Genomic DNA, 57,671 nt, shown 5'->3' on the forward strand with positions numbered 1-57,671 from the left:
CACGACGTGCACACACCCCGCAAGACACAACCCGCGAAACGGCGAACGAAGACGTCAACCACCCCACGACCACGCCGCACAGGTTAAAGATCAAGCTAGCTCAGACGGATCACATTCCAGGACAGCGGCTCCAGGACGGCACTCAGCGTGCCGTCCTGGAGAGTGGTCCCCTCGACGGGATGCGGGGTGACCCGCTCCTGGTCGTCGAGGGTGTTGGTGGCGTCCGGGTCGGCGTCGGCGAGCGCGCTGTGCTCCACGACCGTCGTCAACCCCAGCCGGTTCAGCGCGACCTCGAGCGGCAACGGCTCGGTCTGGCTGCGGTTGACGGCGAAGACGGTGACCGAGCCGTCCTCGGCGCCCACGGCGGTGGCGTGCAGCAGGTTCGCCACGCCGTACTTCTTCGTCTCGTACGTCGGCGAGTCCACGCGTACGTCGAGGACCCGGCCGCGCCCGTACTTCGAGGCCTGCGCGAACGGGAAGAACGTCGTCTGCCGCCAGGCCGGGCCGCCCGGCTCCGTCATGATCGGCGCGATGACGTTGACCAGCTGGGCGAGGCAGGCGACGGTGACCCGGTCCGCGTGCCGCAGCAGCGCGATGAGCAGGGAGCCGAAGACGACCGCGTCCGTGACGGAGTAGACGTCCTCCAGGATGCGCGGGGCCTCCTGCCAGTCCTCGACCGGGTGCGGGTTGGGCCGGCTCTGGTACCAGACATTCCACTCGTCGAAGGAGAGGTTGATCTTCTTCTTGGACTTCAGGCGGGCGCCCACGTGGTCGCAGGTCGCCACCACGTTCTCGATGAAGGACTCCGTGTCGACGGCGGAGGCGAGGAAGGAGTCCCGGTCGCCGTCGGTCTCCTCGTAGTAGGCGTGCAGGGAGATGTGGTCGACGAGATCGTACGTCTCCTGGAGTACGGTCGCCTCCCACTCGGCGAAGGTCGGCATCCCCTGCCCGGAGGAACCGCACGCGACGAGTTCGAGGTCCGGCTCGATCTGCCGCATCGCACGGGCGGTCTCGGCGGCGAGCCGGCCGTACTCCTCGGCGGTCTTGTGACCGGTCTGCCAGGGGCCGTCCATCTCGTTGCCGAGGCACCACAGCTTGATCCCGAACGGGTCCTTGTCGCCATGCGCCACCCGTAGGTCCGAACGGGTGGTCCCCGAGGGGTGGTTGGCGTACTCCTGGAGTTCCAGGGCCTCGGCCACACCGCGCGTGCCCAGATTGATGGCCATCATCGGCTCGGCCTGCGGGCCGGCCTTCTTCAGGAAGGCGATGTACTCGGAGAGCCCGAAGCGGTTGGTCTCCGTGGAGCGCCAGGCGAGGTCGAGGCGGCGGGGGCGGTCCTCGGCCGGGCCCACCGAGTCCTCCCAGTTGTAGCCGGAGACGAAGTTGCCGCCGGGGTAGCGGATCGTGGTGACGCCGAGTTCGCGGACCAGTTCCAGCACGTCCGTGCGGAGGCCCGCCTCGTCGGCCGAGGGGTGGCCGGGCTCGAAGATGCCGGTGTAGACACAGCGGCCGAGGTGTTCGACGAAGGATCCGAACAGACGGGGGTTGACTTCGCCGACCGTGAAGGCGGGGTCGAGGGTGAAGCGGGCGGTGCGCATGTTTTCCTTTCGGGGTTCAGTTCCGTCTGCGGGTCGTGGGGGCCGGTCGCGCCCACGCGGCGAAGCTGCCTGTCGATACAGCCCCGCGCCCCTGACGCAGGCTTGGCCAGGCGTTTCCGTTCCAGGTCAGGGTGTTGAGCCCCAGCTTGGGCGTGCCCGAGTCCGCGGCCTCGTAGCAGTGGTACGCCAAGACGTCTCGCCCCTTGTCCTTGAAGACCGATTCGCCGCCCGGTCCTACGAAGCGGCCGTGTCCGGTCCTACGAAGCGGCCGTGTCCGGCGAGGAGGAGGTCGCCGCCGCCCTCCAGCATCGGCTTGCCCGTGCTGTCCGCGTATGGGCCGGTCACCGACGTCGGCCTGCCCACCCTGATCCTGTACGTGGAGTTCACGCCCGCACAGCACGCGTCGAACGAGGCGAAGAGGTAGCAGGAGCGGCCGTGCCTGACGATGTACGGGCCCTCCACCGCGTACGGCCCCCGGGTCCGTGCGTTGGACGCGAGCGCGCCCGCACCGGTGCCGAGCGCGGCGAAGCCCAGACTGCCCGCGACCTCAACCCACCTACTCCGGCCAGGAGTTGCCTTCGATTCAGGCCAGGTCGTCCCATTCCCCGCCCTTACTGTTCGAGATCTCGAAGAATGATCGCAACTTCGAACGGGACCGTAGACAGGAAGCGCTTACTCGTCAATGGTTTGCGCAAAAATCGGAAGTCCCCGCCCAGCGGTCAACCGACAGCCGGGCGGGGACTTCTGAGGAACTGCCAACCCGCGAACGAGGCTTTCCTAGCCTGCGAACGCCGGCTGCGGCACACCCTTCCCGGCGCCGGGGACGACGAGCACCGAGCCGGAGAGCGGGTGGGGTGCGTCCAGTCCCGTGCGGGCCGTGGTGATGTACAGATCGGTCAGGCCGGCGCCGCCGAACGCGCAGGCGGTGGGTCGGCGGACGGGGAGCTCGATGACGCGGTCGAGGGCTCCGTCCGGGGTGTAGCGGCGGACCGCGCCGCCGTCCCACAGGGCCACCCATACGCAGCCGTCGGCGTCGACGGTGAGCCCGTCGGGGAAACCGTCGTCGACGGTCGCCAACGGTCGTCTGTTGGCGGGCAGTTGATCCCCGTCCACGTCGAAGACGTCGATCCGTCGGGTCGGGGAGTCGATGTAGTACATCAGCCGGCCGTCCGGGCTCCAGCCCGTGCCGTTGCTGACGGCGACATCGTCGAGGATCGTCCGGACCGTGCCGTCGGGGGCGATCCGGGACAGCGTGCCGCCGCGCGGCGCCTCGTCGTAGCGCATGGTGCCGCACCACAGTGAACCGTCGGAGGCGACCGCCGCGTCGTTCGCGCGGCGGCCGGGGACGGGCTCGCGGTGCAGCCACCGGAAGGGCTCACCGGACCCCTGCGCACCGTAAAGCCCCACTCCGTCACGGAGGTTGACGACCAGGCCGCCGCCCGCGCGGGGCTTGGCGGCGCCCACGTGCTGTTCGGTGGCCATCGCCGTGCGGTGTCCGGAGACCGGGTCGTACGTGTGCACCCGGGAGCCGAGGATGTCGACCCAGATGAGCCGCCGTGCGTGCGGGTCCCAGGTCGGGCCCTCGCCGAGGGCCGCGTACCCGCGTACGGCGACCTCGACGGCCGTCATCCGACGCTCCGGTGACCGAGCCGCTCGGACAGCTCGGCAGCGCCCTTCACGGCGAGCTGCTCCAGTTCGGCGCGGCGCTCGTCGCTCCAGCGGATCATCGGTACGGAGATGGAGAGCGCGGCGACGACCTGTCCCGTACGGTCGCGCACCGGGGCGGCGACGCAGCTGACGTCCGGGTTGGACTCGCGGCTCTCCACGGCGATCCCGCGGCGGCGGATCTCGGCCAGGGCCTCGCGCAGGGCGGCCGGCTCGGTGATGCTGTTGGGCGTCATCGCGACCAGCTCGGCGTTGTCGGGGATGCGGGACGTCAGTTCCGGCTCGGGGAGCGAGGCGAGCAGCATCTTGCCGACGGAGGTGCAGTGCGCGGGCAGGCGACGGCCCGCCGCCGACACCATGCGCACGGCGTGCGTGGAGTCGACCTTCGCGATGTAGATGACGTCGGTGCCTTCGAGGATGGCCACGTGTACGGTCTCGTCGCAGGTCTCGGCCACGGAGCGGGCGACCTGCTGGCCCTCGGCGGCGAGGTCCAGCTGCTCGGCGTACCGGCTGCCGAGCTGGTACGGACGTACGCCGAGCCGGTAGCGTCCCGGCTGTCCTGGCACCTGGACGATGTACGACCGGGCGGCGAGCGTGGTGACCAGTTCGTGCACCGTTGTGCGCGGCAGCTGCAGCTTGCGCACGATGTCGGGGGCGGAGAGTGTCCCGTCCCCGTCCAGGAAGAGCTCGAGTATGTCGAGAGCCCGGGTCACGGCAGGTACGAGGCGTCCCACAACCGGCCCCCTCCTTGTGTTCGAAATTTCAACAGACGATCGGCATGACGAACACAGGTTACTCACGCCTGTCTTGGGCGGGCAATGGTCGCGGATGGGGACGCCTTTCATCGAGGGGACTGGTCGACACGGCGAGCCGGCGGGCGGGCGGGAAACCGACGGGCGGGGAGCGCCGGGTGCCTGGTGGCCCGGGGCTCCGCCCGGAAAGCCGCCGGCCGGAGGTCAGCGCCGGGCTCGCGGGTCCCCCAGCTCACCCCGCAGGCGCTGTGCGCGCAGCACGAGCTCCAGCTCGAACCGCCGGTCGGGGTCGTCGACCTCGTCACCCCACAGCTCCCGTATCTGCCGGAGGCGGTAGCGGACGGTCTGGGGATGCACCCCCAGACGGGCCGCGACCTCGGGGGCTCCACCCCGCGTCTCCAGCCACGCCAGCAACGTCTCCGCGAGCCGCCGCCCGTGCGTGGGCCCGCAGTGGGCCAACGGCGCCAGACAGCGCAACGCGAGATCGTCGATCAGCTCCTCGGGCTGGAGCAGGACCAGGGCCTCGGTGTGCTCCGTACAGTGCAGCACCTCACCGGCAGGAAGCAGCCCCCGCTCCATGAGCCGTACCGCCGCCTCGGCCCAGCGCAGCGACTTCGCCGCGTCGGCGAGCGGCACCGGCGGCCCGATCGCCCCGGCCCACCCGGTCAGCGCCCGGTGCAGCAGCTCAGGGCGCCCGGCCGCGTCCGGCTCGGGCACGACCATGCGGGGCTGCTCGTACTCCATGTCGAGCAGGACGCTCTGCCCGACGGCGGGCGCGACGGCTTCCCGGGCCGGCCGCAGCAGCACCCCGACGGCGACCCGGTCGGGCAGCGGCCAGCCGATCCGGGCGGCGCGTTCGACGAGCGCCTCGGCGGGGTCGCCCCGGTGGTGCTCGGAGAGCAGTAACTCCATCAGGCGCCGCTGGAGGCGCAGCCGCTCCCCCGCCTGCCGGGCCGCGGCTTCGGCATAACCGCGTACGGACTGATCCACCAGGCCGTCCAGATACTCGTATCCGGCGTCGACAAGCTCGTACATCGCCGGTGGCGGGATGTCGACCCGCTGCCCGATCTCGGCGAACCGCCGCCAGGCGAGCCGTACCCCGAGCCGGTAGATCGCCTGGAGCGAGTCGAGGCTGCGGCCGTGCAACCCCTCGCCCCGGCCGAACTCCTGGAACACCTCGGGGTGGACGCGCGGGCGGCCCTCCGCGGTCTCCAGATGCTGCACGAAGACCTCGATCGCGCGGCGGATGCCGACCAGGGCCATCGGCTCCCCGGAGTCGTCGAGGACGACCGGCAGATGCGGGTACTCGCGGCGGATCTCGCGCAGGATCTCCTCGGCGAGCGCGGGCGCCTCGGCCATGGCGATCGCCGCGAACTGCCGCACCTGGACGCGGGGAACGTCGTGCCAGGCCGAGCGCAATGTGACGGTTCCCGGACGGACGGTCACGGTCAACGCTCCTGGCCGGCATTCTCATAGGTGATCAGCGGCGTGTTCGGCTGGTCCGGCGTCGCGTCGAGCAGCGCGACGACACCGAGCGCGGCGCCGACGGCGAGTGCGGCGGCGGCCGCGGCCGTCAGTGCGGCGGCGAGCAGTCTGGACATCGCAGGGTCAGCCTCTCTGTCGGAGGTCGTCCCCACCCCGGCATTCCGCGCGGCCGTGGTCATGCGGCTGCGCGGCCCCTGCCCGTTCCCGTTCACCGGTCGTGTCCTGTGGCTGTCCACCGGTCCCGGCCCATGACGGTTCACCGGTCCCGTCCGGCAAGACCACAGTCTCGACAATGCATTGACACCCCGTCAAGGGTGCGCCTACGGTTCCCGGCCCATACCGCACGTGCACTTTCCCTCCTGGTGTCGACGCATCCGTATCACCTCGTACCACCCGATATCACCCGTGCGTCGAGCCTTCTCACGCCCCTGGAGTGCCCGGATGCGTCGCAAAGTCTCACCCGTCTCCCTGATCCTTCTCGGCCTCGGCACCTTTCTGCTCGTCCTGGCCCCGATGCTCGCGTGGTACGTGGAACCGCGGGCCGCCGTGAACCCGATCGACATCGACACGACCGCCGTCTACACCGGCACGGGCAGCGTCTTCGACGTCGACAAGGTCGAGACCGTGTCCGACCAGAAGATCACCGTCACCCAGACGGTGCGCGGCGACGTCGCCGACAGCGAGCGCAGCGGAAAGGCCGTCTGGGACGTGACGACCACGGTCGACACGGACAAGTCGCTGCCGGCCGCCGACCCGCACGACGCCCTGGAGTTCGTACCGGGCCGCTGGGTCACCAACCGGAAGACCAACACTCCGGCGCACTGTTGCCAGGAGAAGCCGTACTTCGAGGGCGAGGCCTACCTCAAGTTCCCCTTCGACGTGCAAAAACGCGCGTACCGCTGGTGGGACAACTCGCTCGGCGCGACGGTCACCCTGCACTACCGGGGCACCAAGAAGATCCGTGGGTACGAGGGCTACCGGTTCACCGGGTCCGTCCCCGCCACCAGGACCGGGACCCGTCTGGTGCCGGGCGCGATCGTCGGGGAACCGAAGCGCAGCCAGGTGCTCGCCGAGGAGTGGTACGCCAACCACCTGATCGAGCTCGTCGTCGACCAGCGCACGGGCCGGGTGATCTACGCACAGGTCGGCCCGCGCAGGACGCTGCGCGCCCCGGGCGGCAAGCAGGACGCGACGGTGCTCCTGGACAGCCAGAAGCTGGCCTTCACAGCCGCGACCCAGAAGGACCAGGTGGGCCAGGCGAAGACCGAGAGCGGGCAACTGCGCATGGTGGGACAGACTTTGCCGATTGGTGCCGGTGTGCTCGGTTTCGTCCTGGCCGCGGTGGGGGTCGTTTTGGTGGTGCGCGGGCGACCGGATCCCGATACGTCCGAGTCGTCCCAGCCTCCGCTCACGATGTGATGTGCCGTCAGCTCCACAAAGCCCGGAAATTGTCACCTCGGTGAGTAGCCGCATCGAACCACTGGGCGAAAACTGTCCAACCCCACCCGAACACAGCCCACCCACATCCCCGTCACGGCGAATGCCCAAAAACCCCACAGCTGGGCAGATTCTCAGCCCCATCCCGTCGAAAGACCAGAGAAGCGCCGTCCCACCACAAGAGACCAGAGAGACGCCACCCACCGAACGATTCAGAGATCCGCACCGCGCCCCACCCCCCACGCTGAGTTCCGCACCCTGAGACGAGTTGGAGCACCCATGCCCCAGCACGTGCCTTCCTCGCTGCGCGCCGCGCTCCCCCGCCCCGCGCAGTACCCCCCGGCGCTCCCCCCACAGCCGCGCCGTATCGTTTTTCTCGCCCGCCGTGATCTCGGCAACCCGGCGGCGGGCGGCTCCGAACTCCTCGTCGACCGGCTGGCCGACGGGCTGACCGAGCTCGGCCACCAGGTCACCCTGCTGTGCGGCGGCCCCGCGGCCTACCGCGACTACCGGGTCGTCTCGGCGGGCGGCGACCTGGGCCACTTTCTGCGCGCCCGGCCCGCGCTGCACCGCCAGGTCGGTGACTGCGACCTCCTTGTCGAGGTGTGCAACGGCCTGCCGTACCTGGCGCCGCTGTGGCACCACGGCCCCACCCTCTGTCTGGTCAACCACGTCCACACGGACCTGTGGAAGATGCGGTTCGGCGGACCGCTGGCACCCGCCGCCCGGCTCGGCCGAAGACTCGAACACTGGGCGCTGGCCGGCGCGCAGCGCCGCAATCTGCTGGTCGCCGTCTCTCCGTCGACGGCACACGCCCTGCGCGCGATCGGGGTCGAGCGGGACCGCATCCGGGTCGTGCACAACGGGGTCGAGGAGCCGGGGCCGCGGGCCTCGCGCTCGCCGGAGCCGCTGTTCGTGGCGATGGGGCGGCTCGTCGAGTACAAACGGATCGATCTCCTGCTGCGGCTGTGGGAACGGGTCCGCCCGGTCACCGGCGGCCGGCTGGTGATCGTGGGAGACGGCCCCGAGCGCGAGCGCCTGGAGCAACTCGCGGGCCCCGGCGTCGAGTTCACCGGCCATGTCTCCGAAGCCGAGAAGCACCGTCTGCTGTGTGCCGCCTGGCTGCTGCTGCACCCGTCCGCCGTCGAGGGCTGGGGTCTGGTCGTCACCGAGGCGGCCGCGCGCGAGACGCCGACGATCGCCTTCGACGTACCCGGACTGCGCGACTCCGTCATGGACGGCGAGACGGGTCTCCTTGCCCGCGGCGAGTCCTCCTTCGCGGCCGCCTGGTGCACGCTCGCCCTGTCCACCCACCGCCGCACCCTCATGGGCAAGGCCGCCCGCGACCGCGCGGCCCGGTACCGCTGGAACCACACGGTCCGCCAGTTCAGAGCGGTGGCCGCGGAGGCGGTGAGGGGCTGGACGCCATGAGGGCCGCAGGTGAGGGTGCGGGTACCGGACTCAAGGACCCCTCCATACGCCGCTCTCTCGCCCTCTTCCGTGCCTTCCTGCGCGAGCAGGACGACCCCGAGTCCTGCTACTCGCTGCTCGCCCGGGACGCCGCCGACCAGGTCGAGGCGTACGGCGGCGCCGTCGAGGGCCGTACCGTCGTGGACGTCGGCGGCGGCAGCGGCTACTTCACCCAGGAGTTCCGGCGGCGCGGGGCCAACGCGTACCTCTTCGAGCCGGACGTAGGGGAGTTGGGGCCGAAGCCACCCGACTCTGCGGTCGTCGCGGACGGGTATCTGCTGCCGCTGGCGGACGGGGTGGCCGACGTCTGCTTCTCCTCCAACGTCCTGGAGCACGTGGCCGATCCGCAGACCTTCCTGAGCGAAATGGTGCGCGTGACCCGCCCGAACGGGCTGATCTACGTCTCGTTCACCAACTGGCTGTCCCCGTGGGGCGGTCACGAGTGGGCGCCCTGGCACTACTTCGGCGCCGAGCGGGCGCGGGCCCGCTACCGGCGCCGTACCGGAAAGGCCGCCAAGCACACCCTCGGCGAGAACCTCTTCGCCGTGCACATCGGCACCACCCTGCGGCAGGTGCGCGCCCGCGACGACGTCACGGTCGTCGCGGCGCGCTCCCGCTACTGGCCATTCCTCGCCTCCGCTGTCACCAAGACACCGGTGCTGCGCGAGTTCGCCACCTGGAACCTCCTCCTCATCCTCCGGCGGTGTCCACCATGACGAGCACGGTCCAGGCTCCTCCTCCAGCAGCCGTCCGCCCCGCCGCGACCACCTCAGGACCCCCCGAGGGGCCGCGCTCGCGGCGGTGGCTGCTGGGTTTCTGGGCCGTGGTGTTCGTGCTGTTCCTGGCCGTGCACCCCGGGCGGACGACCTTCGACACCAAGCTCGGTGTCGCGCTCGACCCCTGGCAGTTCCTCTCCGACCTGGGCCAGTTGTGGCACGACCGGGGCGGCTTCGGCGGCATCCAGGACCAGTACGTCGGCTACGTCTGGCCGATGCTGCCGTTCTACGGCCTGTGCAAGCTGATCCATCTGCCGGTGTGGCTGGCGGAGCGGCTGTGGCTGTCGATCGTCGTCTCCGTCGCCTTCTGGGGCGCACTGCGACTGGCCGAGCGGCTGCGGATCGGAAGCGGCTCCGCAAGACTGCTCGCCGCCGTCGCGTACGCGCTGTGGCCGGTCTTCACCGTCGTCGTCGGCTCCACCTCGGCCGCCGCGCTGCCCGGCGCCTTCCTCCCCTGGGTCCTGCTCCCGCTCACCAACGAGCGCTACAGCGCCCGGATCGCGGCCCTGCGCTCGGCGCTGATCGTCCCCTTCATGGGCGGTGTGAACGCGGCCGCGACTCTGGCATCCCTGCTGCCGGTCGGGCTGTATCTGCTCTCCCGCCCGCGCGGGCCCCGGCAGCGCAAGCTGATCGCCTGGTGGGTGCCGGGCGTGATCCTGGCGACGGCCTGGTGGTGGATCGCGCTGCTGATGCTCGGCATCTACGGCGAGAACTTCCTTCCTTACGTGGAGACTTCACAGACCACGACCGCCACGATGTCGGCCACCGAGTCGCTGCGCGGCGCCGGGAACTGGGTGGCGTATCTGCACTTCGGCGAGGCCTGGCTGCCGGCCGGCTGGACCGTCGCGTCCTCGGTGATCGTGATCGTCTGCTCGGCGCTCGCGGCCGGGCTCGGTCTCGCGGGCCTGGCGAGACGGGACATGCCCGAGCGCCGCTGGCTCGTGCTGACCGTGCTGTCGGCCGCGCTCATCACCCTTGCCGGGTACGGCGGTTCGCTCGGCGCGCCCTTCCACGGTGTGGTCCAGGACTGGCTGAACGGCGGGCTGGTCCCCTTCCGCAACATCTACAAGTTCCAGACGGGGCTCGCGCTCGCCCTCGTCCTCGGTCTCGCGCATCTGGTCGGTGTCGCCTCCGAGACGCGCGGCGCCCGTCCCGTACGCGGCCGCCGTTTCGCCCCCCTCGTGGCGGCCGTGCTGATACTGCCGGGGCTCGCCTGGCCGTATCTCACCGGGTCGATCCTGCAGCCGGGTTCCTTCCAGGAACTCCCCAAGTACTGGCAGACCACGGCCGACTGGCTGGAGAAGTACTCCCCCGACTCCCGCGCCCTCGTCGTCCCCGCCACCGCGCACGGCATCTACACCTGGGGCTCCCCCATCGACGAGCCCCTCGACGTGCTCGCCGGCTCCCGCTGGGCGGAACGGGATTACGTCCCGTTCGGCACCGCGGGCAACCGGCGCGCCATGGACGCGGTCGAGCAGTCGCTGATGACGGGTGGCGAGGTCCCGGGCCTGGCCGACTACTTGAGCCGGGCCGGCCTCTATTACGTCGTCATACGCAACGACCTGGACCCGGATCAACTCGGCTACGTCCCGACGGCGACCGTGAAGCGGACCCTGGAGCAGTCCGGGTACCAGCGGGTCACCGGCTTCGGGCCGGTCATGACCGGCGGGCGGATCGCGAACGACACCCCCTTGCAGGTCGAGGGCCTGTATCCGCGCCAGCGCGCCGTCGAGATCTACGAGCCGACCGACAAGGACGTGCCCAGGCCCGGACAGGCCGGGCTGAAGCCGATCGCGGACACGGCCGTCGTGTCCGGCGGCCCCGAGTCGCTCCTCCCGCTGGCCGCCGACCCGTCGATGCGGGGCCGCGCCGCCGTGCTGACCGGCGACAACCATCCGGGCCTTGGCACCTCCGAGGTGCAGGTGGTGGGCGACGGGCTGCGGCGCGCGGACACCCGGTTCGGCCTGGTCAACTCCAACACCTCGTACACGTACACGCGCGACCAGCGCAACGACAGCGACAGCGTGCAGGACCCCGGCAAGAAGCCGCACCAGATCCTGCCGACGAAGGGCATCCGGCACCAGACGGTGGCGGTGCTGCGCGGCGCCCGCTCGGTGACCGCGTCGTCGACCGGCAACTGGCTCTTCCACCTTCCGCAGTACGACCCCGTGAACGCCTTCGACGGCAACCCCGACACGGCGTGGGCCGAGGGCGCGGCGGGTTCGGCGGACGGTCAGTGGCTGCGGATCCGCTTCGAGGGGTCCGTGGACGTCCCGTCGTCGTTCAAGGTGACTCCGCTGCCGCAGGACGGAGTGCGGTCGGCGGCGACCCGGGTGCGGGTGGAGACGGAGAAGGGCTCCGTCACCAGCTACCTCCAGCCCAACGGCATGGCCCAGTCGATCAAGGGCCGCCCCGGGCCGACGAGTTGGCTGAAGATCACGATTGTCGACTCCACCGAGCAGCACGCCGGTCTCACCGGTGCGGGCTTCTCCGAGATCGACCTCCCGGACGTCCAGGTGACACGCCTGCTGCGGCTCCCGACGGACGCCTCCGGCTCGGACGCCTCCTCCGAGATCGTCTCCCTGCACCGCACCACCGACCCCACCGGGCTCTCCCCGACGGGCACCGAGGCGGGCCTGCACCGCAGCTTCTCGACCTCGACGGCGGGGACGTACGAGATGAGGGCGAGCGCCGTCCCGGTCCCGGGCGAGGACCTGGACAAGCTTCTCTACGCGGTCGCGCCCGAGCAGCAGAGCAGGATCGTCGCGACGGCGGACTCGACGGCGAAGCTGGGCGCCGGCCTGTCCGCGCGCAACCTCACGGACGGCGACCTGACGACGGCGTGGATCGCGGGCGACAACCCGACGATCCATCTGAGCTGGCCCGGCAAACAGCCGGTCTCGTCCATCGTGCTGGCCCCGGCGGGCGGCCTGTCGACCCGCCCGACGAAGGTGAACATCAGCTCCCCGGACGGGGCGGCGATCGTCGGGGTCGACGAGAACGGCTGGGCCCGTTTCGACCCCATCACCACCGACCACCTCGACATCACCGTCACCGAGACCGCGCCCCTGACCGTCCACAACCCGGTCGCGGACGACGACTTGCAGCTCCCGGTCGGACTGACGGAGGCCTACATCCCGGGCCTCGACCAGTACCGCACCCCGCAGCCGTCCGGCACCCGGAAGTTCTCGCTCCCCTGCGGGAGGGGTCCGGTCGTCGCGGTCGACGGGAAGCTGTACGAGACGAGCGCGACGGGGACGGTGCGGGACCTGTTGGAGCGCCGGGCCATTGATGTGACGCTCTGCCAGGAAGGGCGCACGGACACGGCCCTGGAGCTCACCGACGGCTCGCACCGCGTCGAGGCGGGCGACGCCGGCCCGCTGGCCCTCACGGACGTGACGCTGACGCGCGGGACCGTCGCGGAGGCGGCCGGCGCCGGGCGCGATCTGAAGATACGTGACTGGCTGGGCGACCGTCGCGAGGTGACGGTCGGCTCGGGCGCGGCCTCGTACCTGACGACGTACGAGAACTACAACGACGGCTGGAAGGCCACGCTGGGCGGCAAGGAACTCACGCCGGTACGGCTCGACGGCTGGCAGCAGGGCTGGCGGATCCCGTCCGGCGCCGGCGGCACGGTCAAGCTGTCGTACGAGCCGTCGACGACCTACGAGGCCGGGCTGATCGGCGGCGGGGTCGCCGTGGCCGCCCTCGCGGGCCTCGTCCTGTGGCGCCGCCGCTCGCCCAACCCCGACGAGCCGCAGCCGGTGCCGCCGCTGCCCGGGCTGTGGCCGGGCCTGGTCGCGCTCACCCTGGTCGGCATCGTGATCGCGGGTTTGTTCGCCCTGCTGGTCCCGGCGCTGGCCCTGCTCGCCCGACGGCGGCACGCCCTGCTCGTACCGATCGCGTTCCTCGCGCTCGCCGGGGCGGGGATCGCCGCCGCGACGGGGGCGGGGTCGCCGGTGTCGGCGGACGAGGGAGCGTTCGGGCCCGCGGCCCAACTGCTCGCACTGATCGGCCTGTTCGCCGGTTTGGTGAGCGTGCGGGAGCCGGACGCCTCAGGGGCGGCGGTCTCGCGGTGGGAGGCGCCACCGGGTTCGTCGGAGGCGCCTACGGCACCGTTGCCGCGGCGGGTGCGGGGGGAGAGTGGGGGGCCGGGGGTCCTGCCCGGAGCGCTGCCCGGAGGCTTCGAGGAGAAGCCCGGCGCGGGGGCCGAGTCGGCCGGAAAGAAGCCCGGCGCGCCCGAGACCGAAACCGAGGCCGAGTCCGGGGCCCGGGTCGCCGCCGGCCCGACCGTCTCCGCCCGCGGCCCTGGATCGGCTCAGCCCGAGCCCGAGCCCCCGACCGCGCGCATCACGTTCCGCAAGCCGAGGTTCAGGGCGACACCGCCCGAGGAACCCGGCACCCAGGAGGACGCGGGGAGGGGCGAGACCACATGACAGCGGTGGAGCACCCGGCACGGGACGGCACGGACGGGCCGATCCAGCCCCCCGTCCGCATCCCGTTCCCGGTGGTGGACGAGGTCGCCCGGCACTGCCTCCAGGAGGAGGAACCGGAGACGGTCCACATCGAGGTCCACCTGCCGGGCCGGCTCGACCCGGACCGACTGAGGACGGCGTTCACGGAGGCGCTCCGCCGCCACCCCCGCATCCTGATGCGCGAGGCCCCGGGCCCTTGGTACCGCCGCCGCTACGAGTGGGAGCTGACGCCGGGGCCGGACGTGGAGGTGGTGTCCTTCCCACCCCCGAGCCGGGACGCACTCAGGGACGCGCGGACCAGAGCACTCCTCGAAGCCCCACCCCTGTCGGCCTCCCCTCCCATACGCCTGGAGGTGGTCGAGGCCACGGGCCGAGCCGTGGGCAGCGAGGCGGCAGACGCCGTGGGCAACCCAGCTGCGGCCCATCGTGCGGCCAGGGGCGGCGGTCCACCCGCAGCGGCACCAGGTGCGCCGGACGCCGCCAAAGCCGACATGGCTGCGGGCCATCGTGCCGCTGGGGCGGCACCCGTCCCAAGGAGAGCGGCACCTCGAACCGCCGAGCAGCGCACCCACCCCCCGGCCGGCCACCCCGCAACCAAGGGCACAGTCCTCTTCCTCACCATCAACCACACGGCCCTGGACGGCCCCGCCTGCCTCCGCATCCTGGCCACGACGGCCGAGCTGTACGCAGGCAAGGACAACACCCCCGCCGCGCCCCCGATGCGTTCCCCCGACGCGACGGACACCCCCCGGGTGGACACCCCCTCCACCTGGACCCCACCCGCCAGGGTCGCCCCCGGCACCCCCGAACCCTCCCCCGGCAACGGCTTGCTCGTCACCGAGCTGAACGTCCCGCGCCGCCCCAAGGGCTCCCCCTACACGGTGAACGACCAGCTCATGGCGACCACGGCCCTGATGCTCGCCCACTGGAACAGGGAACACGGCGCCCGCCCCCGCCCCCTGCGCATCACGATGCCGGTCGACGACCGCCCCCGCGGCGCGGACATGCCGATCGGCAACGGAACGCGGCTCGTGGAAGTCACCTTCGCCCCCGAGGAGGTGGACGCGCACAGGATGAGCGAGCTGCTGCGCCGCACGGCGAACCGCACCCGCGCGCTGAAGTCCCTCGACCGCCCCCAACTCGGCCACGGCGCAGCTCTGTTGACCGCTCCCGTGGTCCCCGTGGCGTGGCGCGCCGCCGTCACCAGAGGCCTGCGCAGAGCGGCCGGCCCCTGGACCTCGACCACGCTGCTGAGCAACATCGGCCGCATCCCGTACCCCCTGGACTTCGGCGAGGCAGCGGGCCGCGCCCACGCGGTCTGGTTCTCGGCACCCGCCCGCATGCCCCGCGGCCTGACCGTCACGACCGCGTCCACCGCGGGCCGCCTGCACCTCGCCCTGCGCTGGTCCCGGACCCTGCTCAGCCACGGCGACGGCGCCCACCTCCGCGACCTCTTCGAGCACTATCTGCACGCGACGGAGGGGGACACCCCATGACCACAACAGCGCCCGCGCGGCACGGACTTCGCGAGTTCTACGAGGACCCCGCCGTCCCCGTCGCCTCCGGCACCCCGCGCAGCCTGCGCCAGGCCCGCATGCTGGCCGCCGCGCTCGGCCCGGCCACGGCGGGCGCGAAGACCGTCCTGGACATCGGCTGCGGCGACGGCACCGCGGCCGCGACCGCCGCCCCCCTCCTCGCCGGCCACCGCCTGATCGGCGTCGACTGGTCGCAGGACGCCCTCAGACGCGCCCACGCCCACATGCCGTACGCGATTCGCGGCGAACTCACCGACGGCGGGCTGCCATTCAGGGCGGAATCGGCCGACGCGGTGCTCTTCAGCGAGGTCGTCGAACATCTCGTGGACCCGGACGGCGCGCTCGACGAGATCCGCCGAGTCCTGCGCCCCGGCGGCCACTTGATGCTCTCCACCCCGAACCTGGCCGCCTGGTACAACCGCGCCCTGCTGCTCGCCGGCGTCCAGCCCGTCTTCTCGGAGGTGAGCCTGCGCGCCATCCACGGCCGCCCGGGGAGCGAGGTCGTGGGCCATCTGCGGCTCTACACGGCCCGTGCGCTGCGGGAGTTCGTGACCGCGTCGGGTTTTGAGGTCGTACGCCTGGCGGGTGCGCCCTTCCACGGTGTACCGCGCCCGCTGCGCCCCCTGGACCGGCTGGCCTGCGCCGCGCCGTCCCTGTCCTCCATCCTGCTCCTGCACGCGCGAAGGACGTAGCCCATGTGGTGGGGAGTGGCCGCGGCCCTGCTGGCGAACGTCCTGTACAGCAGCGGATTCGTCCTGGAGAAACGCGCGTTGGCGGCCCTGCCCGAGGTGGACATCCGCCGCCCCGCCAAGCTGCTGCGGCTGGTCCTCGGCAGCCCTCTGTGGATCGGCGGTTCGCTGGCCCTCGCCGCGGGATTCGGCGCCCAGCTCGCCGTCTACCGCACCCTTCCGATCGCCGCGGCCCAGGGCATCTTCGTCTCCGGGCTCGTGCTGCTCGTGCTGCTCTCCTCCCGGCTGCTCGGCGAGGAGACGACCGGCCGCGAGCGGTACGCGCTCGGCGCGATCCTCGTCGCCCTGCTGATGGTCGTGCTGTCCCTGCGCGAGGGCACGGACACGGTGAGCCGCAGCGCCCCGGTGCCGCTGATCCTCACCGTCTGCCTGCCGTCGCTCTCGCTGGGCGTGTGGCTGTACGGAGCCGCCGAGCGCCGCTCCAGGCACCGGCACCGCATGCCGACCACGGGTGTCGAGTACGGCGTGGCGGTGGGGCTGTTGTACGGCGTGAGCTCGCTCGCCATCAAGGGCGTGTCGAGCTACATGACGACAAGCGACCTGGGCGGAGCGGTGGCCGGCCTCCTGCGCTCCCCGTACCCCTATCTCCTTCTCTTCACCGGCGCGTTCGGCCTGGTCATGTCGCAGGCGGCGCTGCAGCGCTGCCGGGCCTCGCTGATCGTGCCCGTCTGTACGACGGTGACCTGCCTGTTCACGGCGGTGCTCGGCACCCTCGCGTTCGGCGAGGCGCTGCCGCACGAACCGGTGCGGCTCGCCCTGCGCCTCGCGGGCACCGCGCTCGCGGTGTCGGTCCTGCTCGCCATGCCCAAGCACGATCAAGCACCCCAACCCCCCATCGGTGCCAAGGAGTTGACACCCCCATGAACCCCGACGACCCGCTGCTGAAGATCCTTGCCTGCCCGCTCGACAAGGGCCCGCTGCATCTGCTCGTCCCGGATGAGGCGCTGACCTCAGAGGAAGCCCTCTACAACCCGCGCCTGCACCGCCGTTACCCGATCGTCGACGGCATCCCCCAGCTGCTGCCGTCCTCCGGGGAGCAGGTCACGGAGGACGAGCACGAGGAGCTCCTCAAACGGATGGCCCTATGACAGACCCCAGGACCGGGCGTGCGAAGAAGACCCTGGCCGCCCGTCTCGCCCCCTTCCTCCCCACCCGGCTGGTCGCCGCCACCGCCCGGCTCGTCTACCCGCGCTTCGAACCCGAGCTGGCCCGGCTCGCCGAGCTCTGCCCGCCCGGCTGCGGCACGGCGGTGGACGTGGGCGGCTGGTACGGCCCCTGGACCCGCCGCCTCGCCGGCCGAGCCCGCCGCGTGGTGACCGTAGAACCGGTCCCCCACCTGGCCAGACTCCTCTCCGCCGCCACCCCCGGGAACGTCCGCGTCATCAGCGCGGCCGCCTCCGACCACCGGGGCACGGCCCACCTGTGGCTGCCGCCGGACGACGCGGGGGACCGAGGCGTGTCCTCGCTCGTCCGCAGGGACATCCACGCCCGCGCGCTGAAGGTCCCCTGTCTGACCCTCGACAGCCTGGACCTGCGCGATGTCGGCTTCATCAAGATCGACGTGGACGGCAACGAGCTGGCGGTGCTGCGCGGCGCGCGGGCCCTGCTCACCCGCGACCGCCCGGCCCTCTTCATCGAACTGGAGTCCCGTATCCAGCCGATCACCCCGGTCGTCGAGCACCTCTCCGAGCAGGGCTACGCCGGCTGGGTGCTCCCCGGCGCCACCTGGTTGCCCCTGGCCTCCTTCCCCCTGGAGGACCACCAGGCGCAGACGTCATACGTCGTCTCCCAGGGCCTGCTGCGTCGGGTGCTGCCGCCGCACGGCCCCCGTTACGTCAACTCGGTCCTGTTCCTGCCCGACGGGCGCCGCCCGGGCGAGGCGCCGGTACGCGACCATGGACCCCATGCCGGCCAAACGCCCCACCACCCCCTTCACCCCTCTCGACTTCCAGCTGGTCCTGCTGCGCCGCATGGCCGACCACAACCCTGACCTCGTCGAGGACGCCCGCCACGAGCTGGGCGCCTCCATCGCCGACATGCGCGAGGCCAACCGCCGCTGGCAGGCGATGCTGCACGCCCCGCGCTCGCGCACGGCCGCCTCCCGCTACCACTCGATCCTCGGCACCCCGGAGTCGGTCACTCCCCGCCGGATCGGCGACCTCGCCTGCGAGGCGCTCCTGTGGCCGGTGCCCCTCTGGCCCGGCCTCCGCTTCGAGGTCCTCGTCGCGCCCAACGGGGTGGCCTGGAACGAGTGGCTGGTACGGGCCCCCGGCGCCCCCGGTCCGGTCCTGGAAACCCTGGACGATCTCACCCCCTGGTCCTGCACGGTCGACGAGGCCGCCCGCGCCTTCGCCCCCGCCCGCCCCCTGGAGGGCACGGCCCCGACGCGCTGGGGTCTGGCCTTCACTGCCCCGGACGCGTCGGGCGTACGACGGGAATGCGCGGCGGAGTTCACCTGGGGGCTGCTGCAACGGGTGGGCGTCAAAGGGCAGCGGCCTTGAGGATCGCCTCCACGACGACGGGCAGCGACTCCGGGTGCAGCCAGAGGAAAAGATTCGGCTCGACCAGCTCCAGTTCCATCACCCGCGGCTCGCCGTCGTCGCCGTCGACGAGGTCGACGCGCGCGTAGAGCAGGACGTCGGAACCGTCCGGCACGGCGGCCAACGCCCGCTCGGCGACAGCCAGTTCGGCGGGCGTCGGCTCCCAGGCCGCCAGCCGCGGATGGGGAACCTTGTCCCCGTCGAACGGCGTCCCCGGTTCCAGCACGGCACCCTTCCGGCTGGCGTGCAACAGCCGCCCGCCGAAGAACTGCAAGGCCCGCTCACCATGGGCGTCGATGTTCTTCACGTACGGCTGCACCATCGCGGTCAGCCCTTCGGCGTGCATCCGCGCGAGCTGCCGTACGGCCGTCTCCCGCTCACCCGGCGTGTACCGGGCGGCGTACCGTGCCCCCGCACCGGCGGTGGGTTTCACGACGAACTCCTGGTCCTCGGGCAGCTCGACGGGGTCTCCCGGCGCGAGATACCGGGTCGGCACGACGGGGACCCCCGCGGCCGCCAGATCCCCGACATACCGCTTGTCGGTGTTCCACCGCACGACCCCCGCCGGATTCGCGAGCCGGGTGAGCCCCCCGCACCGCTCGGCCCACGCCACGAACTCCGCCACCCGCCAGCTGTAGTCCCAGGTCGACCGGATCACGGCGAGGTCGAACCCCGCCCAGTCGACCTCGGGGTCGTCCCAGTACGCGACGACGGCTTCGGCTCCGGCGTCCTCCAGGGCCGCCCTCAGCACGGGCAGATCCCGGTCCAGCCCGGGCTCCTCGCCCGGGTTGTAGCTGACGAGCGCGACACGGGCCACGGCGGCCTCCATCCTCGGAGCACATCTCGGGGCGATCCCGCCGCAGGGTAACCACCACGCACGCAACAGCGGCAAGCCATTTGAGGACCGTGATCACCGGCGGGGAGGGCGGCGTCGGCGCCGAATGCGGCCGGGGTGCGGGGCGAGCGGTTCAGGAGAGCCAGTCGGTGTGGCGGGTGAGGGCGAGGTGGGCGTCCTTGTCGGTGAGGACGTCGCCCTTGACGGCGGCGAACATCCCGGCGGTGGGGTCGGCGACGACGGTGCGGTTGTCGCCCTTGTGGGACAGGGCCTGAACCGATCGTTCTTGAACCGGGAACGATCGTTCGGAAACCATGGCGCGGGCCGACCCGGCCACGTAGTCTCGGCCACCGCGACAACTTTATGAGTCAACTGCCGGGAGCCCCTTGGTGAGTGAGTCCCCGCCGCCTCTTCCCGAGACACTCGCACGCCTCGACGCGCAGATCGCCGCGAAGCGTCTGGACCGAGGTGAAGTCCTCGACACACGTGGCCTGTCGGGGCGGACCGCCGTCCCCGAGGCGGAGATCCGGGCCCTGCTCGACGGCGAGGCGCCTCGCGAGGACAAGGTGGACGACCGGGTCCGGGGGCGGGTGCGCGCGCTGTACGAGGCGTATCTCACCGAGAGCGGGAGGAGGCCCGCCGATGTGTGCCGGGAGGTCGCCGTCCGGCTCGGGATCAGCGAGAAATGGGCACGGACCCTCCTCAACGGCGACAAGATGCCGAACGTGCCGGACCTCACCCGGCTCGCGGAGTTCTTCCACATCGACCAGGGCACCAAGTTCTTCACCGACCCGGCCGCCGTCGCCCTGAACGGAGCCCTTCAGCGCACCCTTCAGGAACTCGAAGGCGGCGTGGAGGACGGCCCGCTGCTCAAGTTCACGATCAAGCACGGGGTCGTGACGCTCGCACTGCGGGGCAAGCGGCTCACGCCGCGCAAGCAGGAGGCGCTCGTGCTGATGCTCGAAGGCCTGCTGGGCAGCGAGGAGGCGGAACGATGAAGCTGGTCGGCAGGATTCGCGGGCTCGCGGCGGCGCTTCGTTCACCCAAAGCCGACTCCGAGATGCGCGCCCTCGCGGTGGAGCTCAGCCGCGTACTGCGGAAGAGGATCGACACCCCGCTCGACGTACGGGAGTTGGCGGACGCACTGTGCGAGGAGATGAGCAGGCGGCGTGACGGCCGTCCCGTCCAGCTGCGCTTCGAGCGCTTTCCCGACGAGATCGAGGTCACGGGACTGTGGATGGAGTTCCACGACTTCGACCTCGTCATCATCGAGGAGCGTGCCGAGACGGTGCAGCAACTCGTCATCCTGGGCCATGAGTTGTGGCACATGAAGGAAGGGCATCGCGACCATCACGTGGACGGCGCGGCAGCCGCCGCGCGCGCCCTCTCCGAGAGCCCCGACTGGCAGGAGATCGCCCTCACCGTCGCCGCCCGCAATGGATCCCACGAAGCCGACGAGGCCGAGGCCGAGGACTTCGGCCTGCATCTCGCCAGCGTCTTCCGCTCCTGGGTGACCGGCCCCCGTGCCCAAGGCCCCGTCGACCCGGTGGGCCGGGCCATCCAGGCGTCCCTGGGCTATCGCGGACCCCGGGACTGACCGGCGATGAATCCTTCCCGCTTCTTCGACGGCCTGTACATCTCCTTCTGGATACCGGCGGCGGTCCTGACCGCCGCCCTGGCGATCAAACTGCCCAGCATCATCAAGCTCTGGAAGGACCCCCTGCTCAGAGCGGTCGGCGGTCTGCTCGTCCTCGCCTGCGGCGTCTTCGTCTTCGCGGCGCCGCCCACCATCACCTGGACCAACCGCGTCACCGGTGTACCGAACATCTCGGCACCGCTGGTCTACAGCCTGATCACCGCGTTCTGCGGATCCGGTCTGCTGCTGATCACCGCCTGGCGCAACGGCATCTCCGACAGCTCGCAGACGACCCGACGCGCCACGAGATGGGTGGTGAGCGTCTACTCGGGCGTGATCGTCGCGCTGTGGGTGCTGTTCGCACTCGCCGACGCCGATGTCGAGCGGGTGCGGGACCTCGACACGTACTACGCCACCACCGCCTTCCTGCGCGAAGAGATCGTGCTCTACCTGCTCGCGCACACCGTGGCCTGCCTCATCACCTACCGGCTGATCAGGAACTGGATACGCGCCGATGGCCTCGACATGTGGCTGCGCAGCGGCCTGAAGTTCCTCGGCGTCGGCTACGCGATGAACCTGATCTACGACGCCTCCAAGATCACGGCGGTGGTCGCCCGGTGGACCGGCCACGACCTGGACTGGCTGAGCACGGCCCTGTCGCCGCTCGTCGCCTGTCTCGCCGCCATCCTGATCGCGGTGGGGTTCATCCTTCCGCACGCCGGCCAGTACCTGCACCGCCGTGCGCGCACCCGGCTCGGCCACTGGCGCCTGCGGCCCCTGTACCTGCTGACGCGCACCGTCACCGGCGGCCGCGTCCCCTTCAAGCTGCGGGCCACCCCCGAACTGCGCCTGACGCGCCGCGAGACGTTCATCCGGGACGCGCTGCTCCACCTCGCCCGGTACATCGACGGGGACTTGGAGCGGCGGGCGTACGACGCCGCGGTCGGCCTGGGGCGCGAGCCCGGGCGGGCGAGGTCGCTCGCCCAGGTCGTGGCGATCCAGGACGCCATCGAGACCAGACGACGTTCCCGGGAGGACGACGCCGGCGCCCCTGTCGGCAGCCCGGACATCGAAGACCTGCTGGAGGGGATCGAGGCCGTGTCCCGGGCCCTCCGCCACACCGACGACATCAGGGCGGTTCGCGAGCGCGCGGCCGCCGCGGCAGAGAGCGTGCCCGCCCCATGAGTGCCGACCCCACGAGCGATCGTCCCGTGAGCGATCGCCCCTGAGGTCCGCCGTCGTCCTCGGCGGCAGCCTCGCCGGACTGCTCGCGGCCCGCGCCCTGGTCGAGTTCGCGGACGTCGTCACCGTCGTCGAGCGCGACGTCCTGCCCGACGGGCCCGAGCGCCGCACGTCCGCCGCTCACGGACGAGGAGTGGAAGGCGGCGGGCGCCCGCTCCGACCGAGCCAATCGTCCGCCTCGAGGACAGGCTCGACGCGGAGCGCCCGGGGCGGCGCGTGCCGGCCGCGCTCGCAAGGCTTCCCGAGGGCGAGCGGGCGACGGCAGTGTCACGCTCACCGTCAGGGACCAGACCATCGGCATCGAGGCCCAGCGCGCACTCGCGAGGCAACCGCGCCCGAAGGGCATCCAGGTGACCGTGAACGTCCTCGCCCCCTGCCACATCTGTGAGCACGACCCGGTGCTCCGGGCGATCAACAAGCAGGGCGACCAGGTCCCCGTCCTCACCTCGCGGTGGAACCGGACGATCACCCTGGCCCGGGCAACGTGCTGGTCTTCGACAACCTCAGGGACACCACCCGGCCGCACCTGGGTCAACGCCTGCACGAGCAAGGGCGAGGTCAAGCCCTGTGTTCCGGTGAGGCTCGCCCATGCCGGACGACCAGCCGACGGATGCGCCGAAGTGCGTCGACGCCGACTACTCGATGGAGGCGCCCACCACATCCGCGACCACACAACTCACGTTGTCCGGTCCACCGGAGTCGTTCGCCGCACCGACCAGGGCCCGAACGGCCTCCTCGGGTATGGCACTCGATGTGAGAATCCGCGCGATCCCCTCATCCGGTACGACACCGGAGAGGCCGTCCGAGCAGAGCAGGTAACGGTCGCCCGGCCGGGCGTCGTGCAGCCGCAGATCGGGTACGGGGGCGGCCGAGCCGATCCCCAACGCCTTCAGGAGCAGGGAGCGTTGGGGATGAGTGGTCGCCTCCTCCGGCGTCAGACTGCCCTCGTCGATCATCGACTGCACGACGGTGTGGTCGTGAGTGATCCGGAACAGCTCCCCGTCGCGCAGCAGATACACGCGCGAGTCCCCGATGTGCACCAGCGCGAGCTGGGACCCGGTCCACACCATGGCGGTGAGCGTGGTGCCGGCGTCCCCGTCAGGGGCGATGCCCTGGACGGCCTGGGTGGCGCCCTGGACGGCGTCCTCGAGGAGATTGAGCACGCTTCCGGCAGGGAGCGGCTCGTCGTCCAGGAACTTGAGGGCCTCCACCGCCGCCGTACTGGCGGGTGCCCCGTTCGGCCCGAAGCCGTCGGCCACGGCGAGGACGCGGGTGCCCGCGTAGGCGGTGTCCTGGTTGGCGCCGCGGACCAGACCGGTGTCGGAGAGAGCGGAGTAACGGAGTTCCAGCATGCTGGTGTCCTTCCTGGGGGACGGCGAGAGATGGTCCACGAGGAACTCCGCCAGATCCCGGCGGGCGACCGTCTCGGCCTCGACCTGGGCCCAGTACGCGCGGATCTCCCGCGCGGCCGGCTCCGGGGCCATGGCGCACACCCGCCGGATCCGGGCGAGCGGCATTCCGAGCCGTCGCAGCCACGCCAGCAGGCGCGCCTGCTCCAGCTGCCCGACCGCGTAGTACCGGTACCCGGTCTCCGGGTCGACCCGGGCGGGCCGCAGCAGCTCCAGCTCGTCGTACAGCCGCAGCGCCTTCGGTGACAGCCGGCACGCCTTCGCGAAGGCCCCGATCGTCAGCATGTCCATGCGTCCACCCCGTGGTCCGGTCGTTCCTCGTTCCGCCACCGATGCTGGGGCTTGCCCAATGGTGAAGGTCAACCCGATGGCTTCCAGCACATGACGGACTCCTCCAGAACCGCGAACAGAGCGTCGAGGGCCGCCGGGTATGCGCGTTCGGAAGGGGCGGCGAAGCCGATGAGGATCCCCTCGGGGCGGTCGCCGTCGAGGCTGTGGTGAAGTTCGGCGAGACCGCGCAGGGCCACGCCCTGGTCGGCGCATGCGCTCAGGACGTCGGCCTCGGCGGGCCGTCCGGGCGGCAGGGTGACCAGGGTGTGCAGGCCGGCCGGGACGCCGTGCGCGGTGAGGCCCGGGAACGCGGACATCCGGTCGATCAGCAGCTCCCGGCGTCTGCGGTAGCGCAGGCGGGCCGCGCGGACATGACGGTCGTACGCGTGCGTGGCGATGAACTCGGCCAGCACCAACTGGCCGAGCGTCTCGGTGTACAGGTCATCGGCCTCCTTGGCCCGGACCACCGGGGCCACCAGGTCGGACGGCAGGACGGCCCAGGCCAGCCGGAGGGCGGGCCCCAGCGTCTTGGACGCCGTACCGCAGTACACGACCTGGTCCGGCGCCAGGCTCTGCAGCGCGCCGACCGGACGACGGTCGTAGCGGAACTCACCGTCGTAGTCGTCCTCGACGATGAGCCCGCCGGTGGAGCGCGCCCACGCGCACACGGCCTGACGACGGGTCGGGTGCAGCGGCACGCCGGTCGGATGGTGGTGCGAGGGGGTCAGGAAGACCGCGTCGGTGTGGCCGGTCAGGGTGCCGGTGTTCGCGCCCTGCGCGTCCACCGGCAGTGCGTACGTGGTGAAACCCGCGCGGCGAACGGTGTCCCGGTAGAAGTCGTGGCCGGGGTCCTCCAGGGCGGCGACCTCGCGGCCTCCCGCCGTCAGGACCCGGCACAGCAGCTGAACCGTCTGGTAGTAGCCGGAGGTGATCACGATCCGGTCGGGGGTGGTCAGGACACCGCGGGTGCGGCCCAAGTAGTCGGCGAGCGCGGTGCGCAGTTCGATACGGCCCTGGGGGTCGCCGGGGCCGAACACCTCGGGCCGGGCCCGGTCGAGGACACGACGCGTGGCAGCGAGCCAGGCGCGGGTGGGGAAGGTGCTGACGTCGGGCCGTCCGGGGCGCAGGTCGTGTGCCGGAGGACGCGTAAAGGTGTCGGTCGTTGACTCCGGCGGAAGCCGGAGCGGCACGTCGGCGACCCTGGTCGCGGCTCCCGGCCGGGAGATCACGTATCCCTGCTCGGCGAGCTGGTCGTAGGCCGCGGTGACCGTTCCGCGCGACAGGCCCAGCTCCTGGGCGAGCCCCCGCGTCGAAGGCAACGGCGTCCCCGCCGTCAGCCGACCGGCGCGGATTGCCTCGCGCAGCGCCGCCTCCAGGCGGGCACGGCGACCGCCCTGCGTGTCGAGGTCGAGGTGCAGGTCGAGCCTCGAACCGGACCAGTTTTCAGGCATGGGACTGGATCTTATTCATGGTCCGGAAGACACATAGCTTCGTGGCAGCGACGAAAGACCAACGGACAAGCGGGCGGCCGGCGCCGGCCCGCGAAAGGAATCCCCGTGATCGTGATCGCCCACGTCAGCGACCTCCACATCGACAGCGACCGACGTAGCGTGGAGCGCGCCCGCGCCGTCATGGCGTACCTGGAAGGCCTCCCCCACGACCTGGACGCCGTCCTCGTCACGGGCGACATCGCCGACCACGGCCTGCCGTCCGAGTACGAGGAGACGCGCGGCCTCCTCGCCTCCCGGCACTCGGTCCTGGTCTGCCCCGGCAACCACGACGAACGCTCCGCGTTCCGCGAGCACTTGCTCGGCCGCCCTGCCGCGCCGGGTCCGGTCAACCAGGTCCACCAGGCGCCCGGCTTCACCCTGGCCCTGTGCGACTCCTCGGTACCGGGCAAGGACCACGGCCACCTGGAGGACGAGACCCTGACCTGGCTGGACGAGGTCCTCACGCAGGCCACGACCCCCGTCCTGGTCGCCTTCCACCACCCACCGGCCACCCTCAACATGCCGTACGTCGACGGCATCCGTCTCCTGGACGAGCGGCCCCTCGCCGACCTGGTCGCCCGCCACCCCCACCTCACCGCCTTCCTCACCGGCCACGCCCACACCCCGGCGGCCACCACCTTCGCGGGCCGCCCCCTCCTGGTGGCGCCCGGCGTCGTCTCGACCAGCCGCCTCCCCTGGGAACACCGCGCCCACCCGGACGACCACGTCCACCTGGACCTGCCGCCCGCGCTCGCCTTCCACGTCCTGGACGCGGACGGGCGACTCACCACCCACTACAGGAGCGTCATCGTGTAGGAACGGTCGGGAAAGGTTGTGACAGTGCCCGCAGAAAGTCCCCTACTGCCAAGGAGTACGTGTGTCCTCCCTCTTCCCGGCCCTGGTGGGCGGTTCGGTCGCGGAGCGGTCCGCGCTGCGTTTCGGCGATCGGTCCCTGACGTACGCGGAGCTCGCCGCCTCGGCGGGTGAACTGGCCGGGCGGCTCGGCGATGCCGGGAGGGTCGCCGTATGGGCGACGCCGACCTTGGAGACGGCCGTCGGTGTCGTGGCCGCGCTGCTCGCCGGGCTGCCGGCCGTGCCGCTCAACCCGAAGTCGGGGGAGGGCGAGTTGGGCCACATTCTCGGCGACAGTGCGCCGTCGCTGGTCCTCGCCGGTCCGGGCGATGAACTTCCCGAGTCCGTACGGGCGTTGGAGCGGATCGACATCCAGACGAACAGCCCCGGAACGGGCGTGCCGCCCGCGGAGGCGGACCCCGCCGCCCCCGCCCTCATCGTCTACACCTCCGGCACCACCGGCCCGCCCAAGGGCGCCGTCATCCCGCGTCGCTCGATCGCCTCGACGCTGGACGCGCTGGCCGACGCCTGGCAGTGGACCGGTGACGACGTGCTGGTGCACGGGCTGCCGCTGTTCCATGTGCACGGGCTGATCCTGGGCATTCTGGGGCCGCTGCGGCGCGGCGGCTCCGTACGGCATCTGGGGCGGTTCAGCGCGGAGGGCGTGGCGCGGGAGCTGAACGGCGGCGCGACGATGCTGTTCGGGGTACCGACGATGTACCACCGGCTCGCCGAGGCGGTCACCGAGGACGTGGAGCTGGCCAAGGCGCTCGGCCGGGCGCGGCTCCTCGTGTCGGGTTCCGCCGCGCTGCCCGTGCACGACCACGAGCGGATCACGGCCGCGACCGGGGGCCGGGTCGTGGAGCGGTACGGGATGACCGAGACGCTGATGAACACGAGCGTCCGGGTGGACGGTGCGGCGCGCCCCGGCACCGTCGGCGTGCCGCTGCCCGGCGTCGACCTGCGGCTCGTCGAGGAGGACGGGACGACGATCGCCGGGTACGACACCGATGGCACCCCCACGGGCGCGTACGACGGCGAGAGCGTCGGCGAGATCCAGGTGCGCGGGCCGAACCTCTTCACCGAGTACCTGAACCGGCCCGACGCCACCGCCGCCGCGTTCACCGAGGACGGCTGGTTCCGCACCGGCGACATGGCCGTCCTCGACCCCGACGGCTCGGTACGCATCGTCGGCCGCAAGGCCACCGACCTGATCAAGAGCGGCGGCTACAAGATCGGCGCCGGGGAGATCGAGAACGCGCTGCTCGAGCATCCGGCGGTGCGCGAGGCCGCCGTCACCGGTGAGCCCGACGACGATCTGGGCGAGCGGATCGTGGCCTGGATCGTGCCCTCCGATCCCCACTCCCCGCCATCCGCCGACGAGTTGGCCGACCACGTGGCCCGCCGTCTCGCCCCGCACAAACGGCCGCGCACCGTGCGCTTCCTGGAGTCCCTGCCGCGCAACGACATGGGCAAGATCCTGAAGCGGGCGCTGCCGCGTGACTGAGCGTTTCCCGGCGCGCGAGACCATCGCCCTGGTCACCGACACCTTCACGGAACTCGCCTCCCCCATAAGGGAGTTCCCAGCGAACGGCCCACTCTCCTGGCAGGGTTACGACGACTCACGCGCCCGCGCCGCCGCCCGCACCGGCGAGGAGGAGTCCGTCGTCTGCGGCACCGCGACCATCGGCGACACCCCCGCCGTACTGATCGCCTTCGAGTTCGGCTTCCTCGGCGGCTCGCTCGGCGAGCGCACCGGGGACGGCCTCCAAGCGGCGTACACCTACGCCCGCGAGCACCGCCTCCCCGTCGTCTCGCTCGTCGCCACGGGCGGCAGCCGGATGCAGGAGGGCATGCTCGCGCTCACCCAACTCCAGCGCGTGGCCAGTGAGTCGGCGCTCACCCGCGAGGCGGGGCTCGTACAGATCGCCGTGCTGCGGGACCCGACGACGGGCGGCGGATGGGCCACGCTGGGCGCGGGCGCCGACGTGACCCTGGCGCTGCCCGGCGTCCAGGTGGGCTTCGCGGGCTCCCGGGTCCGCCCGCCCGACGCGGACCCGGCCGCGTACACGGCGGAGGCCCAGCTGGCGGCGGGGGCGGTGGACGCCGTCGTACGTCCTGAGGAACTGCGGGGCACGCTCGCGCTGTGGCTGGGCCTGCTCACCAAGCCGTCGGCCGAGGCCGCGCGGGTCCCGCCCGCCCTGGGCGCACTCGACCTCCCCGCCACCGGCTGGGATGCCGTCCGGCGTGCCCGCTCCCCCGAACGCCCTCGCGCCGAGGCCTACTTGGACGCGTACTTCACACACCGGGCAGCCATCAGCGGCGACCGCTGCGGCGGCACGGACGACGGCATGCTGTGCGGCTTCGGCCGCGCGCGGGATGGACGGCCCCTCGCCTACGCGGCCCAGGGCGGCACCGCGACCCGGCCCGCCGGATACCGCACCGCCGCCCGGCTGATCCGGCTCGCGGGCCGACTCGGCATCCCCGTACTGACGTTGGTGGACACGCCCGGTGCCGCCAACGACGCGGATGCGGAGCGGCAGGGCGCCGGCGCGGCGATCGCGGACCTGTTCGCCGCGGTGGCCACCGCCCGCACGCCGGTCACCACGCTGGTGATCGGCGAGGGCGGCTCGGGCGGCGCACTCGCGCTGGCCGCACCAGACAACACCTGGGCCACGCCGGACAGTTACTTCTCGGTCATCGCACCGGAACTCGCGGCCGCGATCCTGAAGCGGACCCCGGGAGAGGTCGAAGCGACGGCCGGCCAACTCCGCATTCGGCCCCAGGACTTGCTGGATCTGGGGGTGATCCGGGGCATCACGGAAATCCCCGGGACCTGAACCGATCGGTGGTGCCGGATCCCCCCTTCCCAGCGGAGCCGGCACCACCCGCACAAGCACCCGGGCCGGTTACCGCACTCCCACCGCCCGGATGATCTCCTGGCTCACCGAGCCGCCCTGGTCGTCACGCGCCGAGGCTCGCAGCGAGATGTACTCCGCGCCGCCCGGCACGCTCAGCGTCCCCTTCCAGGACGCCCTGTCACCGGCGAGCGGGACCGCCTTCCAGGTCTTCCCGTCGTCGTACGACACCTCCAGCTTCCCGCCCCCGATGGTCCCGGTGTCCGGCGCACCCTTCACATACTCGGCGTAGATGCCCACCGGCACCCGGCCGCCGCCGCGCACATCGCCCGCGAGGTCGGTGTCGACGTCGTATCCGAGGTTGAGGAGCGGCAGGAAGGTGAAGTGGTCCTCGGGGGTGGCCGCCGATCTGACGGTCCACTCGGTGTGGCCCTTCGTGGACAGCTTCCAGCGGTCCGCGTCCAGAGTCGTGTCCGTGACGACCTTGTACGTGTGCTCGTCGGCGGGCGCGTCCCAGACGTACGCGCCCGAGCTCTTCCGCCGGTCGACCAGGGAACCGTCCTGGTACACCTCAGTGAACTGGGTCATCCCGGTGTCGTCGCTCCACACGTCGCCGAAGCCGGTGTGGTCGGGCCCGGAGTCGCCCCAGCCGGGCGTGTTGAACTGGATCTGGTTGCCGGCGCGCTCCTGGCCCCAGCCCAGTCCGGTGCCGAGCCAGGGGTGCCAGACGGGCTTGAACCAGTTGAGCGTCGGGTGCGTGCCACCCCGGTAGGCGATCAGTCCGCTGCGTTCCTCGAGCGTGCCCGGCCCGGCGCTCACGGACTCGTGCCACAGCTGCCCGGCGCCCGTGGAGACGTAGTCGGTCCGCTCGGCCGGGTAGTCGATCCGCTCCTGGAAGCCGATCCCGATGGGGAAGGCGTCGGTGATCGAGTAGCGGAACTCGCCGCCCGACACGGGCTTCACGGCGTGGAACCTGGTGTCCAGCACGGCGAGTTCACCCTTGCCGGGCTCATACGTGAGGTCTCCGCGCGGGATCGCGCCCTGGTGCCCCTGCGAGAGGTCGTACAAGTACGGCGTGTTGCGCGTCCCGGTCATCTCGACACCCTTGGCCGCCCGCAGCCGTGCCGCGTCCGCCGCGTTCACCGTGGCGATCTGCAGCGGCCGGTCGGCGTCGTCGTCCGTGCCGAACCAGGCGTTCAGCCGCCCGGCCGTTTCGTCGGTGACGAACAGGGCCTTGGCGCCCGCGTCCTGGGCGGCCTGGGCGAGCGCGGCCGGTTCGACACCGTCGGCGAGCCGAGCGAGCACGGCCTTGCCGCGCACGTCCTTACCGGTGAAGACCCCGTCACCGACATCGACCAGCGGCAGCCTGCTGCGCCCCTCGATCAGCGTGCCGCCCGGCTGGACGACCGCCTCGCCGATGTCCTCGACCTCCAGCAGCGGCTTGCCGAGCCGCCACACCGTCCGGTACTCGAAGCTGCCCTTGGTGACCTTCGCGGTCGGCGCGGCGAAGACGCTGTCGTACTTGACGGGCACCTGCACGGCGCCGAACAGGTCGGAGCCGCCCGCGTTCCGGTCGTACTCCATCAGCCGCTGCCGGGTCTCGGTCCGCCGGTCGACCTTGGCCTTGAGTTCCCTCAACTGCCGCCCGTCCAAGGTGACTTCGCGATCCTGGTCGAGCGTGACCTCGGGCGCCGCGAGGAAGCCGAGGCCGAGCGAGTCCGCGCCGTGGCTGCCGTGCACGTCGAGGAAGGACGTGAGGCTGTACGTCCCCGGCTTCAGCCGGAGCTTCAGGGTGCCGGAGTCGCCGACCTGCGCGGGGTACGGGTCGACGCCCTGGGCGAGCTGCTGGACCACGACATCGGCTGCCGCGGCGGCGCCCTCCCGGTCCTTGACGTGCACGGTGAGCGTGTACCGCTCCTCCTCCTTCACCAGCCCGAACGCGGTGTGCGCGACGGGGGTGCCGGCCACGGACGCGACGATCTGTCCGGACGTGTTGCCCACAGGCGCCTTGGAGCCGTCACCGGTCACCGTCGTGGACGCGGTGCCGTGCGCGGGCACGGTGAGCGAGGAGTCGGCGAGAGTCGCGGCGCCGTCGGCGGCACCCCGCACGGCGAGGCTCAACTCGACCGCGCTGCCGGAGGAGTTGCTGTACGTCACCGTCTTCGTGACGGGCTTGTTCGCGTCGTACGGCCAGCTGTAGAAGCCGAGGTCGGCGCTCCCGGTGGCGGTCACGGCAGCGTCGATCGTGTCCGGAACACTCACCCGCCCCGAGCCCAGCACATAGGCGGACGCGTCGAGTTGCTTCGACGTCGACACCAGCGCGTCCTTGAGCTGGGCGCCGGTCCAGCCGGGGTGCTTCTCGGCGAGCAGCGCGGCCACGCCCGCGACGTGCGGCGTCGCCATCGACGTACCGCTCATGGAGGTGTAGTAGCCGCTGCCGCTCACCAGTTGGGAGCGGGCGGCGAGGATGCCGACGCCGGGTGCGGAGAGGTCGGGCTTGAGCGCGTTGTCGCCGTAGCGCGGTCCGGCGCTGGTGAAGTAGGCGGCCTGGTCCTCCGAGTCCACCGCGCCGACGGTCAGCGCGGAGTCGGCGGCGCCGGGCGAGCCGATGGAGGAGGGGGCGCCGGTGTTTCCGGCGGCTATGACGAAGAGGGCGCCGGTCTCCTTGGACAGGGTGTCGACCGCCTCGGCCATGGGATCGGTGCCGTCACTGGCCTCGGTCGAGCCGAGGCTCATGGAGATCACCTTGGCGTGCACATCGCGCGCGGCCCACTCCATACCGGCGATGATCTGCGACTCGCTGCCCGAGCCCTGGTCGCTGAGCACCTTGCCGACGGCGAGCGTGGCATCGGGCGCGACACCCTTCTCCGTACCGCCGGAGGCGGCACCGCTGCCGCCGACGGTCGACGTGACGTGGGTGCCGTGCCCGTTGCGGTCGGCGACCTCCTGTCCGTCGATGAAGCTCTTGGTCTGCGAGACCCTCTCTGCCAGGTCGGGGTGGCTGGTGTCGACACCGGTGTCGAGGACGGCGACGGTGACGCCCTTCCCGGTGAGCCCGGCCTCCCAGGCCTTCGGTGTGCCGATCTGCGCGTTGCTCTCGGCCATGTCGGCCTTGACGCGTCCGTCGAGCCAGACCTTGCCGATCCCGTCCTGGCGGGTCATGGCCTGCCAGAACGTCCGTCCTTTGTCCGCGTCGAGGGCGGCACCGCGGATGCTCGGCAGCGCGCGTGTCTTCTCGGCCCCGCGTGGCGTGGCTGTGCCGCTCTTCTTCTCGTACGTCACGATCAGCGGCAGCTCGTCCGTCTTCTGGTCGGTGAGCCCCTGACGTATCAGCTCGCTCACGTCGAACAGCCGCCGGTCCAGGGTGCCCGCCCGCAGATACGGCAGCGCCTCGTCCGGTACGACGCTGACGGCGCCGTTCACCACCTGGGTGCGCACGGCGCCGGTGGCCCCCTCGGGGCGCTCGACGGTGACGGTCTTCTTGCCGCCGCCGAGGTCGGTGACGGTCACCTTGTCACCGGTGACGAGGGTGACGGTGCGGGCGGCGGAGGCGGCCCGGGTCGGCACAGAACCGGCTTCTTGCGCGCCCGCCTGCCCCATCGGCAGCAGGGCGAGCACGAGCCCGGCCGACAACAGCCCGGCCCCGCGTCTCGCTGGTCCTCTGGTCATGTGTGCCCTCTCTTCGTCGGCGCCGGGCTCTGCTGTGTTGCTGCGCTGCGAAGAGTGTCGGGGGGCTTGTGTTGCTGGGGAGTTGACGGGACCTGGCGGGAAGGCGCCCTGGCGGCTTCCCGCCAGGGCAGGCGGGTACGAGCTGCGGAAACCGGGACAGCTCCAAGTACCGTCCGTAACAATGAAGATGGTCGGGAGTCACGTCGGACGGGGGAAGACGGCGCCATGGATGGTTTGGTGGAGTTCAAGACCGACGACGGCGCACTGATCGTCGTCGAGGGCGTCGAGGACGAGTCCGGCTCGCGGCTGGTCGCCCGGGACGACGGTACGGTCCAGGCCGCGCGCACCTTCGAGGGCTCCCTGGAGGGCGTACGGGCCGCCGCGGAGTCCGCGCTGCGGGTGTTCCGCGACGGCAGCCTGCGCCCCGACTCCGTGGAGATCGAGTTCGGGGTCAAACTCACCGCCGAGGCGGGCGCGTTGATCGCCAAGAGCGCGGTCGAGGGCCATCTGGTCGTCAAGCTCTCCTGGTCGCCCGAGCCGCGATCCGAGTCGCGGTCCGGGCCGCGGTCCGGGCCGCGGCCCGACGGGCCCGGCTCCCCGGAGACCGCCACGCAGTCATGACCAGCGCCTCCTGGCACGCCAGGATCAGTTGCGGGCGGGAGACGGGCGCGGGGTTCCTCGTCACCGAGCGGCATGTGCTGACCTGCGCGCATGTGGTGGCGCGCAGCGCTACGGACGCGGTGAGCGTCTCCTTCGCGCAGGGCGAGGACGCGCTCCCCGGGAAGGTGGTCGCGCACGGCGGCTGGGACGGGCAGGACACCGACCCTGGCGATGTCGCCGTACTCGAACTGGACCGCTCCGTGCCGATGAAGCCCGCGGAGTTCGCGGTCCCCTCCGACGCTTACGGCAATCCGCCGCGCAGGCTGCTGGCATACGGGTTCCCCAAGCGGTACGACGAGGGAACGCTCGCCGAGTACCGGGCCACCGCCGACCAGTTGATCGCCGGGGAGTGGGTCCAGCTGGAGGCGTGGGCCGCGCACGGGCAGCCCCTCGTGCCCGGCTTCAGCGGCGCCGCGGTGACCCTCGCGGACACCGGCCGGGTGGTGGGCATGGTCTCGGCCGCGGCGCGGGATCCCGGGATCCGCAATGGACGGATGCTGCCCGCGCAGGTCATGGCCCGGTACTGGCCGAAGCTCGGCGAGCTGATACCGACGCCGGAGTACGGGCGGGCGGAGAAGGAGCGCTTGCGGGAGCTGGTGGAGGGGCGCGGCCCGGAGTTCGACGGGCGTCCGGAGTGCAGCCCCGAGCGGCTCTACCGCGATGCGGTGGGCCCGTTCGGGCCGCAGCTGCCGGCGCGGCGGTTCGGGTCGCTGTGGGACGCGGCCTGGTATCTGCTCTCCGAGGTGCCGGACACGGGCGCCGTCGCCCGGTTCGCCGCGCGGCTCGCGGACTTCACCGAGGACACGCAGACCCGGGGCGCGCTGCGGGCCTGGCCCCGACGGCCGTACGACCGCCGCCCCCAGGCGCCGGCGCACCGGGCCTCGGCGGGGACCCAGCCCTGGTCGCCGATCCTCGTCGAGATCGCGCCCAGCGGCTGCGGTGACCACCACTTCCTGGTCGAGGTGTCCGCGTACAACGGGCGGCACCGCCGGGTCGTCGGCTCGCGCGCCCTGCCCGCCGACCGCGTGCGCGGCTACGCGCTGGAGCGCATCGACGAGGCGTACCACGAGCTGGAGCCGGGGGCACGGGAGTTGATCGCCTTCGTACTGCCGCGCCGCTGGCTCAACGCGGACGTCGCGCACTGGCAGCGCAGCGCCGACGACGACAGCCCGCTCGGCTCCTTCGCGCCGCTCGTCGTGATGGACCTGGAGCGGCGGCGCAGTGGCGGACTGCAGCACAAGCTGCTGCAGAAGTGGCAGCGGCTCGACGCGCAGCCCACGGCACGGTTGCACCGGATCGGCTGCGGAGCCGTCGGCCAGGATCCGGTGCGGCTGACCATCGGGCTGCGGCGCGGCGCCGACGTGGTGGGCTTCGCCTCGCCGCCGCGCGCCGACAGCACCCGGCAGCTGTTCCGGGCCGGCCTGAACGCGGCCGTGCCGGTGATGCTCTGGCCGCGCACCGGCTGCCGTGGCGAGCACCGCGGCGGGACGCACGAGGACTGCACGGGCGCCGCGTTCCTGGACCACCTGGCCGAGCATCTGGCGGGGCTGCCGCCGGGTGAACTCCCGTCCCACATACACGAGCTGCGCGAGACGGCGTACGCCTCCGACACGGCGGAACCGCACTGGGCGTACGACCTGGCGCTGCTCTGGGAGGACCCCAGATGTCTGCCCGACCCCGTGGGCTATCTGCACTCGCCCGTCGCCTGAGCACCCCGTCGGTCGCACGACCGGCACGCACCGGCAAGGAGAGACCATGTCCCTGTGGCCCGTCTACACGGGTGGGAGCGAGCCCCACGACGGCATCGCGAAGCTCCCCGCACCGCCGCCGTGGCGCGACTTCGACGGCGGCCCCGAGCTGGACACCCCCGCCGAGGACGGCGACACCTCGGCCGCTTCCCCGGACCGCAGGCACCGCGCCCGCACCTACCGTGCCACGGACCGCGCGGTCCAACTCGTCAACGCCGCACTGTACTTGCGCCGTCCGCTGCTCGTGACGGGCCCGCCCGGCAGCGGCAAGTCGAGCCTGGCGTACGCGGTGGCACGTGAGTTGAGGCTCGGCCCGGTCCTGCGCTGGAACATCACCAGCCGTACCACCCTCCACGACGGCCTCTACCAGTACGACCCGCTCTCCCGCCTGTACGCCGCCGGGCGCGCCGCCGCGCGCGAACTCCCCCCGGACAGCGGACTCCAGGACCACCTGCGTCTGGGTCCGCTCGGCACGGCTCTGCTCCCCTATCGCCGCCCCCGGGCCCTCCTCATCGACGAGATCGACAAGAGCGACCTCGACCTGCCGAACGACCTGCTGAACATCCTGGAGGAGGGCGAGTACGAGATCCCCGAGCTGGTTCGCGCCGCACGGCACACGCCCGCGGCCGAGGTGATGATCGCCGGCACGGACGACCGCGTGACCGTCTCCCGCGGCCGGATCCGCTGCCGCGCGTTCCCCTTCGTGGTCCTCACCAGCAACGGCGAACGCGAGTTTCCGCCCGCCTTCCTCCGCCGCTGCGTCCGCCTCGAACTCCACCAGCCGCGCGACGCCCATCTCGAAAGCATCGTCCGCGCCCACCTCGGCGAGCCCGACGCCTACGGCCGCGAACTGATCACCCGCTTCCTCTCCCGTGGCACCGGCGGCGAACTCGCCACGGACCAGCTCCTGAACGCCATCTACCTCACCGGGGCGGCCGGAATCGACGCGGCGTCTCGCGACGATCTCGCGGTACAGCTGATGCCTTATCTGAGCCGGACTCGGGACGACGATGAGTTCTGAGGCCGAGGGGGAGGGTGACCGGGGGCCCGCAGGGCTCTCCGGTCTTGCCGGACTCGCCCAGCTGCTGGCGCGGCTGGGCGGTGGGGAGGCGCCGACCTCTGTCGAGCTGGCCGAGTTGTTGTGGCTCGCGGGGCACGTCGAGGGACCGGACGAGGTGGCGGCCGACGCACCCCGCCCCGACGGGCGCCACGACTCGGCCCCGCGGCCGTCGGAGGCGTCCGGGCAGGCGCGCGCGCCGGAGGAAGTACCGCGGAACGCACCGCCTTGGAACCCGCCCGCTGAACCGCACCGCCCGGACCACCGCGTCCCCTTGTCGCTCCCGCAATCCGGTACCGGGGACGACCGCGATGCGGTGGACGACCGGACAACCGGTCGGTACACCACGCTCCTCGCCCCCGCTCCCCCGATGCTGCCGCACCCCCTCGCACTCCAGCGCACCCTTCGTCCCCTCAAGCGCCGGGTGCCCGCGCCCGTCGGCCAGGAGCTCGACGAGGAGGCGACCGCGCACCGGATCGCGCGGCTCGGTGCGGCGCCGCAGTGGTGGGTGCCCGTGTTGCGCCCCGCCACCGAGCGCTGGCTGACCCTGCACCTCGTGTACGACGCCGGGCCGACCATGCCGGTCTGGCGCCCGCTCGTCCGCGAGCTGCACACCGCGCTCGCCCAGTCGGGCGTCTTCCGCACGGTGGAGGTGCACCAGCTGACCGCCGAGGGCACGGTACGGCGCCCCGGCTCGCAGGAGTCGTACGCCGACGGGCGCACGGTCACCCTCCTGGTCAGCGACTGCATGGGCCCGCAGTGGCGGGGCGGCGGACCGGCGGGCACCCGCTGGTACCGCACGCTGCGGCGCTGGGCGGCCCGGATGCCGGTGGCCGTGCTCCAGCCGCTGCCCGAACGCCTGTGGCGCACCACCGCCCTGCCGGCCACGACCGCGCGGATCGCCGCGCCGTGGCCGGCGGCCCCCAACTCCACATACACCGTGGACTCCTACGTCACCGAAGGCCTCACGGACCCGGGCGTGCTCCCCCTGCCGGTCCTGGAGCCGTCCGCGCCCTGGCTGGCGAACTGGTCGTCGCTGGTGGGACGGGCAGGCCAACTCACCGGCTCCATCGCCCTGCTGGAGCCCACTCCACCGCACGCCCCCGTGGACGACCAGGGCCGAGGCGACGTCGAACAGCTCTCCCCCGAGGAGCTCGTCCTCCGCTTCCGCTCCATCGCCTCTCCCGAGGCCTTCCGCCTGGCCGGCCATATCGCCGTCGGACGGCCGGAGTTGCCGGTGATGCGGCTGGTCCAGACCGCGATCGAGAAGAACCCGCAGCCACAGCATCTCGCGGAGGTCATCCTCAGCGGAGTGCTCAGCAGCACCCCGGGCCCACCGGGCTCGTACGCCTTCCGTCCCGGCGTACGCGAACTCCTCCTGCACACCCTGCCGCGCACCGCCCACAGCCGTACGACCGAACTCCTTGCCCGGATGGGCGCGTTGATCGACGCGCGGGCGGGGGTGGCCGCCGGGGAGTTCCCGGTGCTGGCACCAGGGGGCGACGCCTCGGCCTCGGTGGGCGAGCCGTTCGCGGCGGTGCGGGAGGAGAGTGTGCGGCGGCTGGGCGGGGTGGCACCGCCACCGCCGGGTGGGCTGGTGCTCGGGCGGTACCGGCTCGTACGGCGGCTGGGACGGGGCAATCAGGTGATGCGGGCCGAGGACACGCGGGGCGACCGCACCGTGGCGGTGCACGCGTACTCCTCGGTGAGGCCGGAGCGCCACGCGGAGTTCCTGAGGGACGCGCGGGCTCTCGCCGGGGTCGGGCATCCGAATCTGCTCGCCGTCCACGACTTCGGCATCGAAGGGGGCGTCCCGTATCTCGTCACCGAGTTCGTGGAGGGACTCACGGTGGCGGAGCTGACGGCCGAGGGGGGCTTCGGTCTGCCCTTCTCGCTGCTCGCGCCCTTGGCCCAGCAGGTCGCACGGGCTCTCAAGGCCGTGCACTGGCGGGGCGTCGCCCATGGTCGGCTCGCACCGAACGGCCTGCTCGTACGGCCGGACGGCAGCCTGAAGATCTCTCACTTCGCACTGGGGACGGAGCGTGAGCGCAACGAGTCGAAGGATCTCCAAGACTTCGGCCACCTGCTCAGGGAACTGGCCGGAGGGGTGCACGCAGCAGAACTCGCCGGAGTTCCTGGTGAGTTCAGGACGCTGTTCGACGACGCCCTCACCCCGCTCACCTCCACGGACACGGAAGCCCAGCGCCGCGGCAGGGACCTCTTCCTCACTCCTTCCTTCGCCGAGGTACTGGAGGCGAGCGAGGCGACCCGGCACCGCTACCGTCTGCTCGGCCCCGTGCGGATCAGCGAGGGCAGCCGCGCCCTGGCCGTCAACGCGCCGCGGGAGCAGGCCCTGCTGTGCATGCTGCTCCTCCGGCGCGGCAAGCCGGTGACCTACGACGAACTGACGGCGGGACTGTGGGGGCAGCACCCCCCTCAGCGCGCCGAACGGCTCCTGTCCGCGCACGCCGCCGGTCTGCGCAGGACGCTGGGCCCCGGAGTCCTGGCCACCACCGCGGACGGCTACGCCCTGCACGCCGACCCCCGCGGCGTGGACCTGAACCTCTGCGAGGAACTCATCGCCGTCTCGAAGTCCCGTCGGGACGGCGGAGACCCGGCGGGAGCTCGCCGCGCCGTCCAGGAGGCCCTCAGCCTGTGGGACGGCCAGCCCGTCGACGGCGTTCCCGGCCCCGCCGCCGAGACGACCCGCGGCCGTCTGCGCGCCCTCCGTCTCACCCTCTGCGCCACTCGCGCCGAAATCGACCTGGAGCTCGGCCGCTTCAAGCGCGCGGCGTCCGACCTCGCCGAACTCCTCCGTTCCCATCCCAAGCGGGAGGACTTCCGGCGGCTGCACATCCTCGCCCTGCAGGGCCAGGGCCGTATCGCCGAGGCCATCGAGTCGTACGAGGCGTATGAGGAGCTCCAGGAGCAGCAGTACAGCGAGCCGAACCCCACGATGCTGGAGCTCTACCGCGAATTGCGCGCCACCCCGGAACGCGGCAGCCCCACCGTCGTCGTCGAGTACATCACCCCCGGCGAGCACCCCCGAACCCACAGCACCGTCGGCCGCATCCTGACCTGGCTGCTCTCCCTGAGCGACATGGCCCCCAACGAGTACGAGCTGCTCGGCCGCGACAACGGGTACGTGGTCATCACTGAACCGGAGGCATCCGTACTGACGGCACTGAACTCGGTGCTAAGAGAACTGCCGGGAGCGCTACTGGAGTTGGAGGACCCGCCAAGGATCCGGGTCACCTTCTGGCACACCGCGCAGTTCGCCCGCGCGGACCGCCCGGCCACAACCGACCTGCTGACCGGCCTGGCCGACTCCGACGGGGACGTCGTGGTCGTCCTCTCCCCCGTCCTGCACCAAGAACTCATGAGCGGCGCCACCACCGTCGGTCCGGCCCGCTTCCTCCCCCTGCACGGGCGGACACAGGGACCGCCCCTCGCCTGGTACTGCCCCCTGGACCTGCCGGAGCGCGCCCCGGAGCCCGAACCGGTACCACGCGACCTGGTGCGCGGCCCGTTCACCATCCGTGACCTCACCCGGATTCGCGTCCCGGAGCAGGGCCGCGCCGCCATCGTGCACACGGAGCCCGACAGCTCGCTGGCCCTCCTCAACCTCGACCGCCCGCTCGGCAAGCGCCCTCCGCGGTCCCTGATCACGTATTACGAGGTCGACCTCACCACGCACGGGGCCACGCACGAGCTGTTCCTGCCCAGCTCCGGACGCAGCACCTTCGCCGCGTCGGTCGAACTGTCCTGGCATGTCGACGACCCCGTGGCCTTCGTCCGCAGCGAGACCGCCGACGTGTCCGGGCAACTGCTCGACCACCTCGTCAGGGAGGCCGGGCGCATCACCCGCCGCCATACCCTGCACCGCGCGGGCGCCGCCAAGCGCGCGGTGCACGAGGGGCTGCGCAGATGGCCGGTTCCGGGGCTGTCGGTGGTGTGCACCGTACGGCTGAGTGCGGGTTCGCCGCCGCCGCAGGCTCCGCCGCCCGACCCGGCGAGGAACCCCTGGAAGCGCAGGGCGGAGGCGAGACAGCGGTCGCTGGAGGCCGTCCTCGAGGGCGCGGAGTGCGTGCTCCTCGGCTTCGACGGCACGCTGACCCGGTTGTTGGACGGAGTGGCGCCGGAAACAGTCGTTCACGAGCTCGCCGCTCTCCTCGTAGAACTGCGAAATCCCGACGCGGCCTTGAGCGGTGAGCCCCTGCTGACGGAGGGCGTGTCCGCGGCGCCCCTGGAGGGGTACGCCAACCCGCTCGACCTGCTGCGCGCGTTCGCGCACCACCGGCTCGGAGCCGATCTGCGCCGGGAACTCGACCGGATCGAGTCAAGGGCCGCCTTCTCGGCGCGGCCCATCGCTCATGCGGACGTCCTGGTGCGCACCCTCGCCGCCACCGGCCGAGGTCCCGCCGTCGTGGCGGACACCTCACGGCGCGCCGTCGCCTCCTATCTGGACGGCCGAGGGCTGACCAACGCGGTGACCGGCGGGGTGCACGCTCGCTCCGAGGACCTCACCCTGCTCATGCCGAACCCCGACTGCCTCCACCGCGCCCTGAACGAGCTGGGCGTCTCCGCCTCGGAGGCCGTACTCATCGGCTCCACCGTCGCCGAGCTGACCGCCGCCCGCACCATCGGCCTCCCCTTCATCGGCCACGCACGCAACGAAGCGAGCGAGAAGCGTCTGACCCGGGCGGGCTGCGAACACACCGTCAGCTCCCTGGAGCCGGTGCTCGAAGCGATCCGTACCGCCTAGGGCTCACCAAAGTCCACCCATCCAGCCGCACCCCACCCGGCCCCCCACAAAAGGCGCCCCCGCCGCACCCCCCGCACGATGCGAGAGAGGACCGCCGCCCGGCGGGAACCCCACGGTCTGCGCTCTCGGGAGGAACTGCCATGACCGTCAGTCTGGAGCAGCTTCGCCGCTGTCACTTCGCCGTCGACCTGGGCGCGGCGCGGACCCGTGTGTACGTGAGGGGCGCGGGTCTGGTCGTCGACCAGCCGAGCGTCGCCGCGATCAACACGAAGACGGGCGCGCTGATCGCGGTCGGCGAGTTCGCGGAGAAGATGACGGGCCGTACACCGGACTACATCCGTGTCGTCCGGCCGGTGAGCGGCGGCACGGTCGTCGACATCGAGATGGCCCAGCGCATGCTGCGTCAGTTGCTCGGCGACAAGGTGCGCCGTACCCTGCGCCGCAAACCGCGGCTGCGGGCCGCCGCCTGCACCCCGCACGACGCCGACCCGCTGGCGCAGCGCGCCGCTATCGAGACGCTGGTGGGGCTGGGGGCGCGGCGGGTCGAGCTGGTCGACACGCTGATCGCCGCCGCGGTCGGGTGCGGTCTGCCCGTCGAGCGGCCGGAAGCCACCATGGTCATGGTGTGCGGGGCCGCCGCGACCCAGCTCGCCGTGCTGTCGCTGGGCTCGATCGTCACCGCCGAGCGCATCCCGGTGGGCGGCGAGGCCGTCGACCACGCGATCGTGCAGCACCTGCGGCATCAGCACGAGCTGATGCTGCCGAGTCAGGCCGTACGGCCCCTGCAGCTCGCCCTCTCCGGTAACGGGCTCACCCCGCACGGCCCCGCGTCCACAGAGATCCACGGGCGTGACGTGGCGACCGGCCTGGCCCGTTCCGTGCAGGTCGACACCGCCGCCGTACGCAATGCCATCCAGACCCCGCTGACCGCGGTGCTCGACGGGATCGGGAAGGTGCTGCGCGCGTGCCCGCCGGACCTGGTGGCCGACCTCGCGGACCGCGGGATCATGATGGTCGGCGGCAGCGCGCTGCTGCCGGGCCTCGACCAGATGCTGCGGCACGCGACGGGCATGCCCGTGCACATCGCCGAGCGGCCCGACGTGTGTGCCGTGCAGGGGCTCGGCTACATGCTGGAGGGCAAGATCGAGCCGCTGGTCCTCGACCCGCTGGCGAACTGACGGCCCAACGTCCCAGGGGACCCGTATGACCGACCCCGTCCCCCGCCTGCCGGCCCTCCTGGAAGCCGTTCTCAGCGTCGGCACCGACCTCGAACTGCGGGCCACGCTCCAGCGCATCGTGGACGGCGCCGCCGAGCTGACGGGGGCCCGGTACGCGGCGCTGGGCATGGCCGACCCGGGGCACGACGGGCTGATGGAGATCGCTACGGCGGAGCTGTCCGAGTCCGGCGGAAGGAGTTTCGTGGGGCGGACGGACGACTCCCTGGGCGTCCCCATCCGCGTCAATGACGAGGTGTTCGGGAATCTGTGTCTCGCCGAGAAGTCCGGTGGCCCGTTCACCGACCAGGACGAGCAGCTGCTGCGTGTCCTCGCCGCCCAGGCGGGCATCGCGATCGCCAACGCCCGGCTGTACGAGACGGCCCGGCAGCGCGAGCGGTGGATCGAGGGCGCGGCGGCCGTCACCACCGCGCTGCTCACCGGTGAGGCCCCCGCCGACGCGCTGACGACCGTCGCCGAGTGGGCCCGGATCCTCGCCGACGCCTCGGCGGGCGTCATCCTCCAGCCGACGGTGGAAGGCGGCATGGAGATCGTGACCGCCTCCACGCTCGAGGACCCCGGCGACATCGTGGGCACCACGATCGCGCCCGGCAGCCCGGTCCTCGAACAACTCCTGGGCGGCGAGCCGGTGTTCATCGACGACTCCGCGACCGACCCCCGGATGACGACCCATGTACGGACGCGCTTCGGGCCCAGCATGATGCTTCCCCTCCAGGCGGGCGGCCGCCTCATCGGCACGCTCGCGCTTCCTCGCCGGCGCGGTGACCGGCCGTACACCTCCGTGGAACGGCTGTTGGCCACACAGTTCGCCTCGCAGGCCGCGCTGGCCCTGGTCCTCGCCGACGCCCAGCACAGCCGCGAGCGCCTCGCGGTCTACGAGGACCGTGACCGCATCGCGCGCGATCTGCACGATCTGGTCGTTCAGCGGCTGTTCGCGACCGGCATGATGCTCGAATCCACGCAGCGCAGGAGCATCGGCGCCGGCGGTGACACGGAAGCCGGCGGCTCGGGCGAGGACGTGCACGCCACGATCGGCCGGGCGGTCGACGAGCTGCAGTCCACCGTCCAGGAGGTCCGTACGGCCATCTTCGCGCTGCAGCAGCCCCCGGCGGACGCCCCCACAACGTTCCACGGCAAGGTGCTGCGCGAGACGGCCGGCGCGGCGGCGATCCTCGGCTTCCAGCCGTCCACGCAATTCACCGGCGCCGTGGAGAGCCGTGTCCCGGAGTCCGTGGCCGGCCATCTGCTCGCGAGCCTGCGCCGTGCGCTGGCCGTCGCGTCCCGCCGCGCCGGGGTGTCCCGCATCGACGTCACGGTCGACGCGACGGCGACCCTGCCCGACGGCCGCGCGGGGGTCCGCCTGACGGTCTACGACGACGGCAGCACGGGCGACGGCGGCGCGGGCACCACGTTCACCTGGCAGTCACCGCTGTGAGCCGTCACCGCCGCGAGCCGTCACCGCCGCACGCAACCGGCACCCGCCGAACTGACGTCTCTCCGGCCGAGCCTTCGCGTCGCCCGGAAATCGGATTCACACTGTCGGCCCCGCTCCGATTGCGAAAACCTGGACTCGGCGCTAAGCATGAAATCTAGGAAGAATCAACCCCGCACCATAGATCCAACTGATAGCCTCCGCCTCGACAGTCACTCAACCCAACGAAAGTCCCAAAAATGAACCTTTCGGTGACGCCGGCGACGCACCACTCCGCCGCCCCCAGACCCGTGCGCCGGCCGCACACTCCCCTGTCGGCCATCGACCCGCTCGGGGCTGCCGCCGTGAGGTCCGCCGGTCGAGTGACCGACATCCCCGGGCGGCGTCCGGCCAAGCCGATCACGTTTGACTCGGCACTCTAGACGCGGTAGATCGCACAGACTTCGGCGCGGGCGCATCCGGCGGTACAACGACCGCCCAGTGCGCCCGCGCTCGTGCGCCGGAGCCGTCAATCGCCTTGACCGATCAAGGGGTTGGCGTTACAAGCAGCCCCCCGTCGGCACTATCCTCACCCCGTGAAGCTGCAGCAGCTCGTTCTCAAGATCCACAGTCGATGCGACCTCGCCTGTGATCACTGTTATGTGTACGAGCATGCCGATCAGAGCTGGAAAGGCCGTCCGACCTTCATTTCCGAAGAAACGCTCGGAAAAGTGGCCCGACGATTCGCGGACTATGCGGAAGAACAAAAACTCCCGTCCGTTTCCGTGATCCTTCACGGTGGCGAACCTCTTCTCGTGGGTCCCGTGCGCATGAGAAACATCTGTGCGGAACTCACTCGTACCATCGCCCCGGTCACCGCTCTCGATCTCCGCATTCACACCAATGGCGTGCAGCTCAACACACGTCATCTCAATGTGTTCAAGGAATTCGGCGTCAAGGTCAGCATCTCGCTCGACGGCGACCGTGCCGCCAACGACCGGCACCGGCGTGATCGTCGGCGGCGGAGCAGTTACGACCGGGTGCTGCGCGCGATCAGTCTGCTGCGCACACCCGAGTACCGGCATCTCTACAGCGGTCTGCTGTGCACCGTGGACGTGGCCAATGATCCGGTCGCCGTGCACGACGCGCTCGCCTCGCTGCATCCGCCTCGCATCGACTATCTGCTGCCGCACTCCACCTGGGACAGTCCACCGCCCAGACCGGTCGACTCGCCCACCGCGTACGCCGACTGGCTGCTCAAGATCTTCGACCGTTGGGACCAGCAGGGGCGCACCGTCTCGGTGCGGACCTTCGAGTCGGTCCTCAGCACCCTTCAGGGCGGGCCGAGCCTGACGGAGGCGATGGGGCTCGCGCCGAGCGATCTCGCGGTGGTGGAGACCGACGGCAGCTTCGAGCAGGCGGACTCGCTGAAGACGGCGTACGACGGGGCCCCGGCGACCGGTTACGACGTCTTTCAGCATCGCTTCGCGGAGTTCGCGCGGCATCCCGGCGTTCGCGCGCGCCAGCTGGGCCTCGCGGGCGTCAGCGCGACCTGCCGCCGCTGCCCGGTGATCGAATCGTGCGGCGGAGGGCTCTACGCCCACCGGTACAGCAGCGGCCGCGGCTTCGACAATCCATCCGTGTTCTGTTCCGACCTGCGCGCGTTCGTCGACGGCGTGGCCGAGCGCATCACCGACCACACCCTCAGCCCGGCCGTGGGCGACAGGGAGGAACTCTCGTTCGCTCAGGGTGAGTTGAACCGCAGGTTGCTCTCCCGCCTCGCGTACCGGTACGCCGGGGAGCCGGACTGGGACGAGATGTGGCGGACCTTCGTGTACCTGGACGGCGCGGCGGGAGCCACACGCCACGTCGACGAGATCATCGCCCACCCCTACTTCCACACCACGCTGAAGCAGTGCCTGCACGACCGGGTCACCACTCCTGGGCCGCTCGCCGCGGCGGTCGCCGTCGCCGCCCTGCGTGCTCAGGTCGACGTAAAACTCACCTGGGACCACCCCACCTACGACCTGCACCTTCCCACCCTGGGAACCCTCACCCTCCCCGAGCCCGGCCGCGTCGAGGTCGCGGTGACGGCGGGCCGCCTCCATGTGCGCACCGCGGACGGCACGGAGTACGCGACCGAGGACGACGCCACCGGGTGGCGCCCCCTGCACCGCATGACCCTGGCGGACGGCACCCCTTTGCTCCTCGACGACGCCGACCCCCTGCGCGACTGCTACCCCGCCCGTGTCACCCCGCCTCTCGACCCCGGCGAGCTCGCCGAGTTCACCGAACGACTGTGCGCGGCCTACGAGTTGATGGACGAGCGCGAGCCCGGCTGGCGTGCCGACGTCAACGCGCTGCTCGCCACCACGGTCACCCCGCTCGTGGCGGGCGCAGGGGTGCGGCTCGGCGCGCACGGGCTCGGCGCGCTGGGGGTGGCCGTCGACTTCGAGCCGGCGGAGTTCGTACGTGAACTGCCGCGCACCGGACGCCTGGCGCGGCTCACGGCGCTGCGCGAGACGGCGGATCTGAACGTGCCGGGCAACGGGGCCGGGCGGCTGCTCGACGAGGTGAGCCGGGAGCTCGGCGCCGCCACGTACTGGAAGGGCCACGACGACGCCCACGCCGCCGCGCTGGGGCGGGCGGGCCGCGCCCTGGAGCAGCTGGCCGCCCGGCCGGACGGTGAACTCACCGAGACCGGTGCGGTGTTGGCCGAGGAGCTCCGGACCGAGTGGGCGGGCCACCGTGACTGACCGCGACCAACTGGCCGACTTATTCACCGAGTTGGGAGTGCAGACCGGCGGCATTCTCATGGCCCACGCCTCCCTCGGCGGTGCTGGGCTGCGCGACACCGACGTACGGGACGCGCTGCTCGACGCGCTCGGCCCCGACGGCACGCTCGTCGTGCCCGCCTTCTCGCCGGAGAACTCCTTGACCTCCCGGGCGTACAAGGCGCTCACCGACGGTATGTCCGAGGACGAGGAGGCGGTGTTCCGGGCGTCGGTGCCCCCGTTCGATCCCGGTACGACGCCCTGCCCGTCGATGGGCGTGCTCGCCGAATGCGTACGGACCACCCCGGGCGCCGCCCGCAGCGGGCATCCGCACACCTCGCTGGCCGGGCTCGGCCCCCGGGCCGGGGAGCTGCTGGGCGACCACGATCCGCACTGCCACCTCGGCGAGCGCTCCCCGCTGGCCAGGCTGTACGCCGCCGACGCCCAAGTCCTGCTGTTCCGCGTGGGGTTCGAGGTGTGCAGCGCGTTCCATCTCGCCGAGTACCGGATGCGCCCCCTGCCCGCGCGACGGGCATACCACTGCGTGCTGGGCGAGAAGGGCCAGTGGACCTCGTACGAGGACATCGTGCTCTACGACGGGGACTTCGGGGCGATCGGGGCGCGGCTGCCGCGTGATCTTGTGTCGGAACGGGAAGTGGCGGGAAAAACCGTGCTGCTCCTCGGGATGCGGGACGCCGTCGACCACGCCGGTGTCCAGATGTCTGGATATCGCCATGGATTGACGTGAAAGAGGCAACCCGTTCGGGCGCTCGGTCGGGAAGATTGTGGGTTCCGGCCAGGTGAACCGAACATCCCGTAGGGGCTCATCCACAGGCAGGGGGGCGCGTGGACATACCTGAACGGGCTTCGGACAACCGGCCTTATTTCTTCCTGAGTTACGCCCACACGCCGGCCTGGGGGCCCGGCGGCGGCGATCCGGATCACTGGGTGCACGTCCTCTTCACGGATCTGTGCGACCACATCATGGCGCTCACGGATCTTCCCGCGGGCGCGCCCGCGGGTTTCATGGACCGGGAGATGCGCTCGGGTGACGGATGGCCGGAAAAGCTCAGTGAGAATCTCGCGACGTGCCGGGTGTTCGTGCCACTGTTCTCGCCGCGGTACTTCACGAGTGAGAGTTGCGGCCGGGAATGGTTCGCGTTCAATGAACGTATTCTGCGGGCGCGGGCGGCCGGTTCCGGTGCCGTTCCGACCATCGTCCCCGCACTGTGGACGCATATCGATTACGCCCAACTTCCCGACTCCGTACGGCATATACATGTGGACCAGGGGGCGTTCGGCGACCGGTACGCGGCCAACGGGATCTACGGTCTGATCAAGCTCAACCGGCTGCACGACGAGTACGAGGAGACCGTTCTCGGGCTCGCCCAGCGGATCGTGCGGGTCGCCCACGAGTCGCCGCTGCCGTCCAGCAGGCCCCGCCCCTACGAGAGCACGCCGAGCGCGTTCAAGCCGCGCGGCGAGGGCCCCCGGCGCATCCATCTGACGGTGGCGGCGCCCACCCGGCACAGCATCCCCGAGCACCGCGACGCCCGCCCGTACGGCGAGGACGCGCAGGACTGGAACCCGTACCACTCGGAGTCGACCCGCCCGCTGCCCTCGCTCGCCGAGGAGCTGATCCGCTCGCTCGACTACCGGATCACGGTGTCGTCCTTCGACGACGAGGACACCGGCGAGACCCTGGTCACGGACGACTCCGACAAGGCGGCGCCGAGCCACCCCGGCATTCTGCTCATCGACCGGTGGGCGCTGACCGACGAGGAACGGACGCGCAGACTCAAGGCGTTCGACGCGAACGCCCGCCCCTGGGTCAGCGCGATCGTCCCGTGGAACCGGGCCGACATCCAGTGCCACGGAGAGGAGGGCCGCAAGCTCGCGACGGACCTGGAGCGCACGCTGCCGCTGATCCTGGACCGGGGCCGGCGCACCGACTGCCGGGTCGCCGTCAACGGCGTACCCACCCTGAAGGCCTTCACCGACGTCCTGCCGGCCGTCGTCGCGCACGCCACCCGGCAGTACCTCAAGCACGCCGAGGCGCATCCGCCGCCGGGCCCGCCGATCCGCAGGCCCCGCCTGATGGGCCCCATCACGGGCCCCACCCACCCGCCGCTGCCCGAAGGCGGATCCGACCACGGAGGAGAAGAAGCATGACGGCCGCGCAGGACGGACGCATCATCACCTTCTACTCGTACAAAGGGGGCACCGGCCGCACGATGGCCCTGGCCAACACCGCGTGGATCCTCGCCGCCAACGGCAAACGCGTCCTGGCCGTCGACTGGGACCTGGAGGCCCCGGGTCTGCACCGCTTCTTCCACCCGTTCCTCGACCCCAACGCGCTCGCGGCCACCACCGGTGTCATCGACATCATCAACGAGTACGCCTGGGCCGCGACCACCGGAACCCAGCGCTCCGGCGCCTGGCACCTGGACTACGCGCGGGTGGAGCAGCACGCCATCTCGCTGACCCCCGAGCGGCTCGGGCTGCGCTTCGTGCAAGGCGGTTCGCTCGACTTCCTCTCCGCCGGGCGCCAGGACCGCTCGTACTCCGCGACCGTGTCGTCCTTCGAATGGGACAACTTCTACGAGCGGCTCGGCGGCGGGCTGTTCCTCGACGCGCTGCGCGACGACATGAAGGCCTCGTACGACTACGTCCTGATCGATTCGCGCACCGGGCTGTCCGACAACGCCGACATCTGCACCATGCAGATGCCCGATGTGCTCGTGGACTGCTTCACGCTCAGCGACCAGTCCCTCGACGGCGCGGCGGCCGTGGCCCGCAGCGTCGAGGACGGATACCGCAAGCGCAAGATCCGGGTGCTGCCCGTGCCGATGCGGATCGACGAGGGCGAGAAGGAGAAGGTCGACGCGGGACGGGCGCTGGCCCGGCTCAAGTTCGACGGGCTGCCCAAGGGGCTCGGGGGCGAGGAGCTCGGCGGCGAGGAGCTGACCGCGTACTGGGGCGCCGTCGAGATCCCGTACCGCCCGTACTACGCGTACGAGGAGACGCTCGCCACCGTCGGCGACGAGAGCGGCATCGCCAACTCGCTGCTGTCCGCCTTCGAACGGCTCACCGCGGTCATCTCGGACGGCGAGGTCACCACGCTGCCGCCGGTGCCGGAGCCGGTGCGGCTGCGCTGCCGCGACGCGTTCCTGCGGCGGCGGCCGATGACCACCGCGGCGGACGTCGTCATCACGTACGCGGCCGAGAACCGCATGTGGGCCGACTGGGCCGAGGCGCTCCTCAAGCGCGCCGGCTGCAATGTCATCCCGCACGACATCGCCACCGGACCCGTCGAGCACCAGGACTCGGCGACACACCACCTCGTCCTGCTGTCGAACGCCTTTCGCAAGTCCCGCAACGCCGACGCCGTATGGCGTGCCCTCATCGAGTCCGACACGGACACCCCGGGCGCCACACTGATTCCGCTGCGGGTCGACGAGGTCCGGCTGCCGGAGTCGTATCTCGACCACAACCCGGTCGATCTGCACCGACTCGACGAGTCCCAGTGCGTCACCGCGCTGTTCGGCGTCCTGGAGCTGCCGGGCCGGCCCCTCGACGGCGGCCCCTCCGGTCCCCGCTTCCCCGGCAGCACCCCGGCGATCTGGAACGCGCCCCAGCGCAACAACACCTTCACCGGCCGCAATGTCATCCTGGACCGGGTCCGCGATCAGCTCGGCGGGGGCATCTCGGTCGTCCTGCCGCAGCCGCAGGCGCTGTTCGGACTCGGCGGCGTCGGCAAGACGCAGGTGGCGCTGGAGTACGTGCACCGGTTCATGGCGGACTACGACCTCGTGTGGTGGATCTCCGCCGAGGACCCCGGCAACGTGGTCTCCTCACTCGCCGAACTCGCCGCCCGCATCGGCGCGCCCGGCGGCGAGGACATCAACCTGGCCAGCCAGGAAGCCGTGCAGATGCTGGGGCGCGGCGCGCCGACCAAACGCTGGATCCTGGTCTTCGACAACGCCGACGACCCCGCCCGGCTCACCCGTTACTTCCCGACCGGAGGCGGCGGGCACATCCTCGTCACCTCCCGCAACCAGGCCTGGGCGCAGCAGGGCGCCTCCCTGCCCATCGACGTGTTCCTGCGCGAGGAGAGCGTGGAGCACCTCACCCGGCGCGCCTCGGGGCTCAGCGCCGAGGAGGCCGACCAGGTGGCGGTCGCGGTGGGCGACCTGCCGCTGGCCGTGGAGCAGGCGGCGGCCTGGCTCGCCGAGACGGCCACCCCGATCGAGGAGTACCTGCGGCAGCTGGCCGAGCAGACGACGGAGGTGCTGGACCTCAACCAGCCCGCCGACTACCCCAAGACGGTGGCCGCGACCTGGAACATCTCCATAGCCAGGCTCCGGGAACGCTCCCCGGCCTCGGTACGGCTGTTGCAGCTCTGCGCGTTCCTGGCCGCCGAACCGATCTCCTCCCACCTGCTCTACAGCAAGGAGATGATCGACGCCCTCAAGCCGTACGACCCCGCCCTCCAGGAGAGTCTGCTGCTCGGCCGGGTCATCCGGGAGATCGGCCGGTTCGCGCTCGCCAAGGTCGACCAGGTCAGCAACAGCATCCAGGTGCACCGCCTTGTCCAGGCGGTGATCCGCTCGCAGCTGACCGAGGAGGAGCAGCGGCACGCCCGGCACGTCGTGCACACGGTGCTCGCGGGCTGCCGGCCCGACGGCGACGAACCGATCGACGACCCCGAGACCTGGCCGCGGTTCGCGGTCATCTGGCCGCACCTGAGCGCCTCCGACGCCCGCAACTGCACCGAGGCGCAGACCCGCAGGCTGCTCATCGACCGCGTCCGCTATCTGTGGAAGCGCGGTGAGTTCCCCGGCGCCCAGGCGCTCGCCGAGGACCTCCTCGACCACTGGAAGCCGATCCTCGGCGAGGACGACGTGCAGTACCTGTATCTGCGCTGCCAGCTCGGCAACGTGCTGCGCTCGCAGGGCCGTTATGTGGAGGCCCGGGACATCAACACCGAACTCCTCGAACGCCAGAAGCGGGTACTCGGCCCTTCGCACCCCCACACCTACGTCACCATGTCCGGCCTCGCCAGCGACCTCGCGGCACTCGGTGTGTACGGGTCGGCGGTGGAGTTCGCGCGCGAGGCGCACGAAGGCTTCAGCCAGATCTTCCACGAGTCGCACCGCCGCACCCTCAGCGCCGCCAACAACCTCGCGCTCGCGCTCCGTATGGTCGGCCGCTACGGCGAGGCCCGTGCCATCGACCAGGACACCTACGACCGGCGGATCGAGGTGCTCGGCCCCGACCACCCGTACACCCTCGCTTCTGCCGCCCGCCTGGGCCGCGACCTCCGCGAGGTCGGCCGCTACACGGAGTCGGTCTCGCTCCTCTCCCGCGCCTACGACGCGCACAAGCGCATCCTCGGCAAGGAGTTCCCCGGCACGCTGAGCTGCGCCAAGTCGCTCGCCGTGTCGCTGCGCAGGGCGGGCCAGTTCGAGGACGCCCGCCGGCTGACCACCGCGACGCGCGCGCAGTACCGGACGCAGTACCCGAAGGCGACCCCCGACTCGCTCGCCTGCGATCTGAACATGGCGGCCGACCTGTTCGCCGCCGATGAGCGGGAGGCCGCGCGCGAGGTCGCCCGGGAGGCGCTGGCCGAGTACATGAAGGTCCCGGGCGAGGCCCACCCCTACACCCAGGCCGCCCTCAACAACCTCGGCATCTTCCACTGGGGCTGCGGCGACACCGAGGAGGCCGAAACCGTCTTCCGCCAAGTCCTGCGCCGCATGGGCGAGGTACTCGGCGAACAACACCCCCACACCCTCTTCACCGGCATCAACTACGCCAACGTCCTCGCCGACCAGGGCCGCCTCGACGAGGCCCGCAAGCTGGAGGAGAACGCGGTCGTCAAACTCCGCGCGGTCCTCGGAGCCCACCACCCGGAGACCCTCGCCATCGTCACCAACTCCGCGCTGACGCTCTCCGCGCTGGGCCACAAGGACGAGGCCCGCCGCCTCCGTGACGAAGCCCTGGGCGAGCTGCGCACGCTGCTGGGCGACGAGAACGGGATGACCCGGGTGGCGGCGGACGAGCGCCGCATCTACCGGGACTTGGAGCCGCTGGCGGTGTGAGGGCCCTTGGGGGCTCCGTCCTCAAACGCCGGAGGGGCTGAAAATCAGCCCCTCCGGCGTTTGAGGACGCGACCGTTCAGGCCGAAGCGGAGGTCCGGGGCCGGGAGCCCCCAGGTACGGGACGGCCAGAGGCGGAGGGAGCGAAGACCCGTGTGTCCCCCAGCAGCCACGTCAGTACCTTCGGCAGGGCCCGCAACGCCGCGAAGTGCGCCGCGGTCGGTTCGAGGACGGCCGTGGCCCGCGGAATCCGGGCGGCGAGCCAGGACGAGTGCGACGCCGGCGAGAAGACGTCCTTCACGCCGTGCCACAACAGCACCGGTACCTGGATCTGCGCCGGCTCGAATCCCCAGTGCCCGGTCAGCGCCAACGCGTCGTCGATCCATCCGTACGGCGAAGTCCGCAACGCCTCCCGGTAGTTGCGCAGCAGCATCGACCGGATCGTGTTGTCCGACACGATCTGCCGGTCGTCGTCGGTGAGTTCGTGCCGCAACTCCTGCAGGAGCCGCACCGGGTCGCGCCTGATCGCGGCCGACCGCGGAATCAGCCGCGCAACGAACCGCTCCGGATCGGTGAACGCGGTCCGGAACTCGTTGACGTTCGACGGCGCCATCCCGGCGAACCAGTCGAGCCCCTCCGCGTTCCGCGGCGCCAGCCCGACCAGCGCGGCGGCCCGCGTCACCCGCTCCGGCATCAGCGCGGCACACGCCAGCGCGTGCGGTGCGCCTCCGGACCGCCCGGCCACCGCGAACCGCTCAAGGCCCAGGGCATCGGCGACAACCGCCACGTCGTGGACGACATCGACGACGCGACGCCCGGGCATACGGTCGGAACCCCCGTACCCCGGGCGGTCGTAGCTGATGAGCCGGGTGCCGCGCTGGTACAGGAACATGGACCGCGGCCGGGGTCCCACCCGGCTGCCGGGCATCCCGTGCAGCAGGAACACCGGGCGACCGCGCGGATCCCCCGAGACTTCGACGCGCAGCAGCCGCCCGTCCGCCGTCCGTACATGGTCACGCACAGCGCTCCCCCTCCCCCGGTCTCCCCCGGCCCCGTGGACCGGGACAAACGCTGCACGATCCCTGCCCAGTCGCCCGCACGGCGAAACGAATCACCAGGTCAACCGGGCTTCATATCAAGCCACTTGACGGCATCGGACGGCCTCCGTAGCGTCGCACCCCGTACGCACATGTGACCAGAATTCACACTCGAAGACGAGGATGGAGCGGTATGACCCAGCGAGCGCGGCGACGTGTGGTGGTGTCCGGCGGCGGAACCGGAATCGGCCTGGCGACGGCGGAGGCGTTCGCCGCGGACGGGGACCGGGTGGTGCTCCTGGGCCGCCGCGAGGACATACTGCGCAAGGCGGCCGACGGACTGGACGAGCGCTACGGGGACGGGACCGCGTCCTGGTACGCGGCGGACCTTGCCGATCCCGAACAGGTCGGTGCGGCAAGGGAGTTCATCACCGCGGACGACACCCCGGTCGACGTGCTGGTCGCCAACGCGGGCGGAAACGTGGCCCCTTCGCACGACGGCTCGCTCGCGTCCGTAGCCGACAGCTACCGCCGCAACTTCGACGCCAACGTCCTGACCGCGGTCCTGCTCACCGAGGCCCTGCTCCCCCACGTACGGCGCCCCGGCGGCCGTATCGTGCAGCTCTCCTCGATCGCCTCGCTGCGCGGCCCCGGCTCGTACGGCGGCTCCAAGGGCTGGGTCAACACCTACACGTACGACCTCGCTCAGCGCGTCGGTTCCGAGGGCATCACCGTGAACGCGGTCGCTCCCGGCTTCGTCGGCGACACGGAGTTCTTCGGCGACCGCGCGACTCCGGAGTTCGTGGCGTCCCGGGTGGCCCAGTCCCTCACAGGTCAGCCGGGCCACCCGTCGGAGATCGCCGCGGCCGTCCGGTACGTGGCCTCCCCCGAGGCGGCGTACATGACGGGCCAGCTCCTGCACATCAATGGCGGTGCGGCGCTCGGGCGTTGAGGGCTGGGTGTTCTGTCCGGCGGATCAGGTCGGAGACGCGGGTCCTGGCACGCCCATCCGCGGCGTTGTCGTCGGTTGCCGACTCCCCCAAGTTCTCGGCTTCGCTCGAACAGGGGGACCCCCCATCGCGTCGTCGCCCTCCTCCGCCTCGCAGCTGGACCCACCAGGACCCGCTCACCCGCGCTTATGAGGCGCCGCAGCGCCCCTCCGACCCGATCCGCCGGACAGCCCTAGCCGCCCAGTCGCGCGATGTCCGCGACCAGGCCCGGCGCCAGCCGGCCGGCCTCGGCCGTGTCCTTGCGGTCCACCGCGGCGCGCAGCCTCTTCAGGTCCGTGCCGACGGCCGAACCCGGCGCGTCCCGCCGCACCCGCTCCCAGACCAGCTCCAGGCTGGTGACGTCACCGGCCACCGCCCCGTCGCCACCGGCCTTCGCGTCGACGCGCAACTGCCGTGCCCACAGCCCGAGTCGCCCGCGGTCGACCGTGCCCACCGGCTCGTATCGCAGCCGCAGATCGCTCGTGTTCTCGGCGACCCGCAGCGCGGCGTCCACGGCCTTCGCTCCCCCACTCCCGAGCGCGTCGAGGTCGCGTGTCATCTGCCGCTCAAGGAGGGCCGGTACGGCGTCGAAGGCGCGGTAGGTGTCCCAGGCGGCGCGCAGGCGACGTACCGCCGAGGCCGTCGGCGTCTCCTGGACGGTGCGGGCCGCACGGTCCAGGGTGGCCAGCTTCGCGGGCGGCGGCGCCTTCTTCGCGTCGGTCGGCACGGCGAGCGACACGGCCTCCAGGTCGCCGCTCGCGGACCCGGTGGAGTACTCCCCGTACCCGGGCGCGAAGACCTTGTCCTCGGTCGTGCCGTCCATGTGCAGCTCTCGGACGGTCATCGCACCCGTGATCTTCCCGTAGGGCCCGTCGACGCTCTGGTCGACCGCCTTGACCGTGACCTCCTCGAAGACCACGCCGGGCAGATTCTCCGTGTGGTAGACGTCGCCCTTCTTCGGGTGCGCAGGCATGATCATGGCGCCGGGCGCGTTCTTGCGGCCCGCCTGCCAGGTCCCCTCCGTGTCGGCGACGACGCCGTTTTCGTAGTTGAAGACGTCCTCGCCCAGGTACCAGACGGAACCGTCGTCGGCCTGTGCGTACCAGTCGAGGGCGACCTCGTGGATGCGTCCGTCGGAGAAGGCGACGTACTGGGAGGTCAGGGCCTTGATGGACCGGCCGCCCCAGGTGATGGTCTTGGTCTGCGGCAGCAGGCTGACCTCGGTGCGGAAGGGTTTGCCGGACTCCTGGCCGCCGTAGATGGTCTGGGCGACCTTCGCGGTGGGGTGCAGCGGGTTGGTGACGTCGGTCGGGTGCGCGAAGTGCGGCTCGGCGAGGTCGACGCGCTCGCGGTCGGGGGCGAGCGGCAGGCAGGCGGCTCGCGTCCTGCCGGTGTTCTCGTCCACGACGTGCACGCACCCGCTCTTCTTCGCCTCATTCCCCGACCCGCCCCCGGAGCAGGCACCGGCCAGCAGCACGGCGGCGCTCACGACGGCACCGGGCAGCAGGACCTTGCGGTTGACGCTCATGGCAGCCTCCTCGGCGTGATGCACCGAGCGTCCCGCGGACCCGCTGAACAGAAGCTGAACGACCCTGAACGCCGTTTCAGGGGCGCTCGCCCGACGGCACGGCACGGCACGTCACGGCACGCCTCAGGAACCCTCGCCCGACGGCAACGTCACCGTGAACCGCGCCCCGCCCAGCTCCGGCGCCGTCCACACCGCGACCGTCCCCCCGTGCGCGGCCGTCACCTCCGCGACAATGGCCAGGCCCAGACCCGCCCCGCCCTCACCACGGGCCCGCGCCTCGTCGAGCCGTACGAACCGCTCGAAGACACGGGCCCGTTCGGGTTCCGGGACGCCGGGTCCGTCGTCGTCCACGTGCAGGCGTACGCGGCCGGCCGTGGTGCCGAGGGTGAGGGCGACGCGGGACCGGGCGTGCCGGGCGGCGTTCTCGCCGAGATTGCGGACGAGGCGGCGCAGCGCGTCCTCGTCCCCCAGGACGCGCGCGGCCGACACCCCGCCGCTGTCGATCCGCGGCCCGGCGCCGCTCTCCCGCAGCCGCCGGGCCTCCTCGAAGACCAGGTCGTCCAGGTCGACGGGGCGCCGCCGGGGCCCGATGACGTTCTCGTCCGCGCGGGCGAGCAGCAGCAGATCCTCGACGAGCCGCTGCATGCGTACGGCCTCTTCGAGCACCGTCCCGGCCAGCGCACCGGGGTCGGCCCGCTCCGGGTGAGCGAGGGCGACCTCGGCGTGCTGCCGGACGGTGGCGACGGGTGAACGCAGTTCGTGCGAGGCGTCGGAGACGAACCGGCGCTGCGCGGCCTCGGCGCGGGCCACCCTGCGAAGGGCCCGCCCGACCGCGGCCCAGGTCGCGGCGGCGGCGACCACGACCAGGACGGGCACGCCGATGAACAGCAGCCGGGTGACCGTCGCGGTGGCCTCGGCGACCCCGGCGGGCGCCCGCCCGTCAAGCACGACGAACGTACGGTTCCCGTCATCGGCCCCGACTGCCACCACGAGGAAGGGGTCCTCGTCGAGCGGGGTGTCTACCTCGGTGCTGCCACCGGGCCGCAGCCGGGCCAGCGCCGGACGCCCCTCCACATTGCCGCTCGCCGCGACGACGGCACCGTTCTCGTCGACGACCTGGAGGAACTCCTCGGCGGGATCGGCGACGGTGGGGGCCGGGACGCCCCGGCCCGCCTCGATGACGCCGCCGACCTCCTTCGCCCGCGCCCGGGCGGCGTCCCGTACGTCGTTGCTGAGTTCGGCCCGCAGCCCGAGCACCAGAGCCGCACCGCCGGCCACCAGGGCGAGCGCCACGGCCAGTACGGCGATGAGGGTGGCCCGCATCCGCACGGCTCGCAGCCGCGCGCTCCCGGCCGCGCCGCCCGGGTCCGAAGCGCTCGGGTCCGAAGCGCCACCCGCGCCCACCGCGCGCTCACCGCCCGCCATCAGGCACCAGCCGATACCCGTACCCCCGCGCGGTCTGGATGGACTCCCTCCCGTAGGGCCGGTCGACCTTGTTCCTGAGGCGCCGCACATACACCTCGACGATGTTCGGATCGCCCTCGAAGTCGTCGCCCCAGACAT

42 protein-coding genes and 1 pseudogene (1 of these 43 running past the window's edge) are annotated in these 57,671 nt (G+C 71.7%); 27 read left to right on the top strand and 16 right to left on the bottom strand.

Going from position 1 to position 57,671, the window contains the following annotated elements; genetic code table 11:
• Window positions 1–95: 95 nt before the first annotated feature.
• The 6 genes from arfA to ACZ4RZ_RS11015 form a co-directional block, all read right to left on the bottom strand.
• A complete protein-coding gene (gene arfA, locus ACZ4RZ_RS10990; protein WP_467743688.1) occupies window positions 96–1,598 on the bottom strand; it encodes an arabinosylfuranosidase ArfA in 1,503 nt (500 codons plus the stop codon).
• A 234-nt stretch (window positions 1,599–1,832) separates the two neighbouring features.
• Window positions 1,833–2,060, bottom strand: coding sequence for a family 43 glycosylhydrolase (locus ACZ4RZ_RS10995; RefSeq protein WP_467743689.1), 228 nt, complete (start codon window positions 2,058–2,060; stop codon window positions 1,833–1,835).
• 315 nt (window positions 2,061–2,375) lie between these two features.
• A complete protein-coding gene (locus ACZ4RZ_RS11000) occupies window positions 2,376–3,227 on the bottom strand; it encodes an SMP-30/gluconolactonase/LRE family protein (RefSeq protein ID WP_467743690.1) in 852 nt (283 codons plus the stop codon).
• On the bottom strand, window positions 3,224–3,997 hold the full coding sequence (locus tag ACZ4RZ_RS11005; RefSeq protein ID WP_189185281.1) for an IclR family transcriptional regulator: 774 nt from the start codon (window positions 3,995–3,997) through the stop codon (window positions 3,224–3,226). Before ACZ4RZ_RS11005 ends, ACZ4RZ_RS11000 begins: the two co-directional genes overlap by 4 nt.
• A gap of 222 nt (window positions 3,998–4,219) precedes the next feature.
• Entirely contained in the window at window positions 4,220–5,461 is a 1,242-nt protein-coding gene (locus ACZ4RZ_RS11010) for a PucR family transcriptional regulator (protein WP_467743691.1), read from the bottom strand.
• Between the two features lie 2 nt (window positions 5,462–5,463).
• Window positions 5,464–5,616 carry a hypothetical protein gene (locus tag ACZ4RZ_RS11015; protein WP_467743692.1) on the bottom strand — a complete coding sequence of 51 codons (153 nt, stop codon included), beginning with the start codon at window positions 5,614–5,616 and terminating at the stop codon, window positions 5,464–5,466.
• Between the two features lie 325 nt (window positions 5,617–5,941).
• On the opposite strand from ACZ4RZ_RS11015, the gene pgfA reads away from it, so the two are divergent.
• From pgfA to ACZ4RZ_RS11065, 10 genes are all read left to right on the top strand, one after another.
• Window positions 5,942–6,919, top strand: a complete 978-nt coding sequence (gene pgfA / locus ACZ4RZ_RS11020; RefSeq protein WP_467743693.1) for a cell envelope lipid trafficking protein PgfA — start codon at window positions 5,942–5,944, stop codon at window positions 6,917–6,919.
• Between the two features lie 297 nt (window positions 6,920–7,216).
• Entirely contained in the window at window positions 7,217–8,368 is a 1,152-nt protein-coding gene (locus ACZ4RZ_RS11025) for a glycosyltransferase family 4 protein (RefSeq protein WP_467743694.1), read from the top strand.
• Window positions 8,365–9,123: a class I SAM-dependent methyltransferase gene (locus ACZ4RZ_RS11030; RefSeq protein WP_467743695.1), complete on the top strand. Its 759-nt coding sequence runs from the start codon at window positions 8,365–8,367 to the stop codon at window positions 9,121–9,123. The genes ACZ4RZ_RS11025 and ACZ4RZ_RS11030 overlap by 4 nt, the downstream gene beginning before the upstream one ends.
• Window positions 9,120–13,619: an alpha-(1->3)-arabinofuranosyltransferase gene (locus ACZ4RZ_RS11035; RefSeq protein ID WP_467744300.1), complete on the top strand. Its 4,500-nt coding sequence runs from the start codon at window positions 9,120–9,122 to the stop codon at window positions 13,617–13,619. Before ACZ4RZ_RS11030 ends, ACZ4RZ_RS11035 begins: the two co-directional genes overlap by 4 nt.
• Window positions 13,616–15,154 carry a condensation protein gene (locus tag ACZ4RZ_RS11040; protein WP_467743696.1) on the top strand — a complete coding sequence of 513 codons (1,539 nt, stop codon included), beginning with the start codon at window positions 13,616–13,618 and terminating at the stop codon, window positions 15,152–15,154. Before ACZ4RZ_RS11035 ends, ACZ4RZ_RS11040 begins: the two co-directional genes overlap by 4 nt.
• Entirely contained in the window at window positions 15,151–15,885 is a 735-nt protein-coding gene (locus tag ACZ4RZ_RS11045) for a class I SAM-dependent methyltransferase (protein ID WP_467743697.1), read from the top strand. Before ACZ4RZ_RS11040 ends, ACZ4RZ_RS11045 begins: the two co-directional genes overlap by 4 nt.
• Window positions 15,886–15,900: 15 nt before the next feature.
• Complete coding sequence (locus ACZ4RZ_RS11050; protein WP_467744302.1) at window positions 15,901–16,806, top strand: hypothetical protein; 906 nt, start codon at window positions 15,901–15,903, stop codon at window positions 16,804–16,806.
• Window positions 16,803–17,030 (top strand): Trm112 family protein, encoded by a 228-nt coding sequence (locus tag ACZ4RZ_RS11055; protein WP_467743698.1) that lies wholly within the window; start codon window positions 16,803–16,805, stop codon window positions 17,028–17,030. Before ACZ4RZ_RS11050 ends, ACZ4RZ_RS11055 begins: the two co-directional genes overlap by 4 nt.
• Complete coding sequence (locus ACZ4RZ_RS11060; RefSeq protein WP_467743699.1) at window positions 17,027–17,932, top strand: FkbM family methyltransferase; 906 nt, start codon at window positions 17,027–17,029, stop codon at window positions 17,930–17,932. Before ACZ4RZ_RS11055 ends, ACZ4RZ_RS11060 begins: the two co-directional genes overlap by 4 nt.
• Window positions 17,838–18,443: a hypothetical protein gene (locus ACZ4RZ_RS11065; RefSeq protein WP_467743700.1), complete on the top strand. Its 606-nt coding sequence runs from the start codon at window positions 17,838–17,840 to the stop codon at window positions 18,441–18,443. Before ACZ4RZ_RS11060 ends, ACZ4RZ_RS11065 begins: the two co-directional genes overlap by 95 nt.
• Here the strand turns inward: ACZ4RZ_RS11065 and ACZ4RZ_RS11070 are convergent.
• Complete coding sequence (locus ACZ4RZ_RS11070; RefSeq protein ID WP_467743701.1) at window positions 18,424–19,299, bottom strand: ATP-grasp domain-containing protein; 876 nt, start codon at window positions 19,297–19,299, stop codon at window positions 18,424–18,426. The genes ACZ4RZ_RS11065 and ACZ4RZ_RS11070 overlap by 20 nt on opposite strands.
• Before the next feature lie 151 nt (window positions 19,300–19,450).
• Window positions 19,451–19,585: pseudogene (locus tag ACZ4RZ_RS11075) on the bottom strand (LysR family transcriptional regulator); the annotation flags it as partial.
• Between the two features lie 121 nt (window positions 19,586–19,706).
• Between ACZ4RZ_RS11075 and ACZ4RZ_RS11080 the strand changes: the two are divergent.
• The 3 genes from ACZ4RZ_RS11080 to ACZ4RZ_RS11090 are packed head-to-tail and all read left to right on the top strand — an operon-like array spanning window position 19,707 to window position 22,138.
• Window positions 19,707–20,315, top strand: coding sequence for a transcriptional regulator (locus ACZ4RZ_RS11080; RefSeq protein WP_467743702.1), 609 nt, complete (start codon window positions 19,707–19,709; stop codon window positions 20,313–20,315).
• A complete protein-coding gene (locus tag ACZ4RZ_RS11085) occupies window positions 20,312–20,914 on the top strand; it encodes a toxin-antitoxin system, toxin component family protein (protein ID WP_467743703.1) in 603 nt (200 codons plus the stop codon). The genes ACZ4RZ_RS11080 and ACZ4RZ_RS11085 overlap by 4 nt, the downstream gene beginning before the upstream one ends.
• 6 nt (window positions 20,915–20,920) lie before the next feature.
• Window positions 20,921–22,138, top strand: coding sequence for an MAB_1171c family putative transporter (locus ACZ4RZ_RS11090; protein WP_467743704.1), 1,218 nt, complete (start codon window positions 20,921–20,923; stop codon window positions 22,136–22,138).
• On the opposite strand, the gene ACZ4RZ_RS11095 is transcribed toward ACZ4RZ_RS11090, so the two are convergent.
• From ACZ4RZ_RS11095 to pdxR, 3 genes are all read right to left on the bottom strand, one after another.
• Complete coding sequence (locus ACZ4RZ_RS11095; protein ID WP_467743705.1) at window positions 22,083–22,319, bottom strand: hypothetical protein; 237 nt, start codon at window positions 22,317–22,319, stop codon at window positions 22,083–22,085. The two genes, ACZ4RZ_RS11090 and ACZ4RZ_RS11095, sit on opposite strands and share 56 nt — an antisense overlap.
• A 511-nt stretch (window positions 22,320–22,830) precedes the next feature.
• Window positions 22,831–23,895, bottom strand: coding sequence for a MerR family transcriptional regulator (locus ACZ4RZ_RS11100; protein WP_467743706.1), 1,065 nt, complete (start codon window positions 23,893–23,895; stop codon window positions 22,831–22,833).
• Between the two features lie 68 nt (window positions 23,896–23,963).
• Window positions 23,964–25,385, bottom strand: coding sequence for a MocR-like pyridoxine biosynthesis transcription factor PdxR (pdxR, locus tag ACZ4RZ_RS11105; RefSeq protein ID WP_467743707.1), 1,422 nt, complete (start codon window positions 25,383–25,385; stop codon window positions 23,964–23,966).
• Between the two features lie 105 nt (window positions 25,386–25,490).
• On the opposite strand from pdxR, the gene ACZ4RZ_RS11110 reads away from it, so the two are divergent.
• The 3 genes from ACZ4RZ_RS11110 to ACZ4RZ_RS11120 all read left to right on the top strand — a co-directional run bounded on the left by ACZ4RZ_RS11110 (window position 25,491) and on the right by ACZ4RZ_RS11120 (window position 29,116).
• A complete protein-coding gene (locus ACZ4RZ_RS11110) occupies window positions 25,491–26,240 on the top strand; it encodes a metallophosphoesterase (RefSeq protein ID WP_467743708.1) in 750 nt (249 codons plus the stop codon).
• A gap of 61 nt (window positions 26,241–26,301) precedes the next feature.
• Window positions 26,302–27,783, top strand: coding sequence for an acyl-CoA synthetase (locus ACZ4RZ_RS11115; RefSeq protein WP_467743709.1), 1,482 nt, complete (start codon window positions 26,302–26,304; stop codon window positions 27,781–27,783).
• Window positions 27,776–29,116 (top strand): carboxyl transferase domain-containing protein, encoded by a 1,341-nt coding sequence (locus tag ACZ4RZ_RS11120; protein WP_467743710.1) that lies wholly within the window; start codon window positions 27,776–27,778, stop codon window positions 29,114–29,116. Before ACZ4RZ_RS11115 ends, ACZ4RZ_RS11120 begins: the two co-directional genes overlap by 8 nt.
• 69 nt (window positions 29,117–29,185) lie before the next feature.
• Here the strand turns inward: ACZ4RZ_RS11120 and ACZ4RZ_RS11125 are convergent, their stop codons facing one another.
• Entirely contained in the window at window positions 29,186–32,803 is a 3,618-nt protein-coding gene (locus ACZ4RZ_RS11125; RefSeq protein ID WP_467743711.1) for a S8 family serine peptidase, read from the bottom strand.
• A 225-nt stretch (window positions 32,804–33,028) separates the two neighbouring features.
• Between ACZ4RZ_RS11125 and ACZ4RZ_RS11130 the strand changes: the two genes are divergently transcribed.
• From ACZ4RZ_RS11130 to fxsT, 10 genes are all read left to right on the top strand, one after another.
• Complete coding sequence (locus tag ACZ4RZ_RS11130) at window positions 33,029–33,424, top strand: CU044_2847 family protein (protein WP_467743712.1); 396 nt, start codon at window positions 33,029–33,031, stop codon at window positions 33,422–33,424.
• The gene (locus ACZ4RZ_RS11135) at window positions 33,421–35,172 is read left to right on the top strand and encodes a VMAP-C domain-containing protein (protein WP_467743713.1); all 1,752 of its coding nucleotides are present in this window, start codon (window positions 33,421–33,423) and stop codon (window positions 35,170–35,172) included. The genes ACZ4RZ_RS11130 and ACZ4RZ_RS11135 overlap by 4 nt, the downstream gene beginning before the upstream one ends.
• Window positions 35,173–35,218: 46 nt before the next feature.
• Complete coding sequence (locus ACZ4RZ_RS11140) at window positions 35,219–36,232, top strand: AAA family ATPase (RefSeq protein WP_467743714.1); 1,014 nt, start codon at window positions 35,219–35,221, stop codon at window positions 36,230–36,232.
• Entirely contained in the window at window positions 36,222–41,033 is a 4,812-nt protein-coding gene (locus ACZ4RZ_RS11145) for an SAV_2336 N-terminal domain-related protein (RefSeq protein ID WP_467743715.1), read from the top strand. Before ACZ4RZ_RS11140 ends, ACZ4RZ_RS11145 begins: the two co-directional genes overlap by 11 nt.
• A gap of 140 nt (window positions 41,034–41,173) precedes the next feature.
• Window positions 41,174–42,211 carry a rod shape-determining protein gene (locus ACZ4RZ_RS11150; protein ID WP_467743716.1) on the top strand — a complete coding sequence of 346 codons (1,038 nt, stop codon included), beginning with the start codon at window positions 41,174–41,176 and terminating at the stop codon, window positions 42,209–42,211.
• A gap of 25 nt (window positions 42,212–42,236) precedes the next feature.
• A complete protein-coding gene (locus ACZ4RZ_RS11155; protein WP_467743717.1) occupies window positions 42,237–43,703 on the top strand; it encodes a GAF domain-containing sensor histidine kinase in 1,467 nt (488 codons plus the stop codon).
• A 572-nt stretch (window positions 43,704–44,275) separates the two neighbouring features.
• Window positions 44,276–46,435: a radical SAM/SPASM protein FxsBH, inactivated beta-hydroxylase extension form gene (fxsBH, locus tag ACZ4RZ_RS11160; RefSeq protein WP_467743718.1), complete on the top strand. Its 2,160-nt coding sequence runs from the start codon at window positions 44,276–44,278 to the stop codon at window positions 46,433–46,435.
• Between the two features lie 58 nt (window positions 46,436–46,493).
• Window positions 46,494–47,201 (top strand): AAC(3) family N-acetyltransferase, encoded by a 708-nt coding sequence (locus ACZ4RZ_RS11165; RefSeq protein ID WP_467744304.1) that lies wholly within the window; start codon window positions 46,494–46,496, stop codon window positions 47,199–47,201.
• Window positions 47,202–47,299: 98 nt separating this feature from the next.
• Complete coding sequence (locus ACZ4RZ_RS11170) at window positions 47,300–48,625, top strand: TIR-like protein FxsC (RefSeq protein WP_467743719.1); 1,326 nt, start codon at window positions 47,300–47,302, stop codon at window positions 48,623–48,625.
• On the top strand, window positions 48,622–52,557 hold the full coding sequence (fxsT, locus tag ACZ4RZ_RS11175) for an FxSxx-COOH system tetratricopeptide repeat protein (protein WP_467743720.1): 3,936 nt from the start codon (window positions 48,622–48,624) through the stop codon (window positions 52,555–52,557). Before ACZ4RZ_RS11170 ends, fxsT begins: the two co-directional genes overlap by 4 nt.
• A 76-nt stretch (window positions 52,558–52,633) precedes the next feature.
• Here the strand turns inward: fxsT and ACZ4RZ_RS11180 are convergent, their stop codons facing one another.
• Entirely contained in the window at window positions 52,634–53,575 is a 942-nt protein-coding gene (locus ACZ4RZ_RS11180; protein WP_467743721.1) for an alpha/beta fold hydrolase, read from the bottom strand.
• 209 nt (window positions 53,576–53,784) lie between these two features.
• On the opposite strand from ACZ4RZ_RS11180, the gene ACZ4RZ_RS11185 reads away from it, so the two are divergent.
• Window positions 53,785–54,543 carry an SDR family NAD(P)-dependent oxidoreductase gene (locus ACZ4RZ_RS11185; RefSeq protein ID WP_467743722.1) on the top strand — a complete coding sequence of 253 codons (759 nt, stop codon included), beginning with the start codon at window positions 53,785–53,787 and terminating at the stop codon, window positions 54,541–54,543.
• Window positions 54,544–54,773: 230 nt separating this feature from the next.
• Here ACZ4RZ_RS11185 and ACZ4RZ_RS11190 read toward each other — a convergent pair whose 3' ends face one another.
• From ACZ4RZ_RS11190 to ACZ4RZ_RS11200, 3 genes are all read right to left on the bottom strand, one after another.
• Window positions 54,774–56,108, bottom strand: a complete 1,335-nt coding sequence (locus ACZ4RZ_RS11190) for a hypothetical protein (protein ID WP_467743723.1) — start codon at window positions 56,106–56,108, stop codon at window positions 54,774–54,776.
• Between the two features lie 123 nt (window positions 56,109–56,231).
• Entirely contained in the window at window positions 56,232–57,533 is a 1,302-nt protein-coding gene (locus ACZ4RZ_RS11195) for a sensor histidine kinase (RefSeq protein ID WP_467743724.1), read from the bottom strand.
• Window positions 57,520–57,671 carry the 3' end of a response regulator transcription factor gene (locus tag ACZ4RZ_RS11200; RefSeq protein ID WP_467743725.1) on the bottom strand. 529 nt of this gene lie beyond the right edge of the window, so only the last 152 of its 681 coding nucleotides appear in the window; its start codon lies off the right edge, out of view; its stop codon occupies window positions 57,520–57,522. Before ACZ4RZ_RS11200 ends, ACZ4RZ_RS11195 begins: the two co-directional genes overlap by 14 nt.

The sequence above is a fragment of the Streptomyces sp. NPDC027189 genome, from assembly GCF_055566975.1.

Coding starts and splice junctions, on each gene's coding strand:
- arfA (WP_467743688.1), bottom strand. CDS start 1,598: ATGCGCACCGCCCGCTTCACCCTCGACCCCGCCTTCACGGTCGGCGAA.
- ACZ4RZ_RS11000 (WP_467743690.1), bottom strand. CDS start 3,227: ATGACGGCCGTCGAGGTCGCCGTACGCGGGTACGCGGCCCTCGGCGAG.
- ACZ4RZ_RS11015 (WP_467743692.1), bottom strand. CDS start 5,616: ATGTCCAGACTGCTCGCCGCCGCACTGACGGCCGCGGCCGCCGCCGCA.
- pgfA (WP_467743693.1), top strand. CDS start 5,942: ATGCGTCGCAAAGTCTCACCCGTCTCCCTGATCCTTCTCGGCCTCGGC.
- ACZ4RZ_RS11025 (WP_467743694.1), top strand. CDS start 7,217: ATGCCCCAGCACGTGCCTTCCTCGCTGCGCGCCGCGCTCCCCCGCCCC.
- ACZ4RZ_RS11030 (WP_467743695.1), top strand. CDS start 8,365: ATGAGGGCCGCAGGTGAGGGTGCGGGTACCGGACTCAAGGACCCCTCC.
- ACZ4RZ_RS11035 (WP_467744300.1), top strand. CDS start 9,120: ATGACGAGCACGGTCCAGGCTCCTCCTCCAGCAGCCGTCCGCCCCGCC.
- ACZ4RZ_RS11040 (WP_467743696.1), top strand. CDS start 13,616: ATGACAGCGGTGGAGCACCCGGCACGGGACGGCACGGACGGGCCGATC.
- ACZ4RZ_RS11045 (WP_467743697.1), top strand. CDS start 15,151: ATGACCACAACAGCGCCCGCGCGGCACGGACTTCGCGAGTTCTACGAG.
- ACZ4RZ_RS11055 (WP_467743698.1), top strand. CDS start 16,803: ATGAACCCCGACGACCCGCTGCTGAAGATCCTTGCCTGCCCGCTCGAC.
- ACZ4RZ_RS11060 (WP_467743699.1), top strand. CDS start 17,027: ATGACAGACCCCAGGACCGGGCGTGCGAAGAAGACCCTGGCCGCCCGT.
- ACZ4RZ_RS11065 (WP_467743700.1), top strand. CDS start 17,838: ATGGACCCCATGCCGGCCAAACGCCCCACCACCCCCTTCACCCCTCTC.
- ACZ4RZ_RS11085 (WP_467743703.1), top strand. CDS start 20,312: ATGAAGCTGGTCGGCAGGATTCGCGGGCTCGCGGCGGCGCTTCGTTCA.
- ACZ4RZ_RS11090 (WP_467743704.1), top strand. CDS start 20,921: ATGAATCCTTCCCGCTTCTTCGACGGCCTGTACATCTCCTTCTGGATA.
- ACZ4RZ_RS11100 (WP_467743706.1), bottom strand. CDS start 23,895: ATGGACATGCTGACGATCGGGGCCTTCGCGAAGGCGTGCCGGCTGTCA.
- pdxR (WP_467743707.1), bottom strand. CDS start 25,385: ATGCCTGAAAACTGGTCCGGTTCGAGGCTCGACCTGCACCTCGACCTC.
- ACZ4RZ_RS11125 (WP_467743711.1), bottom strand. CDS start 32,803: ATGACCAGAGGACCAGCGAGACGCGGGGCCGGGCTGTTGTCGGCCGGG.
- ACZ4RZ_RS11130 (WP_467743712.1), top strand. CDS start 33,029: ATGGATGGTTTGGTGGAGTTCAAGACCGACGACGGCGCACTGATCGTC.
- ACZ4RZ_RS11135 (WP_467743713.1), top strand. CDS start 33,421: ATGACCAGCGCCTCCTGGCACGCCAGGATCAGTTGCGGGCGGGAGACG.
- ACZ4RZ_RS11140 (WP_467743714.1), top strand. CDS start 35,219: ATGTCCCTGTGGCCCGTCTACACGGGTGGGAGCGAGCCCCACGACGGC.
- ACZ4RZ_RS11145 (WP_467743715.1), top strand. CDS start 36,222: ATGAGTTCTGAGGCCGAGGGGGAGGGTGACCGGGGGCCCGCAGGGCTC.
- ACZ4RZ_RS11150 (WP_467743716.1), top strand. CDS start 41,174: ATGACCGTCAGTCTGGAGCAGCTTCGCCGCTGTCACTTCGCCGTCGAC.
- ACZ4RZ_RS11155 (WP_467743717.1), top strand. CDS start 42,237: ATGACCGACCCCGTCCCCCGCCTGCCGGCCCTCCTGGAAGCCGTTCTC.
- ACZ4RZ_RS11165 (WP_467744304.1), top strand. CDS start 46,494: ATGGCCCACGCCTCCCTCGGCGGTGCTGGGCTGCGCGACACCGACGTA.
- fxsT (WP_467743720.1), top strand. CDS start 48,622: ATGACGGCCGCGCAGGACGGACGCATCATCACCTTCTACTCGTACAAA.
- ACZ4RZ_RS11185 (WP_467743722.1), top strand. CDS start 53,785: ATGACCCAGCGAGCGCGGCGACGTGTGGTGGTGTCCGGCGGCGGAACC.
- ACZ4RZ_RS11190 (WP_467743723.1), bottom strand. CDS start 56,108: ATGAGCGTCAACCGCAAGGTCCTGCTGCCCGGTGCCGTCGTGAGCGCC.
- ACZ4RZ_RS11195 (WP_467743724.1), bottom strand. CDS start 57,533: ATGGCGGGCGGTGAGCGCGCGGTGGGCGCGGGTGGCGCTTCGGACCCG.